The sequence below is a fragment of the Agromyces mediolanus genome, from assembly GCF_023715325.1.
GTDB lineage: Bacteria > Actinomycetota > Actinomycetes > Actinomycetales > Microbacteriaceae > Agromyces > Agromyces mediolanus_A.
Map to the genome: position 1 here is coordinate 622360 of NZ_JAMBNX010000001.1, position 57671 is coordinate 680030.

A 57671-nucleotide genomic window follows, 5' to 3' on the forward strand; every position below is an offset into this window, starting at 1 on the left:
CGTCTGTTCGCGCTCGCCGCGAGCCGGGCGACCAGGCAGCTCGTCCTCAGCTGCACCGCGAACGACGACGAACAGCCCTCGATGCTGCTCGGCTACGCCGAGGAGCGCGTGGCTCCGAGACGGCGTCCGATGCATCTGCGCGGGCTCGTCGGCGCGCTGCGCCGCGAGGCGGTCGCCGACCCCGGTGGCGAGGCACCGCCCGCGCTCGCGCTGTTGGCCGAGGCCGGCGTTCCGGGCGCGCACCCCGAGGAGTGGTACGGCCTGCGCGCGCCGTCGAGCGTGGCCCCGATCGTCGATCTCGACGCCGACCCCGACGCCGTCGTCCCAGTCTCGCCGTCGCAGATCGACCGGGCCGAGGAATCGCCGCTCGGGTGGTTCATCGACCGGGTGGCCTCGCCGCCGTCCGGCCTCGCGGCCTCGATCGGCACCATCGTGCATGCCGTCGTCGAGGAGGCCGGTGCGAGCGGCGTGACCGAGCTCGAGACGCTCTGGGCCGGGGTGGAGGCCCGGTTGGCGTCGCTCCGCTTCGAGGCCGGATGGGTGGCTGAGCGCGAACGCCGCGGGGCCAAGCGCATGGTCGAGGGGGCCGCCGACTACCTGGGGCAGTTCGCCGACGATGCGAAAGTCCTGCTCGGTGCCGAGGGCCGGTTCACCCTCGAGCTCGGCCGGGTGCGTCTCAGCGGCACCATCGACCGGGTCGAAGCCTCACCGGACGGCACGACCGTGATCGTCGACCTCAAGACCGGGCGCACCCCGCCCACGGCCGCCGAGACCGCGGCGCATCCGCAGCTCGCCGCCTATCAGCTGGCGGCTCGGCACGACCGCGTCCCGAATCTGGGTCGCCTGGGCGGCGCGAAGCTCGTCTATCTCGCCAGACCGTTGCGCGGTGCGCAGTACACCGAGCGTGCGCAGCAGCCGTTCGAGGAGGCCGACGAGCAGGCATTCCGCGAGCGCCTCGACGCCGTCGCGGCGATCATGAGCGGCGCGAGCTTCGAGTCGCCGGTCGAGGTCGGACCGCGCTCGCGGTTCGGCGCCTGGCACTACCGCGTGCACCTCGTGCCGGCGGTGTCCGCATGATCGCCGCCGCCGAGATCGCCGCGCGGCTCGGGCTGCACCCGCCGACCGACGAGCAGCGGGCGGTCATCGAGGCCGACCCGCACGGTCGCTCGCTCGTCGTCGCCGGTGCGGGGAGCGGCAAGACCGAGACGATGGCCAACCGGGTGGTGTGGCTCCTCGCGAACGGGCAGGTGCAGGTGCCCGAGGTGCTCGGACTCACCTTCACGCGCAAGGCGGCGGGGGAGCTCGCGGAGCGCATCCGCACCCGCATCGCGCAGCTCGTCGAAGAGGGCATCGCCGAACTCGACCTCGATCCGCTCGAGGCCGCCACGGTGTCGACCTACAACGCGTTCGCCAGCGCCATCTACCGCGAGCACGCGCTGCTCATCGGCCGGGAGCCCGACGCCGCCGTGCTGGGCGAGGCATCCGCATGGCAGCTGGCCCGCTCGATCGTGGCCTCGGCGGCCGATCCGAGACTCGTCGAACTCGACGCCTCGCTCGACAAGGTCACCGGGGCCGTGCTCGGGCTGAGCCGCGCGCTCGGCGAGAACGTCGCCGATGCGCGCGACGTGCGCGCGATGGCGCGCGAGTTCCTCGGGCTCGCCGATCTGCCGATCGGCGCCCCGCGCAAGCGCACCCCGTACGACTCCTTCGTCGCCGCGCTCGGTGCGGTCGACGCGCTGCCGCCGCTGCTCGAGCTGGCCGAGTCGTACGCCGAGGCGAAGCGGGCCCGGGGCTACGTCGAGTTCTCCGACCAGGTTTCGCTCGCGCTCGAGATCTGCCTGGCGCACCCCGAGGTCGCCGTCGCGCACCGAGAGCGATACCGCACGGTGCTGCTCGACGAGTACCAGGACACGAGCGTCGTGCAGACTCGGCTCCTCGCCGCGCTGTTCCGGGGGCACTCGGTGATGGCGGTCGGCGACCCCGACCAGTCGATCTACGGCTGGCGGGGGGCGAGCGCCGCCAACCTCGCGCGCTTCGGCGGCGACTTCGCAGCGGTGCGCGACGATGCGGGCCCGCCGAGCGGGGCCGACGCCGTCGTCTACGACCTCTCGACGAGCTGGCGCAATCCACGCGTCGTGCTCGACGCCGCGAACGCCATCATCGAGCCGCTCGACGGCGGCATCGACAAGGCACCGCTCGCGGCCTCGCCCTTCGCGGGCGACGGCGTCCTCGAGTGCGCCTGGGCCGAGACGATCGACGAGGAGGCCGAACACATCGCCCGCTGGTTCGCCGAACGGCTGGGCCACGCCGACGCGGCCGAGTCCCGATCCTCGACGCCGGGCGGCGCCGGCCGGTCGCGCACGAGCACGCCGGCCGCAGCGACGCGCACGGGGGCGCTGCTGTGCCGCACCTTCGCGAACGTCGACGTCTTCACGGCCGCGCTTCGTCGGCACGGGGTCCCGGTGCACGTCCTCGGCGTGGCCGGGCTTCTCGACCAGCCCGTGATCGCCGATCTCGTCAGCACGCTGCGGGTGCTGCACGATCCGACGGCCGGCGCCGAGCTCGTCCGGGTCCTCGGCGGTGCCCGCTGGGCGATCGGCCCCGCCGATCTCGCCGCGCTCGCGGGGCTGGCGCGCTGGCTGGTCGACCGCGACCAGGCGATGCGCCGACTCGACGACGGCGTCCGCGCGGGGCTCCGCGCCTCGATCGCGGCCGAGGAGTCGCCGTCGATCGTGGACGCGCTCGACTTTCTGCTCTCCGCGCCCGACGACCATCGCGCGCTCGTCGCCTTCACCGCCGAAGGGCTCGCCCGCATGCGTCGGGCGGGCTCGCAGCTGCAGTCGCTGCGCCGGCGCGCCGGACTCGGCCTCGTCGACTTCGTGAGCCTCGTGCAGCACGAGCTCCTCCTCGACATCGAGGTCGCCGCGAATGCCGATCAGCCGCTCGGCGTGCCGAGTCTCGAGGCGTTCGACGAGTTGCTCGCGGGCTTCGTCGATGTCGCCGAGCACCCGAACCTCGGGGCCTTCCTCGGCTGGCTCACCGAGGCCGAGCAACGTGATCGGCTGGCCCCCCGACCGGACGAGCCCGAGCCGGGCGCCGTGCAGGTGCTCTCCATCCACGGTTCGAAGGGTCTCGAGTGGGACGTCGTCGCGATTCCGCGGCTCGTGACCGACGAGCTGCCGGGCAAGCCGCGCTCCGCGAAGGGCTGGCTCGCGTTCGGCGAACTGCCGAACGAGTTCCGCGGCGACCGCGATGAGCTGCCCGAGCTGATGTGGCGAGGGGTGCAGAGCCAGCTCGAGTTCGACGAGGCCGTCGCCGGGTTCGCCGAGGAGAATCGTGAGCGCCACGCTCAGGAAGAGCGCCGGCTCGCGTACGTGGGGCTCACCCGCACCCGTGACGAGCTCCTGCTCACCGGCTCATGGTGGGCGGGGCAGAAGCAGCCGCGGCATCCGAGCCTCTTCCTCCGCGAACTCGTCGCCCACGGACTCGTGCCGGCGTCCGCGCTGCCCGACCGCCCCGAGGCCGACGAGAACCCGCGTGCGGTCGGCGAAGAACGGGTCAGCTGGCCGCTCGACCCGCTCGGCCGGCGTCGACTCGGAGTGGTGCGCGCCGCCGAGGCCGTGCGCGCCGCTGCCGACGGCCCGAGCGGGGCGGGCATCGGGCAACGGCTGGGCGATCAGCTTCGCCTGCTGCTCGAGGAGCGGCGACGGCGGATGGCGGGGCAGGCGACACCGGAGATCCCCGCGCGCGTGCCGGCCTCGCGCTTCAAGGACTACGTCGACGACGCGGCGGCCGTCGCCGAGCAGCTGCGTCGGCCGATGCCCCAGCGGCCCTACCGGGCGACCCGCCTCGGCACGCTGTTCCACCGCTGGGTCGAGCATCGTTCGACGGGCGAGCTGGAAGCCAACGCGCTCGACTGGGAGGAGGGCGCCGTCGACGACGAGCTGTTCGCCTGGCCGGCGCCCGAGCTCGGTGGTGAGTCGCCATCCGGTGCCGGTTCCGCGCCCGCTCCGACCGGCTCGGCGCTCGTCGACGGCTCGGCTGCGCGATTCGCCAAACTCAAGGAGACGTTCGAGGCATCCGAGTGGGGCCACCGCCGCCCGAGCGCGGTCGAGCTCGAGCTGCATCTGCCGCTCGACGAGCACGTCTTCGTCTGCAAGCTCGACGCGGTCTACGAGCTCGACCCGTCCAGCGAGCTCGGGCGCCAGGGGCTGCGTCATCAGGTCGTCGACTGGAAGACGGGTCGCGCGCCGCAGGGGGAGCGCGAACTCGAACTCCGGCAGACGCAGCTCGCCCTGTACCGGCTCGCATACGCCAACTGGGCGAGCATCCCGCCGGAGCAGATCGACGCCGTCTTCTACTACGTCGAGGACGACCGCCAGATCCGCCCGGAGCGCCTCTACGACGAAGCGGAGTTGCGGCGGGCCTGGTCGTCGGCGCTGCGGTCGGCGGAGTCCGGGAGCGGCGACTCGTCGTCGGCCGAGGCCCCATCGGAGGCTGCGCTGCCACGCTGATCCGCGCTCGCGCCCGCGCCCGCGCCCGCCTCAGCGCCGCCGTCGCTCGCCGTGCCCGTCGGCGCGGCATCACCCCAATCGCTGAGGTCGAGCGGGATCGGGGCCGTCATCGAGCTGTCCAGCTCGTCGTCCTCGCGGCGCCGCAGCGCGGAGAAGTCGTAGCTGTCGGTCAGCATGGCACCGGCGGGTTCCCGCTGCGCATCGAGGGGCGGGGTGCGGTCGAGCATCCGCTCCACGTCTCCGACCGTGAGGATCGGACCGGTCTCCGGTGAGAGCGGTTCGCTCGAGCGGTCGTGGACGCTCTCGACGAGTCCGTCGAGCATCGCGACCGCGTCGGCGATCGTCGCCTCGTCGCGCTGCTCGACGCCGTGCAGCAGCCAGCGAGCGAGTTCGAGCTCGCCGTAGAGGAGGGCGCGCTGCGGAATGTGCGGGTCGGCGCCGCCCTCTCGGGCGAGCAGGTACGTCTCGAGGGCGCGTTCGGCGGACCCGCCTCGGGCGGTGAGGAGCCAGTGCAGATCGACGGCCGGGTCGCCCTGTCCGAGCTCCGACCAGCCGATCAGGCCGGTGACCGTGTCTTCGATGGCGAGGAACGAGTCCGCGCCGAGCTGGCCGTTCACGACCGTCGGCTGGAAGCGCCAGAGCGACTCGTCGTCGGTCGCCTCCTCCCAACGCCGGAGGAGCGCGGCCGGGAGGTGGCCGGTGTCGGTCGCCCGTCCGACGAGGGCGACGACCTCGTCGCGCACCTCGGCCGGGCTGCGTCGGGGGAGCCCCGCCTCGCCGATGAAGCCCGTCGGCAGATTGTGCACCGCCGCGATGGCGAGCCCGACCGACTCCGCGATCGCGTCGGAGCCGGTGAGCTCGTCGGCCGTCCGGCCGAGTCCGGGCACGAAGGTCGTCACGACCCCGCGCGTCCCGTCCACGGGGGCCTGGCCGACGTATTCCGCGAGCTCGAAGGGCAGCATCGCCCGCACGCCGTCGGTGAGCGCGTGCAGCGCGAGCAGGTCCGCGGACTGCTCCGTCTCGGCGGTCTGGTCTCGCGGCACTCGGATGAGCAGCTCGCGATCGTCGCTCGTGCGGAGCCGGACGGCGTCGTAGGAGCCGCCGCCGTTGCGGGTGTGCACCCGGACCGCGCGGACCTCGAGGCCGGGGACCGCCGCCGTCGCCAACGCGGCTAGAGTGAGTGGGGGTCTGGCCATGGCACACAGCTTAAGCAGCCGACGCCTGTGACCGGGCGACCGCCACACCTTGCCGACGAGTCCGCGAGCGCCATGCGAAAGGTGGTCATGCCCGAATCGAGCCTTCCGCCCCTGGCCCGCGCGGCAATCGATCGCGATGCCGGGGCGAGAGCCGATCCGGAGCGCGAGTCGCGGTTCGATGCGGATGCCTCGGCGCTCGTGCTGCCCGTCCACGACGGTCGGCTGCTCCTCGCCGAGCAGCACGAGGGCTCGGCACCCGAGCTCGGGTTCGTCGCCCCGGTCGGGCTTCCCGCTGAGACGCTCCGCTGCTACCTCGGCCGCATCGAGCGCGGCGGCACGTCGGTGGCCGTCGAGCTGCGCGTCTACGACGAAGCGGCGGCCGCGACGATCGAGGCCGAAGCGGGCCGGTGGGCCCAGCTGCGTCGCGCGGCGGCGCTCCTCGACGACCGTGACCAGGCGCTCGCGGTCGAGGCGATCGCCCTGACCGCCTGGCACGAGGCCCACCCGTTCTGCCCGCGATGCGGCAGCCCCACCGAGGTGACCGACGCCGGCTGGGTCCGGCGTTGCGTCGCTGAGGAGCGTCAGCTGTTCCCGCGCACCGACCCGGCGGTGATCGTGCTCGTCACCGACGACGACGACCGTGTGCTGCTCGGCTCGAACGCCCTGTGGGAGCAGCGGCGGTTCTCGCTGCTCGCGGGCTTCGTGGAGCCGGGTGAGCCGCTCGAGCATGCCGTCGTCCGCGAGATCGGCGAGGAGGCCGGCATCCCGGTCGACCGGGTCGAGTACGCCGCGTCCCAGCCGTGGCCGCTGCCCGCGAGCCTGATGCTCGGGTTCCGGGCCCGGCTCGCCGCCGGCGCCGCCCCCGGGATCGCCCGCCCGGACGGTGAGGAGATCCTCGAGCTCCGCTGGTTCTCCCGTGAGGACATCGCCGCGGCGGGCGAGGAGCTCTCCCTGCCGACCGGCACCTCCATCGCCGGGTGGATGCTCGAGCACTGGTACGGCGGGCCGCTGCCCACGGATGTGCCGTGGCCGAGCTCGTGAGCACCGAGGACGAGCTTCTCGACGCGCTCGACGAGGAGCAGCGCGTCGTCGCGGAGGCCCTCATCGGGCCGGTGTGCGTCCTCGCCGGAGCCGGAACGGGCAAGACCCGGGCGATCACCCACCGCATCGCGTACGGGGTCGCGTCTGGAGCCTACGACCCGGCTCGGGTGATGGCGCTCACCTTCACCGCGCGCGCGGCCGCCGAGATCCGGGGGCGGCTGCACGCCCTGGGCGCCGGTCGGGTGCAGGTGCGCACGTTCCACGCCGCGGCGCTCGCCCAGCTGAACCACTTCTGGCCGCTCGTGGCCGGCGGTGGGCCGGCGCCCCGGGTGCTCGAGTACAAGGGGCGGCTGCTCGGGCACGCCGCGGAGCGGCTGAAGGTGCGCGTCGACACCGCGACCCTGCGGGACGTCGCGGCCGAGATCGAGTGGCGCAAGGTCTCCGTGGTCGGGATGGCCGCCTACGAGGCGCGGCTGGCGAGCCGGGGCCCGGCCGGCGCGTTGAGCGCCGAGCAGCAGCTCGCGCTCATGCAGGAGTACGAACGGGTGAAGGACGAACGCCGCTCGATGGACTTCGAGGACGTGCTGCTCGCGACCGCTGGCATGATCGAGTCGGAGCCGTCCGTCGCGATGCACGTGCGGGAGAGCTATCGGCACTTCGTCGTCGACGAGTACCAGGACGTCTCGCCGGCCCAGCAACGGTTGCTCGAGCTCTGGCTCGGCGACCGCAAGGAGCTCTGCGTCGTCGGCGACGCGAGCCAGACCATCTACTCCTTCGCGGGGGCGAGCGCCGAGTTCCTGCTCGGCTTCGAGCGTCGGTACGACGACGCGACCGTCGTGCGGCTCGAGCGCAACTACCGTTCGACGGAGCCGATCGTGGCCGCCGCGAACCGGCTGATGCGGGGGCGCTCCGGGGCGCTGCGGCTCGAGGCGGCCGCGGGCGGTCCGGCCGTCGAGCCGCAGCTCGCCGAGTTCGCCGACGACGTGGCCGAGGCGCGCGAGGTCGCGCGCCGCATCCGCGCTTCCATCGACGCAGGTGCGCCGGCCGCCGAGATCGCCGTGCTGCTGCGGGTGAACTCGCAGTCGGCGTTGTACGAGCGCGCGCTCGACGACGTCGGGGTGGCCTACCGGCTCCGCGGTGCCCAGCGCTTCTTCGATCAGCCCGATGTGCTGAAGGCGGTGCACGCGTTGCGCGCGCAGGCGCTGGTGCCGAGCGACGAGCCGCTCTTCAAATCGGTGAGCGACGTGCTGCGTTCGCTCGGCTGGTCGGCGAACGCCCCGGAGGGGCCCGGCGCCGTGCGGGCGCGCTGGGAGGCGTTGAACGCGCTCGCGGGCCTCGTGGACGAGCAGCCGCCCGGCACGACCCTCCGCCAGTTCGCCGACGAGCTCCGGGCGCGAGCCGAGTCGCATCACGAACCCGCGGTGCAGGCCGTGACGCTCGCGACCCTGCACTCCGCGAAGGGCCTCGAATGGGACGAGGTGCACCTGGTCGGGCTCAGCGAGGGCCTGCTCCCCATCGCGTACGCGAAGGGCCTCGAAGCGATCGACGAGGAGCGGCGGCTGCTGTACGTCGGGCTCACCCGAGCGCGCCGGCGGCTGGCGCTGAGCTGGGCCCGTCGCGGTCCGGTGGGGCGGGGGGAGCGGGAACCGTCGCGCTTCCTCCGGGAGCTCGACAGCCGCAGTCCGGGTGCGCCGGGTGCGGGGAGCGAGACGGCGGCGCTCCCGAGACGGGAACACTGAGCGACGACCCGACGACCGCCTCGGGTCCCCGGCCGAGGAAGCGATCGAGCGCGGCGGCCGCGTGCGCGGCGGCGACTCCGAGCGCGGCGGCCGGCAGCGGCGCGGCCGCATGCGTCGCGAGCTGCGCGGCGATGGCGGGCCAGGCCGGGTCGAGATCCCGGCGATGCAGTTCCACGCAGCGCAGGCACGCGCTCCGGCCGGGGACGACCAGCGGGCCGACCCGCACCGCGGCGCCCTCGTGCACCACGGGGAGGTGCGCGACGTCACGTCGCAGCCAGCGCAGGTGGGCGCGCGGCCGCACCACCCACGCGGCCGCGAGCACGACCGCGACCGGGCGGTCCGGGCCGTGAGCGGCGAGGACCGGTCGGATGCCGATCGAGCCGAGGGCGGCCGCGACGGCGCGGGCGAGACGCGGCTCGGCGTCGTCGATCGCGACGACCGGGGGATCGGTGGCGTCCCGCTGCGCGGCGTCGGCGGTCGACCCGGCCGGCTCGAGTGCGGGGGACAGGTGTTCGAGCAGCGCGTGCAGCCGATCGGCCGGGATGCCGAGCGTCGAGACGATGGAGCGGAGCGCGTCGGGGCTCGCCCCACGGGAGAGCAGGGCGAGCACGGTGCTCTCGAGCTCGCCCGGGTCGCGCAGCACGAGCACGGGGCGGCTCGCTCCGAGCTGGAGCTCGTTCGGCGAACGCCAGACGAGGGGCAGCGCCGGGTCGAGTCGGAGGGTCATCCCGAGAGCCTGACGCACGCCGGGCTCCGGCGGCCGGGGTCATCCACAGGCGGTGGCATCGCCCGCGTGCGACCGCCCGACGGGGCGGGGCGGGGCGGTCAGGCCTTCGGCGGTTCCTCGCCGTCCTCGCCCGGTCCCGCCGGCGTCTCGCCGCGGAGCAACTGCTCGAGGGCCTCGTCGAACTCGGCATCGTCCGCGTCGATCGGGGTCTCGCCCGTCAGACGGGCGACGAGCACGGCGGGGTCGTCGAGGTCGGCGGCCGACGGCAGCAGGTCGGGATGCGCCCACATGGCGTCGCGCTGCTCGATGCCCACGGCGTCGGTCACGGCGCGCCACATCGCGGCGGCCTCGCGGAGTCGGCGGGGGCGCAGCTCGAGACCGACGAGCGTGGCGAGCGCCGATTCCGCGGGCCCGCCGGACGCGCGACGCCGGCGGATCGTCTCGGCGATCGCGACCGACTTCGGCAGTCGGGTGGTCGCCTCGGCCGTGACGACGTCGACCCACCCCTCGACGAGGGCGAGCATGGTCTCGATGCGGGCGAGGGCCGCCTGCTGCGCCTCGCTCTTCGGGCGGATCAGTGCGCCGCTCACGACCGCGTCGCGGAGCGATTCGGTGTTCGAGGGATCGAAGCCCTCGGCGAGCTCCTCGAGCCGGCCGGTGTCGATGTCGATGCCCCGCGCGAACGAGGTGATCGCAGTGATGAAGTGCAGGCGAAGCCACTTCGCGTGCCGGAACAGGCGCGCGTGCGCGAGCTCGCGCACCGCGAGGTAGAGCTCGACCTCGCCTGCGTCGACGTCGAGGCCCTCGCCGAAGGCGGCCACGTTCTGCGGCAGCACGGCGGCGCGGCCGTCCTCGATGATCGGGATGCCGATGTCGCCGCCCGAGACCACCTCGGCCGACAGCTGCCCGACGACCTGGCCGAGCTGCATCGCGAAGAGCGCGCCGCCGATGCTGCGCATCATGCGGCTCGCGCCCTGCATCATCTCGCGCATCTCCTCGGGCGCCTGCTCGCTCATGACGCGGGTGAGCGCATCGGAGATGGAGTGGGCGACCGGCTCGGCGAGCTGCGTCCACACCGGCATGGTCGCCGCGACCCAGGCACGGCGGGTGAGCAGCTCGGGCGGCGACGGCAGCGCGGTCACGTCGACCGCCGCGTCGAGCCAGAGCGCCGCGACCTGGAACGCCTGGTCGAAGCGCGCGCGCTCGGCGTCGTCGAGCTGCCGCTGCCCGTTCGCCGCGTGCTGCTCGCCCTGCTTCAGCGCCACCGACCAGTCGATGCCCTCGTCGGCATGGTTCATCGCCTGCTGCAGCTGGGAGAACAGGGCGGCGATGCTCGCCGGGTCGTTCGGCAGGCCGGCAGCACCGGCCAACTTCGACGGATCGATGCCGCCGGAGCCGGAGAGCAGCTCGCGGAGCATCTCGCGGAACTCCTCCTCGGGGTTCTGCTCGCTCGGGTCATCGCCTCGATCGGCCACGTGCGCCACCTCCAGTCGCGTCGGGTTCAACGCTAACGCGGGCGCACGGTGACGTGACTGGGAAATGGCCTAGGCTGGGCGTTCCGGGTGTCCGCCCTTCGCGAACAGCGCCCGAGCTGCGCCAATCGCAGACCCTGGAAGGATGATCGCGTGAGCCTCTTCGAGGACGAGCCCCAGGCCGACCCCCGCTGGCGTCACGACCCGAGTGCCGGCCGCCGTCCGCTCCGGGAGCGCATCGGCTGGACCGCGATCAGCGTCGCCCTCGTGGTCGGCGTGGTCTTCGCGCTGCTGCCCTCGCCCTACGTGATCGAGCAGCCGGGCCCCGTCTACAACACCCTCGGCTCGCAGGAGCACGAGGGCGAGGAGCGTCCGCTCATCGCCGTGCCCGGCGAGCAGACCTATCCGACGGACGGCGAGCTCAATCTGCTCACGGTCTCCGTCGTCGGCAAGCCCGGGCGCACGCCGAACTGGTTGGAGGTGCTCGGCTCCTGGTTCGACCGCACGAAGTCGGTGCTGCCGGTCGAGGCGATCTTCCCGCCCGGCATCAGCGAGAGCGACCGCGACGCCAGGAACCAGGCGGCGATGGTCGACTCCCAGCAGGACGCGATCGCCGCCGCGCTCGTCGAGCTCGGCTACGACTTCCCGCGCGAGGTCACCGTGACCGGTTCGGCGGAGGGCACACCCGCGGCCGGGGTGCTGCAGGAGGGCGACGTCATCGAGTCCGTCGACGGGCAGGCGGTCCACTCGATCGGCGAGCTGCGCGAAGTCGTCCAAGCGCACGGCACCGAGTCGCCCGCCGTGCTCGTCGTCTCCCGTGACGGCGGGGAGCAGGAGGTCGAGCTCACCCCGGTCGACAACGACGGCACCGCCATCCTCGGGATCGGGGTGCGCATGGTCTACGAGTTCCCCTTCGACGTCGAGATCCAGCTCGACGACGTCGGCGGCCCGAGCGCCGGCATGATGTTCGCGCTCGGTATCGTCGACACCCTGACCCCCGGCGACCTCACCGGCGGCGAGAGCATCGCCGGCACCGGCACGATCGACTCCGCCGGGGCGGTCGGGCCGATCGGAGGCATCCGGCAGAAGATGTGGGGCGCGCTCGATGCGGGCTCCACCTGGTTCCTGGCCCCGGCGTCGAACTGCAACGAGGTCGTCGACAACATCCCCGACGGCCTCACCGTGTTCTCCGTCGAGACGCTCGACCAGGCGCGGACGATCGTCGAGGACGTCGCCGACGGCGAGGTCGACGGCGACTACGCGAGCTGCAGCGCGAGCTGACCGGCCTCGCCCCCCGTGATCGCGGGTGAGCGGAACCGCGCCGTTCCGGGCAAGCTCCAAGACTCGGCCGCCTAGGATGGGTGTTCGATCCATTCCGACCGACTCCGTTCCAACCGAACCACAGAGGCCAGAGTGTCAGCAGAGACGCAAGACCCCCGTCCGTCGCGCCGCAGGGCGCCCATCGCGATCACGATCGGGGTGGTCGCCGTCCTCCTCGTCGGCTTCTTCCTCTTCGCCGGGGTCTACGCCGACATCCTCTGGTTCCGCCAGCTCGGGTACTTCGACGTGCTCGCGACCGAGTGGATCGCCCGGATCGCCCTCTTCCTGATCGGGTTCGTCGCGATGGCGCTGCCGGTCTGGGCGTCGATCTTCATCGCGTACCGTTCGCGGCCGGTGTACGCGAAGCTCAACTCGCAGCTCGACCGCTACCAGGAGGTCTTCGAGCCCCTTCGTCGGCTCGCCATGTACGGCGTCCCCGTCGTCCTCGGCGTCTTCGCGGGCGTCTCGACCGCCTCACGCTGGGATGCCGCGCTCGCCTGGCTGAACCGCACGCCGTTCGGCACGACCGACCCGCAGTTCGGCCTCGACGTCGGCTTCTACGTGTTCGAGCTGCCGTTCTACCGTTCGATCGTCGGCTTCGCCTCGGCCGTCGTGCTGCTCTCCGGCCTGCTCGTCATCGCGACGAACTACCTCTACGGCGCCATCCGCATCTCCGGCCGCGAGGTGGTCATCTCCAAGTCGGCGCGCATCCAGATCGCGATCACCGCCGGGCTCTACCTGCTGCTGCAGGGCGTCAGCATCTGGCTCGACCAGTACGGCACGGTGACCGAGCAGGGCACCCTGTTCACGGGTGCGAGCTACACCGACGTCAACGCCGTGATCCCCGGCCAGTGGATCCTCGCCGCGATCGCCATCGGTGTCGCCATCCTGTTCTTCGTCACCGCCATCATGGGTCGCTGGCGGCTGCCGCTCGTCGGTACCGTGCTGCTGCTCGTGTCGAGCCTCATCATCGGTTCCATCTACCCGTGGGTGGTGCAGCGCTTCCAGGTCGAGCCGAACGCGCGAACGGCCGAGGCACCGTACTTGCAGCGCAACATCGATCTCACCCGTGACGCCTACGGCGTCGAGGGCGTCGAGGAGATCCCGTACGCCGCGAAGACCGACGCCGAGCCGGGCGCGCTCCGGGCGGATGCCGAGACCACCGCCTCGATCCGCCTGATGGACCCGCAGCAGATCAGCCAGGCGTTCGGGCAGCTCGAGCAGTTCCGGCAGTACTACCAGTTCCCGCAGAGCCTCGACGTCGACCGCTACGAGATCGACGGCAAGTCGCAGGACGCCATCGTCGCGGTGCGCGACCTCAACCTCGAGGGCCTGAGCGATGCGGGCACCTGGTACAACACGCACATCGTCTACACGCACGGCTACGGGCTCGTCGCGGCGGCGGGCAACCAGCGCTCCTCGGACGGCCAGCCGGTGTTCATCCAGTCGGGCATCCCGCAGACCGGTTCGCTCGGCGAGTTCGAGCCGCGGGTGTACTTCGGCGAGCACTCCCCGAACTACTCGATCGTCGGCGCGCCGAAGGGCTCGAAAGCGGTCGAACTCGACTACCCGTCCGGCACCGAGGGCTCCGAGCGCACGGAGACGACGTTCGAGGGCGACGGCGGGCCCAAGCTCGACAACGCGTTCACGAAGCTCATCTACGCGCTGAAGTTCCAGTCGGAGCAGATCTTCCTCTCCGACGCGGTGAACGAGGAGTCGCAGATCCTCTACGACCGCGACCCGATCGACCGGGTCAAGAAGGTCGCGCCGTACCTGGAGCTCGACTCCGACACCTACCCCTCGGTGGTGGACGGTCGGCTGGTCTGGATCGTCGACGGCTACACGATGACCGACCAGTACCCGTACTCGAACAAGGTGAGCCTCAGCGAGGCGATCGCCGACAGCGAGGGTGCGGCGCCGTCGCTCGCGTTCGACGAGATCAACTACATCCGCAACTCGGTGAAGGCGACCGTCGACGCGTACGACGGCAAGGTCACACTGTACGCGTGGGACGAGTCCGACCCGATCCTGCAGACCTGGCAGAAGGTCTTCCCCTCGACGCTCGAGCCGATCAGCAAGATGTCGGGCGACCTCATGAGCCACGTGCGCTACCCGTCCGACCTGTTCAAGGTGCAGCGGGCCGTGCTCGGGCGCTACCACGTCACCGACGCCGACCCGTTCTACTCGCGCGAGGACGCCTGGACGACGCCGAAGGAGCCGACGGCCCCCGCGCAGAGCAACGCGCTGCAGCCGCCGTACTACCTGACGATGCAGATGCCGGGCCAGGACTCGCCCGCGTACTCGCTGTACTCGACGTTCATCCCCGACGCCCGCGGTGAGAACAGCCGCAACGTGCTGCGCGGATACCTGGCCGTGGACTCCGACGCCGGGTCGAGCGACGGCGAACGCGCCGAGGGGTACGGCAAGCTCAGGCTGCTCACGCTGCCCGAGGACGACAACGTGCCGGGTCCCGGCCAGGTGCAGGCGAAGTTCAACTCCGACCCGACCGTCTCCCAGTCGCTGAACCTGCTGAAGCAGGGGCAGTCCGACGTGATCAACGGCAACCTGCTCACGGTCCCCGTCGGCGGCGGTCTGCTCTATGTGCAGCCGGTGTACGTCAAGTCCACCGGTGGCACGAGCTACCCGCTCCTGCAGAAGGTGCTGGTCGCGTTCGGCGACCAGATCGCCTTCCAGGACACGCTCGATCAGGCGCTCAACGTCTTGTTCGGCGGTGATTCGGGGGCGTCGGCCGGTGACGAGCAGGTCGAGCCTGACACGGGTGGAGACACGGGTGGAGACGGGGGCACCCCCGACGCGCCGAGCACCGATCCCGGTGACGGCACGACCCCGACCGCGCCGAGCAGCGAGATGCAGTCGCTCCTGAACCGGGCGAAGCAGGCCATCTCGGACAAGCAGGCGGCGCTGGCCGCCGGCGACTGGACGGCCTACGGCGCCGCCGACGCGAAGCTCGCCGACCTGGTCTCGAAGATGGTGGCGCTGGCGGAGTCCGAGAAGTCGGCCGGGCAGTGACCGTCGACCCGCGCGCGGGGGAGTGGCTCGAACAGAATCGCGCGAACTGGGACGAGCGGGTGCCGCTGCACGTCGCGTCCGAGTTCTACGATCGGAGCGCCCTGCGCGCGGGCGGCAGCCTGCTCGACCCCATCGCGGCGGCCGGGGTCGAGCGGCTCTTCCCCGACGGGCTCGAGGGTGTGCGCGTGCTGCACCTGCAGTGCCACTTCGGCTCCGATTCGCTCTCGCTCGCCCAGCTCGGCGCGACGGTCGTCGGCATCGACTTCTCGCAGCCGGCGGTCGAGGAGGCCAGGCGGATGGCCGGTGAGCTCGGGCTCGCCGAGCGCGCCCGCTTCATCGAGGCGAACGTCTACGACGCCCGGCACCTGCTGCCGGAGCCCGAGTCGTTCGACCTGGTCTTCACGACGTGGGGCACGATCGGCTGGCTGCCCGACGTGGCGGAGTGGGCGCGCATCGTCGCCTGGTACCTGAAACCCGGCGGGCGGCTCTACTTCGCCGACGGGCATCCCACCGCCTACATGCTCGACGGCGACGACGGGCCCGACGGGCTGCCCAGCCTGCGCTATGCGTACGCGGGCGGTGAGCCCGACGTGGTCGACAGCGGCGAGGATTACGCCGACCCCGAGGCTCGCCTGCAGCACACCCGCACCTGGGAGTGGATGCACCCGCTGAGCGAGGTGCTCGGTGGCCTGCGCGACGCGGGGCTCACGGTCGAGGAGTTCGCCGAGCACTACCAGGTGCCGTGGCGCATCTTCCCGGCGACAGTGCCGCAGGGGCACGGCCTCTACGGCTGGCCGGGCACGAAGTGGGCGCCGCTCAGCATGGAGCTCGTCGCCCTCGCGCCGCGGGCCTGACCGGTCGCCCGACGGCTCGGAGGGGCCGCGACGACGTCACGACCCCTCCGGGTGCGTTCGCTCAGTCGAGCGGGCCCTCCTCGGCCTCCCGCAGCGCGTCGCCGAGCGCGCCGCCGAGCTCGTTCCGGTAGTCGCCCGAGAGATCCCACCACATCGCGCCGCCGAGGCCCTGATCGGCGAGCCAGGCCGCTTTCGCGCGGACCGAGTTCACGTCGTCGAGGCTCCACCATTCGCCCCGGTTCGCGTCGAAGCGCCAGGATGCGCCGATCGCCGGATCGAAGAAGCCCTGGCCGATCGAGCGGATCTCGAAGTACGGCTTCGTGCCGATCGAGGTCACGGCCGGGTCGGGCGTCCAGCCGGCGCGGTCGCCGACCGCCACGCCACTCCAGCCCTGGCCGTAGGCCGCGAGACCGATGTTCAGCTGGGCGGGGTCCGCACCGGCCGCGGTGTAGAGGCCGACGGCGTTGTCGAGGGCGAGCCCCCAGTTGTTCGTGCCGTCCGGGTGAAGGTTCCCCTGGTGCCCGGTGTTGCCGGTCCATCCGCCCGCGTAGTCGTACCCCTGGATGTTGAGCCAGTCGACGACCTCGAAGAGCCGCGGGTCGGTCCATCCGCCGGCGTTCGTGTTCCAGCCGCCCGCCGGGGCGAACGCCGTGAGCAGGTAGTCCTCGCCGGTCTGCTCGCCGTACGCGTCGAGCTGTGCGCGGAACTCCTCCATGAGGGCGAGGAAGTTCTCGCGATCGGCGGGCGACGCGTTGCCCGTCTCGCCGCCGTTCACCGGCCACTCCCAGTCGAGGTCGATGCCGTCGAAGATGCCGGCGGCGGCGCCCGGCCCGCCGAAGGTGCCGACCGTCGGCAGGTTGCCCTTGAGGTACACGTCGATGCACGAGGAGACGAGCGCCGTGCGCCGCTCCGGGGTGGCGGCGGCTTCCGAGAAGTGGTCCGACCAGGTCCACCCGCCGAGGGAGATGAGCACCTTCGTGTCAGGGCTCCGCTCTTTGAGCTTGCGGAGCTGGTTGAAGTTGCCGGCGAGGCGCTGGTGCTTGTTCGTCTTGTCGTTCTTGCCGTCGACGGAGTCCTGCGGTCCGACGAGGCGCAGGTAGTCGTTGTAGGCGTCGCCTTCGCCGGGCACGTCGGTGATCTCGCACCTGAGGTTCGCGGTGACGTTGCCGAAGGCGTAGTTCAGGTGCGTGACGTCCTCGATGGCGCCCGTGGTGAACAGATCCTTGATCTGCACGTCGCGGGTGACGGGGGAGTCGGCCATCAGATAGCCGACGGTGCGGTAGCCGTTGATCTCCTCCGGGCCGCTCGGCTGGTGGTGGGGCTTCGCCGCGGCGGGCGAGGCCGCGGCGACCGCGACCATCGCGGTGGCGGCGCCGAGGGCGGCGAGAGGGCGGAGCAGTCTGCGTCGTGTCATGGGATCCTCATCGATCGGAACGGGCGCTGGCATGGTCCGTCGCCTTCGCGCGGCGGCTGCGGCGAGCGACGGGCGACGTTGCGCAGGAAGCTAGCAAGGCTGAACGAGTTTGGAAAGACTCCTGACAAACGATGGTGGATGCCTCATTCGAACTTCCGGATCGGCTGTGGTGTATCGACAGTTCTGTCCCCCGAAGTGTGCACATGCTGCACCGTTCGGACGGCGTGCTTCGGGCTGCGCTCGCCGACTACCCCGCCATGGAGCAGGCCCAGGCATGGCCGCTTCGGGGCATCGACGCCCCCGGTGCCGGACCTGATTGGACGACCCTCGAAACCCGTGCTAGTGTTATCTCTTGTGCCGCGGGGTGGAGCAGTTCGGTAGCTCGCTGGGCTCATAACCCAGAGGTCGTAGGTTCAAATCCTGCCCCCGCAACAAAACGAGGCCCGGAATCGTCAGATTCCGGGCCTCGATCTTTTTCTCGGCCGACGAACGCAGGCGAACTCCTTCGATCACGCCTCGGCTGTGGTTGTCGGCCAGGAACGCGCAGATCCAGCGCACGACGTCGTGTGTTTGGCGATCTCGCGCTCCCACCGAACACCGCAAACGCCGTCGTCGAATGCTGAAAAGCCGGCGCTGAGCCGTCGGGAATCACCAAAACGCTGCGCGCACGCCTGAGATCAGCATCGTCGTGGGAGGCTCCGAGCGCTGAACGGGCTCGTACGACGCACCTGCAGCAGCCGAGCCCCTCCCCATCAGATCGATCACTTTCGCAAAGGAGCGACCGTGCGCTCAACTCCCTTCCCCCGCCCATGGCGGCGATTCGCGCCGGCACTCATCGTCGCTGCCGCCCTCATCCTCACCGGGTGCTCGGGCGGGAGCGATGACGGTGCCCCGGCGTCAGCCGAGCTCGGCGACACCGGCGCAGAGCTCGAAACTGTCCGCGTCGGTCTGGCCGCCTCATTGGCCAACCTCTACATCGGGCAGGAAGGCGGGATCAACAACTATTGGGTCGCCGCGAACGTGCAGGAAGGACTGCTCGGCATCGACGCCGACGGGAAGCTCGTCCCCGCTCTCGCGTCATCGTGGGAACAGACCGACGCGACCACCTACGTATTCACGCTCCGTGACGATGCGAAGTTCCAGAATGGCGACCCGGTCACCGCGGATGATGTCGTCTTCAGCTTGAACGCCGCCGCCGATCCAACCCTCTCTCCGAGCACCGCGAGCTACCTCTACACGTTCGATTCCGCGACGGCCAGCGGCAGCCGCGAAGTCACCGTGCGAACGACCGAACCGGACGCAGCCTTCCTGACCACGCTCACGAACGCGGGATCCCTCGTCGTGACCCAGCAGCAGTTCTGGGACAAGTACGGGGGAGCGATCGGCACCTCCGATTCACTGCTTCTCGGGACCGGCCCGTACAAGGTCACCGAATTCCAGCCCGACTCGCACGTCATCCTCGACCGCGTCGATACCTGGTGGGGCGGCCTGCCGAAGGTGAAGCAGATTCGCATCGACTTCATCCCCGACGAGAACACCCGATTGCTCGCCGCGCAGAATGGCGACCTCGACGTGGCTCTTTCAGTGCCACTGAAGCAACTGCCTCAATGGGAGGAGCTTTCCGGCGGTCGCGTGGAGTCCGTGGACGACCTCTCCTACACCGGCCTGTTCTTCGACCTGTCAGTCCCTCCATTCGACGACCCCAAGGTGCGAGAAGCCGTCGCGTCGGCAATGGATCGCGAGACCATCGTCGACAAAGTGCTCCGCGGCAACGGAGAGGTGGCGAACACGATCATGTCGCCCCCGTCGCTCGCAGCGGCATACGGCGGGGACCAGGCCCGCGACCTTCTCATGCGAGTGCCCGCCCACGACTTCGACCTGGCGCGGGCGAAGGAACTCCTCGCCGAGTCGACCGAGGCCGACGGGTTCGAGACCACCATCACGTACCCGAGCGCGGGGTCGCAGCTCGGTACCGCCGCGCAGGCGCTCGCCGAGAACCTCAAGCAACTCGGAATCACGCTGCGCGTGCGTGAGGTGCCGACCGAGGAATGGCTCGCCACGATCGGTGACGGTCAACACGGGCTCGGGTTCATGTGGTACTTCTCCACCACCGGCGACCCCGCTGAGATCAGCTCCTACTTGCTCGGCGAAGGAAACCCGAGCCACATCGCCGACGCCGACGCGCTCGAACTCATCAGCAAGGCCGGCGCGGCGACCGAGCCGGCTGCTCGGATCGACCTTCTCGTGGAGCTGGAAACGCTCAATGCGGAAAACACGTACGCCGCGCCACTGTGGTGGGGACGTTCGCTCACCTTCTTCTCCGACGCCGTCGGGGTTCGCACGTTCACGCCGTACACGTTCATCGGGCCGTGGGGCAACCAGCTCTTCGCCGCGGCGCAATGACCGGGGACGCGTGGGCAGCAGACCGAGCCCAGAGAGCCACCGTGACCGACCCCGCGGCGACGCTTGAGGGTGCTGTCGAGGCGAAGCCCGCCCGGGCACGCGACGACAGGCGGAGCATTCGGCGCATGATCGTGGTCCGGCTCTTCGGTGTGCTCGCGATTCTGCTCGTCATCTCGTTCCTCACCTTCTCCCTCGTGTACCTGGCGCCCGGTGACCTGGTGAAGAACCTGCTCGGCAATCGCCCCGCGTCACCTGAGGCGGTCGCCGCGATCCGGGCCCAGTACCACCTCGACGATCCCTTCCTGCTGCGATACCTCGACTGGCTCGGCAGCGCGATACGCGGCGACTTCGGGCAGTCCATCCGTCTTCAGCAGCCGGTGAGCACGGTCATCGGCGACCGATTGCCGAACACCCTGGCGCTCGTCGCTCTCGCGTTCCTCATCGCGCTCGCCACCGCCATCCCCCTCGGCATCCTGAGCGCCGCACGGGAGGGACGATTCAGCGACAGCCTTGCCAGCCTGCTCTCATTGATCGGGCTTTCGGCCCCGTCATTCGCCATCGCGCTGCTGCTGCTCTACGTGTTCGCCACGCTCCTCCCGATCTTCCCCGCGTACGGCGCTGGATCGGGCGGCTTCGACACCCTGTGGCACCTCGTGCTCCCGGCGGTCGCCCTCGCAGCCGGCATCGGGGCGATCCTGATGCGCCTCACGCGCGCCGCGCTGCTCCGTGAGCTCCAGAGCGATGCGACCACCTTCGCTCGTGCGCGCGGACTTCGGGAGGCGGACGTCCAGGTGGCCGCGCTGCGCGCGGCAGCCATCCCGATCGTCACGAGCGCGGGCCTCGTGCTGACGTTCATCGTCGGCGGCACGATCATCGTGGAATCGGTCTTCGCCCTGCCCGGCCTCGGGTCCCTGCTGCAACAGGCGGTCCAGTTCAAGGACCTGCCGGTGGTGCAAGCACTGACCCTCCTGATCGCGGCCGTGATCGCGGTCATCACCATCCTCATCGACCTCAGCTACCTCGTGCTCGATCCGCGCGTCCGAGCGAAAGGACTGAACCGATGAGCGGAACACCGAAGCTGTCCCCGCGAACCAGGACGATCTCGATCGTTCCCGGCCGCCGACGAGTTCGCTGGGGCGCCACGCTCTCCGTGGTGCTCCTCGCCGGAGTCGGCCTGGTCGCTCTCGTCTCGCCGATGCTCTCCGATGCGGCCACCCGGCAGTCCGTTCTCGACGCGCTGCTTCCCCCCGGCTCGCCCGGTCACCCGCTCGGCACCGACGAGCTCGGACGCGACGTGCTCATGCTGACCCTCGCCGGGACCGGCTCAGCCGTGGTCGGCCCGGTCATCGTCGCCGCAGGATCGATGACGCTCGCGGTCCTCCTCGGCACCATCGCCGGCTATGTCGGTGGATTCGTCGACGGGGTGATCGGCCGCGGGGTCGATGTGCTCCTCGCCCTGCCCGTCATGCTGGTCGCCCTCGTTGTCGCCGGCGTGTTCGGGGCCGGCTATTGGGTCACGGTCGTGCTCCTGATCGTGCTCTTCTGTCCTTCGGACATCAGGATCGTGCGCGCGGGAGTCACCGAACAGGCCCCGAGGCCGTACGTGGAAGCGGCACAGATGCTCTCGCTCTCCTCCAGCCGGATCATGTTCCGGTACGTCGTGCCGAACACCTGGCCCTTGATCCTCACGAATGTGACCCTCAACGTCGGCATCGCACTGGTGGCACTCTCGTCGCTGTCGTTCCTCGGCGTCGGTGTCGCACCGGGCACGCCCGACTGGGGACGACAGATCTCCGACGGTCGCGGGGTGATGGGTGACAACGCCGCGATGCTCATCGTGCCCGCGGTCCTCATCATCCTCGTGACCATGGCCATCAATGTGCTCGGAGACCATCTCGGCACCCGACTCCGCGAACGGGGCATCCAATGAGCACGTCCTCCGAACAGCTGAACGCCCGCGGCGTGGTCGTGCGTTCCCTCGCCGTCGACGGCCCGAGCGGTCCACTCGTGCGGCCGCTCGGCTTCACGGTCGGCCCTGGGCGGACCCTCGCGATCATCGGCGAATCCGGATCCGGCAAGTCGGTGACGGCGCGTGCCCTGACCGGTCTGCTCCCGCGGGGTCTCGAAGCAACCGGCTCAGCGAGCATCGACGGGGATCGCTACCCGCTCTCCACCGGGGAGAGGTCCGCGTGGGACCGGATCCGGGGCCGGCGGGCCGTCCTGCTGTTGCAGGATCCGTTCACGAGCCTGAATCCGGTGATCAGATGCGGTGCCCAGATCGGGGCCACGGTGCGGGCGCGAATGCGGGCCGAACGTCGCCGGGTCTCTGGCTCATCGCTCAAGCTCGAGGTCGAACGCCGCCTCGACGAGGTGCGACTGCCGCCCGATGTGGCGAGGCGCTACCCGTCCGAGCTCTCCGGCGGGATGAGGCAACGCGTGGCCATCGCCGCCGCCCTCGCAGCCGAGCCTCGACTGCTGATCGCCGACGAACCGACCACTGCCCTCGACGCGAGTACGCAAGGAGGAGTGCTCGATCTGCTCGGCGATCTGCAGAAGCGCCACGAGATGAGTTTGCTCCTCATCTCGCACGACCTCGGCGTCGTCGCAGGGCGGGCTGACGACCTCATCGTCATGCGCAGAGGCGAGGTCGTCGAGCGTGGCAGGACGAACCGGGTGCTCGCTGCACCGGAGCACCACTACACGCGAGCGCTTCTGGACGCCAACCTCTCGGTCACCGACACCACCATCCCGCCGCGGCCACCGAGTCCGATGCTCCTCACCGCGACCGGAGTCTCCAAACGCTTCGGCAGCGTCACGGCGCTCGACGCGGCGAGCGTCGACGTCGCCCGCGGCGAGATCGTCGCCGTCGTCGGCGAATCCGGCTCCGGAAAGTCGACCCTCGCCCGCTGTATCGCCGGGCTCGAGGTGCCTGAGGCCGGCACGATCACGCTCGACGGTCGGGACCTTCCCCCTGGCCGCCGCGGCCGACACCCGGGCGAGATGCAGATCGTGTTTCAGGATCCGTACTCGACGTTGAACCCCGTGTTCACCATCGACCGCTCGCTCCGGGACGCGCTTCGGCTGGCTGGCGGACAGACCACGGTCGGGGACCTCCTCGAGCTGGTCGAACTGGACCCGGCACTCGGCTCCCGACACCCGTCGCAGCTCTCGGGCGGACAGCGGCAACGAGTGGCCATCGCGCGTGCGCTCGCCCCGAATCCGCAGCTGTTGATCTGCGACGAGAGCGTCTCCGCGCTGGACGTCTCGGTGCAGCGGCAGATCCTGGATCTCCTGATCCGACTGCGAGACGAGCTCGACCTTGCAATGCTGTTCATCACGCACGATCTCGGTGTCGTGGCCAACATCGCGAGCCGAGCCATCGTCCTGCAACGAGGCGTCGTCGTCGAACGCGGGAGCACGGCTCAGATCTTGCGAGCACCACAGCATCCCTATACGAAGTCGCTGGTGCAGGCCGCGGAGCATGACAGCATCCACGGCGCCAGCGCCCAAGCCGCCCTGCAGGTCCGGCCGAGCCGATGAAGGAGATTCATCCATGAGCACCATGCACCCGACCGCCGTCGACGTCGACCTCGCGGTCGTGGAGGGCGTCCACATTCCAGCGGGGCTCTCCGCCGCGCGCGCCGAACTCTGGACCGTCGAGCGCGGGCTGTGGGGCCCGCGCACCGTCCAGAGCCGCCGAGGTGCGGCCTTGACCGCCGGACGGCCGCACACCGCGTACCGGAAGATCGTCGATGTCGTCGCCGACGATATCGAGACGTTCCGCAGACTCATTGGTGCCGCGGCCGATGACGTCCCACCGAATCCGGACGGCTCGCGTCCGGCGCCGATCGTCGTCCGTTTCGAGGAGCACCCGAACCGGGTTCCGCTCACCGACCGGCAGCGTGAGGTGCTCGGCGAACTCGGCTTCGTCGAGGACCCGGTCCCGGTCCCGTCGGTTGAGAGTACGCGACCCGACTCGCTGAACTTCGCCAGGGGGTGGTCGAAGTGGTTCAGCCCCCTGCCCACCGAGCGCACGGCCTACTACGGCCAGACCACGGACGTGACCTGCGGGCCGACGACGGCGCTGATGGCGATGGAACGCGCCGGGTTCGGGCGGCTCGGCGCAGATGGAGCCGACAACCACGCGGCCGAGATCGCGCTCTGGCGCAAGGCGACGAACGCACCAGGATGCGACCCCGTCAGCCTCGCTCTCGCGGTCGCGGACGAGATCACTGCGGCGGGGCTGCCGATCCAGCAGCCCACCGTCGTCCTCAGCGCTCCCGGCCTCATCCTCGTCGAGGACTTCTCGAAGACCCCCGAGGAGGCGAAACTCCGGAAGGCGCTACAGCTCGACTCGCTGCCTCGAGCAGACGCCGTCGGCCTTCCGATCGAGCGGCGTTGGTTCACCGTCGACGAGGTGGGCGCCATCGTCTCCGGCGGTGCCGACGTCTTTCTTCTGATCGCGCTCGAGCCGTTGATCGCCGACCCCAGCCCACATTGGGTCCTCGTGCACGATGTCATCGACGACGTCTTCATCGTGTCCGACCCGTGGGTCGAATCCGAGCACGGCGAGAGCTGGGTGGACTCGGCGGAGCTTCCGATCCCGTCCGCCGGTATCGATCTCATCGCTCGGTTGGGGGAGCCGGTCGTCCGCGCAATGGTGATCTTCGGCCGCTGATGCCGCTCAGCGGCCGCTCAGCGGACCGGCCGGGATCGAGCGCCGATCGCCGTCGACGGCGCTCCCGCTTCAGAGACCGAACGGAACCATCGTCTCGCCGGGTGACCTGCTCGCCGTCCTGCGCTGGAATGCGGCGCGGCGCTCGGCATCGCAGGCCGCGTCGAGCACGGTCGCGGCGAGCACGGTCGCTCCCTCGATGAGTGCGGCATCCGCTTCACCGGAGATCGCGGCCTTCGCGAAGTCGGCGTTGTGCGGTGACGCGTCCCAGCCCTGGAAGGCGATCAGGGGATGGATCGTCGGGACGACCTGGGACACGTTGCCCATGTCGGTCGACCCTCCCGGAAGGATCGTCGCGCCGAGCGTACGGCCTCGCGCGGTCATGTTCTCGTCCCAGAGGTCGGAGAGCACCTCATCGTGAAGCAACGGGGCGTACGGGCGAGCGATGGGCTCCCACTCCCAGTCGCACCCCGTGGCGACGGCGGCACCTTCGAAGCAGCGACCGACCCGTTCCTTCGCCCTGCGCCACTCGATCAGGTCGTAGGCTCGCACCTCGACCCGGATCACGGCGAGATCCGCGATCACGTTCGTTGCCCGGCCGGCCTCGACGACGTACGCGTTGAGGTTCGTTTCCGCGTCAAGGTGCTGCCTGAGCAACGCGATGGCATTCAGGGAGAGGATGGCCGCGTTGCCGGCGTTCACGGCGAGTTCCGGCGCCGCGGCCGCATGCGAGGCGCGTCCGCGAAAGGTCACCTGGAACCTCGCTACTGCGGTCGCCCGCATCGCGCGCGCATGGTAGGCGTCACCCTCGAAGCCGTTGAAAGCCGTCATTCCGTGGACCATCAACGAGATGTCCGCGCCCTCCCATGCGCCCGCCTCGAGCAGCGCGGCCTTTCCGCCACCACCCTCTTCTGCGGGTGTCCCCAGGAGCTTCACGCGAAGGTTCGCGGCTGCGGCGACGGAGGCCAAGCCGATGGCCGCGCCGACGCCCGCCGCCGCGATCACGTTGTGCCCGCACCCGTGCCCGATGCCGGGCAGCGCGTCGTACTCCGCACAGACCACGACGGTGAAGTCTCCCGCTCCGGCCGTCGCCTCGACGGCCGTGGGCACCCCGTAGGCGCCGACCACGACCTCGAAGCCCGCTTCCCGCAATGCGGACGCCACGACCGACGCCGACTCGTGCTCCTCCCATGCCAGCTCGGCGAGCCCATGGATCCGATGGCTGAGACGGACGAGCGCGTCGGATCGTCGTCCGATCTCGTCAGCGACGGCCGACTTCAGCACGGCGACGGGTGAGACGGTCATAACTTCCTCTCCTCATTGCAACTTTGGGAGGAGTCTGCCCAGACAGTCGTGCAGACCAGGCGATGATGCAGAGAACCTGCGCGAATCCCTGCGGTGGTGAGATGATCTACGGATCAGGAGGGCGTGATGCATCCAGGAGACCTTGATTCGACGGACCGGAAGCTGCTGCATGCGCTGCAGATCGAGCCGCGTGCGAGCTGGAAGTCGCTGGAACGCGTGGTCGGCGTGAACTCGAGCACGCTCGCGCGACGGTGGGCGCGCCTGTCCGATGAAGGCCTCGCCTGGGTCACCGGGCACCCGCAGGGCGGGCAGTCAGCACTGGTCGAGATCGAGTCGGAGCTCACGCAGATCCCGAAGGTGACGCAGGCGCTGATGGCGGAGCCCTATGTCCAGACCATCGAGCTCTGTTCGGGGGCACGGAGCATCCTCGCGCTCATCAACGCCCCCGACATGGTGGCGCTGTCCGAGTTCCTGACGGACCGCCTCGGCCGTATCGCCGCCATCAAGACCGCACACAGTCATGTCTCGAGTGAGATCTACGTCGACGGAAGCAGCTGGCGATTGCGAGAACTCAGCCAGGAGGAGCTCTCCCGCATGCCGCCTCCGCCATCGCCTCGTCCTCGGGCTGCGCGGCACGTCCCTCCCGAGCTGAAGGCGGCCATCTTCGAAGAGGTGTGGCGCGACGGACGGGTTCCTGTCGCGGTGATCGCAGAACGCCACGGCGTGTCTCCGCAGCGGGTGGCCGACGCCATCGTCACGTTGCGCAGAGACGACGCCCTGCGATTCCGCACCGACATCGCACGCAACGCGACGGAGTGGACGACGCAGGCGTGGTACTTCATCGAGGCGCCCTCCACGCTCCGCGACGCCATCCGCCACACCGTCGACTCGGTGCCCGAGATCCGCTTCGCCATGACGACCGCGAGCCGCGCGAATCTCGTGCTCGTCGTCTGGCTTCGCCACCTCGGCGACGTGCACAAGTTCGAGACGATGCTCGAGTCGGCGTTGCGGGGAGCGCGGGTCGTCGACCGTTCCGTCGTGCTCCGCGCGGTGAAGCACCTCAACCGCCGACTCGGGCCGGCGACCGCGGCAGTGGATCAGGTCGGAAGCCCGCCCAGCATCACCGGACGGCGATGAGCGCAGCCGACGCATGCTCCGCTCGCCTTGACGTCGCTCCCGCGCCGGAGTAGACAGACGGCACGGGACCGCTCCAGGGGAGGAGTCGATCGTGACGGATGCGGACGAACGACCGCCCATGCGGGAGATGCGCTCGGCCGAGTGCTGGGAGCGGGTCGAGGCAGCGCCCTACGGCCGGCTCGGGACCTATGCCGGCGGCGAGATGGACCTTTTCCCGGTGAATCACGGCGTGGACCGCTTCAGCATCGTCTTCCGCACCGCGCCCGGGACGAAGCTGCTCGCGCTGACGGTCGACCAGGACGTGCTGTTCCAGGTCGACGGCATCGACGGCGCCGAGGTGTTCAGCATCGTGATGAGGGGCCGCGCCGACCGCGTCGAACGCGATCGGGAGATCGAGGAGGCCGAGCGTCTCGGGATCGTCACCTGGGCGCCGGGGCGGAAGGACCGGTGGGTTCGGATCACGCCGCGCGATGTCCAGGGGCGCGCCTTCACGCTCCCGGTCGAGGGCCGGGACGCCGCGGTCGGGGAGACCGGCTAGCTCAGGGCGCGGCGCGGGGCGTCCCGGCGTCGCGCCGGTCGTTCTGCTCTCAGCGGATCGACGTATCGCTCGGATGCCTCGGCCGTTAGCCTCGGGACATGGGTGAGCTCGTCGAACTCCAACCGATCCGTCGCCGGCCGAAGCCGCTCTGGCGCGAGGCGCTCGGCGAGGTGCTCCGGCGCGAGCGGCTCGGTCAGGAGCGGATCCTGACCGAGGTCGCGACGGTCGCCGGCGTCTCCCCGCAGTACCTCTCCGAGATCGAGCGGGGCCGTAAGGAGCCGTCGAGCGAGGTGCTCGGCGCGGTCACCGAAGCGCTCGGGCTCGAGCTCCACGACGTCGTCCGGCGAGTCGGCGCCTCGCTCGAGGCGCGTCACGAGACGGCCCGCCGCGAGGCGGAGCGCCGAACCCTCGTCGAGCTCGCCCAGGCGCTCCCGACCGCACCCCGCGGCGGCGCCGAGTTCGCGCCGCCGCAGGGCGGCGTCTACCTGCTCGCGGCGTAGGCCGCGCCTCCGGCATCGACCGCGAGCTGCGCGCTCAGCACCCGATCCGCGAGCCCGTACTCGACTGCGGCGTCGGCGGGGAGGACGAGGTCCCGGTCGGTGTCGTGCCGGAGGGCGTCCGCGTCGCGTCCGGTGTCGGCCGCGAGGGCCGCCTCCAGCTCGGCACGCACGCGGACGACCTCGTCGGCGTGCAGGATGAGATCGGGGATCGTGCCCCGCCCCTGCGAGGACGGCTGGTGCAGCACCACCCGGCCGTGCGGCAGGATCGACCGCAACCCCTTCGCCCCGCCGGCGAGGAGCACCGCGGCGGGGCCGACCGCCTGTCCGACGCATGTCGTGGCCACGTCCGGGCGGATGTGCTGCATCGTGTCGTAGACCGCGAGCGCGGCGCCCGGCGATCCGCCGGGCGAGTTCAGGTACAGGCTGATCGGCGTCTCGCTGGACTCCGAGGCGAGGTGCAGGAACTGCGCGATCAGCACGTTCGCGACACCGTCGTCGATCTCGGTGCCCAGATAGACGATGCGCTCGGACAGGAGCCGGCTGTAGACGTCGAGCGAGCGCTCGGTGTTGCCGCGCCGTTCGACGACGTAGGGGATGGGGTAGCTGGTCATGCGGTCACCTGCAATCCGGTCCTGGGCTGCACGCCCGCGGGGAACATGTCGTCGAATCCGTCGACGACGCGGTCGATGAAGCCGTAGTCGACGGCCTCCTCGGCGGTGTACCAGCGGTCGCGGAGGGAGTCCTCGGCGATCCGCTCGATCGGCTGCCCGGTGTTCGCGGCGGTGATGCCGAGCACGGTGTCGCGCATGTGCCGCAGGTCGTCGGCCTGCAACTCGATGTCCACCGCCGTGCCGCCGATGCCCGCCGACCCCTGGTGCATGAGGATGCGGGTGTGCGGCAGCGCGAATCGCTTGCCCGGGGTGCCGGCGCTCAGGAGGAACTGCCCGGCACTGGCCGCGATGCCGTACGCGATGGTGACGACGTCGTTCGGGATGGACCGCATCAGGTCGGCGATGGCGAGCATCGCCGACACCGAGCCGCCGGGGGAGTTGATCCAGAACCGGATGTCTCGGCGGCGATCCTCGCCGGCGAGGGCGACGAGCTGCGCGCAGAGGCGGTTCCCGCCCTGCTGGTCGAGCTCGTCGCCGAGGACGATGATGCGTTCGTGGAACAGCCGGGCGGTGAGCTCGGCGTCGATCGGCTGGATCGTGGGAGTCGGTTCGCTCATGCCTCCAGCGTGCGGGAACGCGAGAGGCGACGCATCGGATGCCGCTCACAGCAGCGCTGCGCTGGGCAGCGCTGCTGCGAGCCGCGTCGGGATCGGCTCAGCAGCCGACCTTCGTCACGCCCCAGGAGCCGGTGTTCGCCGAGCTGTTCGCCGAGACGGATCCGACGACGCCGATGCTGTTGTACGCGCGGACGACCACCGAGCGCGCATTCGCGATCGACGCGACGGGCGCGCCGAGCGGGGCCACCGACTGCGTGCTGCACGTCGAGAAGGTGAGCTTCGAGCCGGAAAGACCGCTCCCGCTGTAGACGCAGTGGGTGCCCGTCGCGCAGGAGCCGACCGAGCGCGCCGCGACCTGCTCGTCGTTCGCGAGCGTGAGCACGACCGTTCCGTCCTGCCAACTCACCTCGTTCGGCGCGGTCTGCGTGCCGCCCGGGAACTCGGCGAGCACCGCGTCGATCTGCTGCTGGAGGTCCGGCTCGTCCGGCGAGGTGGCGGCGAGGGCGGGCACGGGGGCGAGCACCGCGCCGGCGACGATGAGTGCGGCGGCGGCGATTCGGGGGAGCAGCACGGTTCGGGGTCCTCTCGTTCCCGATCCACTGCGGGTTCGACTACTCCCAAGCGGTGTAGTTGATGACCGCCGGACTCGGGATATCCGTGCGGTCGTGCCCGATGAACGTCGTCTCGATCGAGAGGATGCCAAGTCCCTCGTTCGAGACGATGATTCGCTCAGCGTACTCTCCGGGCGAACGGCTCTCGGTCACGAAGGAGAGGCCGGCGCGCCCGAGCCGGTCCTCGACCGAGCCCTCGACTCGGAGGTCCGGGCGTCCTGCGAGGAACTGGAGCGCGGCACGGAGCTGTCCGGCGTCGAGTCGCTGCTCGCTCAGCAGATTGCCGAGCTGCAGGATGGCGTCGCCGGTGGTGATCCCGGTGCGCCCGAGCGGCTGCTCGAGGAAGGGCCCGAACTCGGCTGCGGTCGTCGGCGGCGTCCCGAAGACGAAGGCGTACTCGCCCGGACCGAAGTCCTGCTCCCAGATCAGGGAGCCGACGTCGTAGCCGTCGACCTCGATCGGCGCTCCGTCGGAGTCGTAGGGCTGACCGCGACGCACCTCGATCCTGGATCCGCCGTCCCCGTGCTCGAACGTTCGCACCTCCGGCTCGATGCTCGACTGTTCGACTGCGCCGTCGTCGCCGATGACGAGCGACAGCGACCACGACTGGAACCGCACCGTTCCGCCCGCGCTCGTCGGCGCGGCGTTCTCGCTCAGCTGCATCAGCAGGTCCTCCGGTGAACCGTCGACGGGGGTGGGCTCGAGCAGGGGCGGGGTCGCGGCGGCGAAGCTCGTGCTCGGCTTGCCGAGCGCGGCGATCCCGATCGTGGCGGCGAGGAAGACGACCACGGCGGCGGCGACGGAGAGGTAGAGCGGGCGACGGGACCCGGGCCGGGGCGGGTGCGCGATCTCGTGCAGCCGAGTCTCGGCGGCCGCCTCGAGCGGTTCGCCTCGGCGAGGGAGCGCCGGTCGCGCGGCGTCCAGTCTGCGGGTCAACTCGTCCATGCGTCCTCCTTCACCGTCGATGCCGGATCCAGGGCGAGCAACTGCTCGAGCCGTCGTCGTGCGCGGTGCAGGCGGACCCGGAGGGTGGCCGTGGAGCAGCCGAGGATCTCGGCGATCTCCTCTCGGCTGAGGTCCTCCCAGTACGCCATCCAGATCACCTCGCGGTCGGCTTCGTCGAGCCGGTTCACCGCGAGACGCACCTCGAGCACCTCCTCGGAGGCGAGCGCGGGCGCCGCCTCGAGTTCGTGCACCGCTCGGTCGGCCCGCCGTTGATGGCGATCCCGGCCGCGGTAGGTGTTGCCGACGACATTGCGCAGCGTCGCATAGAGCCAGGCGAGGGTGAACACCTGCGACGCATCGTCGCGGCGCCGCCATGCCTGCGCGAAGACCTCTGCCGCGGCATCCTCGGCGTCGGTCCGGTCGCTCAATCGGTTGAACGCCGCAGCGACGATCACCGCGTGATAGGTGCGGAAGAGGTCCTCGAACTCGCGCTCGCCTGCGGCGGGGCGCTGAGTGCGGAAACGGGACACCATCACATCATCCCTGTTTCCGGCTCGGGGTGTTTCGTTACCGACGGCACGACGCCCGGGCGATCCCTCGGGGACCCGGGCGTCGTGCGATGCGCGCCGACGCTATTCGACGAGCTTGCCGGCGAGCGAGATCTCGCCGCCCATGAGTGCGGCGATCTCCGCGGGGATCTCCGGGATGGGCTCGCGGACCACTCCCGCCGAGGGCGACCAGACGAGGTTGACCTGCAGGGCGGGGTCGAGCTCCGGATAGTCGCTCCGGTTGTGGCAGCCGCGCGTCTCGCGACGCTCGAGGGCCGCTTCGAGGGTCGCCCGGGCGGCGAGCGCCGCGGACTTCAAGTCGAAGGCGTGCGCCAGGTCCTGGAATCCGGCGATGTCCGGGTGCACGCCGACCCGCGTGATCCGCTCCTCGATCGCGTCGAGCTCCGCGAGTCCGGCCAAGAGCCCGGCTTCGGAACGGACGACCCCGGCGTGCTCGGTCATGGTGTCGCGGATGGCGCGCTGCAACGCCCGCACGTTCTCGGGACCGTCGCTCGCGAGGAGCGCCGCGATCTCGGTGCGGGCGGTCGCGACCGCGTCCGCCGAACGCGACTGCACCGGCAGCCCGGCCGAGTACGCGGCAGCCGCCTGTCCGACGAGTCGCCCGTACACGAGCAGTTCGATGAGCGAGTTCCCGCCGAGGCGGTTCGCGCCGTGCAGGCCGCTGGCGGCCTCGCCGATCGCGTAGAGGCCCGGGACATCCGTGGAGTGGTCCTCCGAACGCACCCAGACGCCGCCCATCGAGTAGTGCGCGGTCGGCGCGATCTCGATCGGCTCCGTCGTGATGTCGAGCATCTGCAGCTCCAGCATCGTCTGGTACACGCGGGGGAGCCGCGTCATGATCGTCTCGCGCGGCAGGTGCGAGACGTCGAGCCAGACCCCGCCGTTCGGCGTGCCGCGGCCCTCCGCGATCTCGGTGTAGCAGGCGAGCGCGACCCGGTCGCGAGTGGACAGCTCGGCGCGCTCGGGGTCGTACTTCGGCATGAAGCGCTCGCCGAGGCCGTTGCGGAGGATGCCGCCCTCGCCGCGGGCCGCCTCGGAGACCAGGGTGCCGGCGGCGCTCTCCGGCTCGAGGATGCCCGAGGGGTGGAACTGCACGAGCTCGGGGTCGCGGATGCGCCCGCCGGCTTCGACGGCGAGGCGGAACGAGTCGCCGGTGTTCTCGTCGCGGCGCGAGGAGGTGCGGCGCCAGATGCGGTTGTGGCCGCCTGCGGCGAGGATCACCGCGTCGGCGTGGATGAGGTAGCGGGTGCCGGTCTCCAGGTCGAAGCCGTATGCGCCGAAGACCGCGCCGTCGTCGTTCACGAGGATCCGCGTGACGTAGACGGTGTCGAGCACGGGGATCTGCAGCTGCACGGCGCGGTTGATGAGGGTGCGCTGGATCTCGAGCCCCGTGTAATCGCCGGCGAAGGCGGTGCGCCGGTAGGTGTGCGCGCCGAAGAAGCGCTGGGAGATCCGGCCGTCCTCCTCTCGGGCGAAGGGCATGCCGTAGCGCTCGAGGTCCTCGATGCCGCGGGCGGCGTTCTTCGTGACGGTCTCGACGGTGTGCGGGTCGGCGAGGAGGTAGCTCTCCTTGAGCGTGTCGGCCGCGTGCTGCTGCCAGCTGTCCTCGGCGTCCATGGTGGCGAGCGCCGCGTTGATGCCGCCGGCCGCGAGCGAGGTGTGCGCGTCCGACTTGGGCCGTTTGCCGAGCGCGAGTACGTCGACGCCGGCCTCGGCGAGCTCGATGGCCGCGCGGAGGCCGGAGCCGCCGGTGCCGATGACGAGCACGCTGGTGGAGATCTGCCGTTCAGAGGTCTGCATGAGCCCGAGGCTAGGTCGGGTTCGTCGATTACTCCAATGCATTTATGTAGTCATCACGATGCAGATAGGCTATGGAGGTGAATCTCGAGCAGCTGCGCGGCTTCGTCGCGGTCGCCCGCCTGGGCAACTTCACGCGGGCGGCGACGGAGCTCCATCTCGCGCAGCCCTCGCTGAGCCGGCAGATCGCCGCGCTGGAGCAGGACCTCGGCGCCGAGCTCTTCCACCGGGCCCGCACCGGGGCGACGCTCACGGTGGCCGGCGAATCCCTGCTCCCGCTCGCACGGCGCATGCTCGCCGACGCGGAGTCCGTCCGGCGCGAGCTCGCCGAACTCGCCGGCCTGGAGCGCGGTCGAGTTCGGCTCGGCGCGACGCCGACGCTGTGCATCAGCCTCGTGGCCGAGGTGCTGAGCGTCTTTCACGCGGCGCATCCGGCGATCGAGCTGCACCTGTCGGAGCAGGGGTCGCGCCGGCTCCTCGACGAGCTGGCCGGCGGTGAGCTGGATCTCGCGTTGATCACCACCTCGGATGCCACGGCCGCCGACCGCTTCTCCGTCGTCCCGCTGCTCGACGAGGAGCTCGTCGTCGTCTCCTCGGCGGCCGCGGCGCCCGTGGCCCCGGGGGAGCAGATCTCGCTCGCCGAGCTCGCCACGCTCCCGCAGATCGTGTTCAGCTCCACCTACGACCTCCGCAGCGCGACCGACGACGCCTTCCGCGCGGCCGGCCTCTCGCCCGAGGTCGTGCTGGAGGGTGCCGAGATGGACGCCGTGCTGCGCTTCGCCGAACGCGGCCTCGGCGTCGCGATCGTGCCCGCCATGGTGCTGATCGATCGCCCGGGACTGCGCTCCGTCCGCCTGGGCGGCGAGACCCTGACGAGGACGATCAGCCTCGCCAGGCCGGCCGATGTCGCGCCGACGATCGCGGTCGGGGTCATGCAGCGCACGATCGCCGCGACCGCGACGGCCTTCGCCGCGCGGGCGGGCGACACGATGCGCCTCGCCCAGGCCTGAACCCGGCCTGCCGCTCCCGCGCCCCGGTTCTGCGCCGATCCGAACCGCTTCTTGAGCCGGACTTGAGCTGATCCTGAGGTCTCTGCGTCAGGCTTGGCATGTGCTCGCAGGGGCCACCCGAGCACCGCAGCTCACCGCTTCTTGACCCGAACTCGAAGCGTGGATCGACGGAAGTGGTGGCCCCTGAGCAGCGCCTCAGCCGACTCGGCTCCAGCTGCCGCACCCGGTCGAGCTGAAGTCCTGGCCGGCCTCGACGACGATCGAGACGAGTTCGCCGGCGCCCTGTCCGGAATCGATCACTGCGCCGGCGCCGGGATCCTCGGGGTCGGCGACCGAGATCGACCACATGCAGGCCGCATCGCTCGCCGACGACTCGTATCTGCCCGGCAGCATCGAGGTGCCCGCGGTGTACCACCGGTCGTCCTCGAGCGCGGTCGCCGGCAGTGCGGCCTCGGCGGTCGCCACCGCCTGCTCCCGGGCGACGAGCTCCGCCTCTCGCGCGGCGAGTATCTGCTCGCGCGCCCGCAGCCCGCCGTCCTCGTCCTCGAAGGTCGTCAGCTGTTCGACGAGCCGATCGGCGCGATCCTGGTCGAGCTGCAGCTGCGCCTCGAGTTCGGTGGTGCGGGCCTCGCTCGTGGCCCAGAGGGTGATGGTCGCGGCGATCGCCGCCGTGGCGATCATCGAGACCCCGATCAGGGGGAGCAGCAACCGATTGGCGGGCAGATGGAACTCCATCGTGCGCTCCTCGCGTCGGTTGCAGGCACTCGTAGCAGTATGACCTACAGGCACTGAGGAATCCTCCCCAGTTCAGGGGTCAGTGTCGCGGCATCCCGCCGCTCGAGGGTGGCGTTTCCGGGTCTCGCATCTATGGCATGCTGGTCCGGCGCCGAACACCGCTGGTTCTCGCCTCCTGGTGCCGCGCACGGCTCAGTGAAGGAGAGAGCATGGCTTCAACGGCGGTGAGCGCCCCGAGCAGGGGTGCCAGCCTCAAGCGGAACCTGGGACTGTGGGCCATTGTCGGCCTCGGCCTCGGATACATGACCCCGACCGTGGTGTTCGACACCTTCGGCATGGTGGCGCGCGACACGGACAACGTCGTCCCGGCCGCGTATCTCGTGGCGCTCGTGGTCATGATGTTCACCGCGATCAGCTACGGCAAGATGGCCGGCGCCATTCCGAGCGCCGGGTCGGCCTACACCTACGCGCGCGAGTCGATCCACCCCAACGTCGGGTTCATGGTCGGCTGGACCTCGCTCATCGACTATGTGCTGCTGCCCATGGTGAACTGCCTCATCATCCGCAGCTACCTCGAGGCTCTGTTCCCGGAGATCCCGGGATGGATCTGGGTCGTCCTGTACTGCGCCCTGGTCACGTCGGTCATCTACCTGACGATGCGCGGCACGTCGAACATCAACATGCTGCTGCTGGTCTTCTCCATCGTCGTCATGGCCGTCTTCGTGATCATGGTCTTCGCGCAGCTCATGCGGGGCGAGGGGCAGGGCACCGTCGCCTCGATGCAGCCGTTCTTCCACGACGGCGTGACGCTCGGCGCCGTGCTGATGGGGGCGACCATCGTCTGCTTCTCGTTCATCGGCTTCGACGCGGTCACCATGTACGCGGAGGAGGCCAAAACGCCGAAGATCATGCCGAAGGCCATTCTGCTCACCGTCGTCATCGGCGGTGCGATCTTCCTCGTCGCCGCGTACTTCACGCAGCTGCGCTTCCCCTCCTCCGATGCCTTCCCGGTGGAGGCGATCGAGGACAGCACGCTCCCCGAGATCGGGCTGCAGGTCGGCGGGCCGGTGTTCCAGGCCATCCTCACGGCGGCCGGCTTCGCGGCCACCCTCGCGTCGGGACTGGCGTCGCACGCCTCGGTCTCGCGCATGCTCCTCGTGATGGGCCGCAACAACGTGCTGCCGAAGCGGTTCTTCGGGTACATCAACCCGAAGACGCACACGCCGACCTTCAACATCGTCCTCGTCGGCGTCATCAGTCTGCTCGCCGCGGCCTTCACCCTCGAGCTGATCGCCGCCTTCATCAACTTCGGTGCGCTCATCGCGTTCACCTTCGTGAACGTCTCGGTGATCGCCTGGTTCGCGATCCGCAAGGGCCGCCGTCGCACGCCGAGGGACATCTTCACGTTCATCGTGCTGCCCGGCATCGGCATGGTGCTCACGGGCATCCTCTGGGCGAACCTGCACGTCGATGCGCTCATCGGCGGTGCCGCGTGGGCCGCGATCGGCTTCGTGTACCTGCTGGTGCTGACGCGCGGCTTCCGCCGTCGGGTCGCCGCCTTCGACGAGGCGCAGCCGGTGACCGGGTTCAACAAGGCGATCGACGAGTAGCCCCACCTTCGTTCGGCACCACGTGAACGGGCCCGGGGTCGACGATCCCGGGCCCGTTCGCTGCGTGCCTCAGCGGCGGTGCAGCCGCCCGTAGCCGGACAGCAGGCGCGGGACGACGAGGTAGACCGCGAGCGGGACGACGATCGCGGTGAGCAGCAGCGCGCGCAGCACGGGGTTCCAATCGGCCCAGAGCGGGGCGAAGGCGAGCATGCCGACGGCGACCAGGGGGAAGATCGCGAGCCAGGTGAGGGCGGCGCGCAGGTGGACCGAGGGCGGCGCCGACGGCACGGCGGGCTCGGACGGTGCGGGGAGGGCGTTCGGTTCGGGGGTGGGTTCGGTCGACATGATTTCTCCAACTATTTGGTTGCTTCCAACTGAACGGTTGCAACCATAGATCGGCCGTGGCTATTCCGCAACCACTCGGTTGGATCTTGCTACGCTGGTCGGTATGGCCTGGGACACCGAGGGCACCAAGCGGCGACTGCTCGACGCGGCGACGGTCGAGTTCGCACAGCACGGCTTCGCCGGCGGTCGCATCGACCGCATCGCCGTGGCCGCCGGCGTCAACAAGGAGCGCATCTACCAGTACTTCGGCAAGAAGGACGAGCTCTTCGACGCGGTGCTCGTGAGCGCCCTGCGTCGCGTCATGGACGAGGTGCCGCTGCGCGGCGAGGGCCCGGCGGCCGTCGCCGACTACGCGGGGCGTCTGTTCGACCACCACGTCGACGACCCCACCGTGCCCCGTCTCGTGACCTGGGAAGGGCTCGAACGCGGCCGCGAGACGGTCGCCCGGGCCGACCGCCTCGAGCACCACACCGCCAAGGTCAGGGCGATGATGGGGATGCTCCCAGGGGTCGACTACGCCGCGGTCGCCGAACTCCTCCTGACCATCGTCACCCTCTGCGACTCGTGGCCCGTGCTGCCGCAGGTCGATGAGTTCCTGAGCGGCCGGGTCGAGGGTCGCCGCGCCGAACGGCGAGCCGTGATCGTCGGCACTGTCGAGCGGCTCGCCCGGGCGCTCACCGCCGAGGCGGCTCGCCCGTGAGCACGACGAGCCGGCGGGTCGCCCTGGTCATCGCCACATAGCGGTCGACGGCGCCTTCGATGCCCTCGGCGAAGTCGTCGGGCTCGACGAGGAGCACGAGGTCGAACTCGAGCCCCTTCGCCAGTTCCGGAGTGAGCCGGCGCACGCGGGGGTGATGTGCGAGCTCGGCGTCGACGGCCACGGTCGTCCGCGCCGGTGCGTCCTCCGCATGGATGATGCAGGCGCTCGCCTCCGGATGCTCCGCCGCCCAGCTCTCGAGCGTCGCGTGCAGCTCGCCGAGCGTGAGATGCTCGACCGGCGAGCCGCTCGAGCGGATGCTCGTCGGCACGTTGGCGTCGGGAACGGCGGCCCGGATGCCGGGCGCCGCCTCGGCCATGATCTCGGCGGGCGTGCGGTAGTTGACGGTGAGGCCGGCGAGCTCGATCCGCCCGAACCCCACCCGGCGCAACCGTTCGGACCAGGACTCCACGAAACCGTGCCGCGCCTGCGCCCGGTCGCCGACGATCGTGAAGCTGCGCGACGGGCACCGCGCGAGGAGCATGCGCCACTCGGCATCCGTGAGCTCCTGCGCCTCGTCGACGACGAGGTGCGCGAAGGGCCCGTCGAGCGCGGCCGTGCGCTCCGGGCCCGGCAGCTCCCCGAGCAGCGTGTGCTGCACGTCCGAGCCGCGCAGCATCGTCACGAGCCCCTCGCCGTCGCCGTCGTCGTCGGCGGCGATGAGCTGATCGACCACGAGGTCCATCTGCTCGCGATCCGCTTCCGCCTCGGCGCGGGCGCGACGGACCCGTCCTGACGCCTCCGGGTCGCCGACCCTGCGGCGGGCCGAATCCAGATAGGGCACATCCGCGCGGGTCCAGTCCCGCGGTCGCTCCCGTCGCAGCTCGGCCGCCTCCGTCTCGGTGAGCCACGGTGCGCAGCGGCGGAGGTAGGCGGGCGAGGTCCAGAGGTCGGCGACGAGCCCGACCGGGTCGAGCAGCGGCCAGGCGCGGTCGAAGGTGCGGCGCAGTTCCTCGTCGGTCTCCAGCTCCCGGCGCACCAGCCGGGACGGGACGCCGGCCGGCTGCTGGTCCGCGAGGATCTCCAGCAGTGCGTCCCACACGATCCCGCGGGCGTCGTTGTGCGGCGTGCCCGGCTCAGGCGCGGCGAACGCCTCGGCCCAGTCCGCCGGTCCGAGCAGCGATTCGCCCCACTGCGTCTCGACCCGGAGCTCGACGGCCGGCGGCGCCTCGTAGCCGGCGACGGCGGCGTCGACGGCATCGACCAGTCGGGTGTCCGCCTTCAGCCGGGCGGCTGCCGCAGCGGAGTCGGGCAGGAGCGCCGCACCCTCCGGGACGAAGTCGGACGGCACCGCCATCGCCACCTCCTGCTCGCCGAGGCTCGGCAGCACGTCGGCCACGTAGTCGAGATAGGGGTGGGACGGACCGACGACGAGGATCCCGCCGCGGTGGGCCGCGACGCGGGCGTCGGCGTAGAGCAGATAGGCGGCGCGGTGGAGGGCGACCACCGTCTTGCCGGTGCCCGGACCGCCGTCGACGACGAGCGCCCCGTCCGACGCCGCCCGGATGATCGCGTCCTGGTCCGCTTGGATCGTGCCGAGCACGTCGCGCATCCGCTCGGACCGATCAGTGGCGAGGCTGGCGATGAAGGCCGACTGGTCGTCGAGGGCCAGCGCGCGCCCCTCTTCGCCCGGCACGAGCACCTCGTCCCAGAAGTCGACGATCCGGCCTCGGGTCCAGCGATAGCGGCGCCGGCTGCGCAGGCCCATCGGCCGGGCCGGGGTCGCGGAGAAGAACGGCTCGGCCGCCGGGGTGCGCCAGTCGACGAGGAGACGTTCCCCCTCGGCGTCCGACAGCCCGATCCGCCCGATGTAGAGCGGATCCTCGCGGTCGTCGACGACGATGCGCCCCAGGCAGGCGTCGACCCCGTACCGGCGCAGCGTTCGCAGCCGGTTCTCCAGTCGGTGCACCGCCAGGTCGCGGTCGAGCGCGGCCTGTCCGTGGCGGGCCTCGGCGCGAAGGGCGGCGTCGAGCCGCGCACGGGCCTCGGCGGTCGCGGAGGCGAGCGCCTCGCCGATGGCGGCGAAGTGGCGTTCGTCTTCGGCGAGGAGTGCCGGATCGGACTTCTCGATGAGGTGGGCAGGCAGGTGGAACGGGCTCGCGGACAGGGGTCCTCCAGGGCAGCAGGTGGCGTGGGTCAGCCAGTATGCGCCACGTGAGGGGCCTTGCCGCAAGCCCCCGGACCGGCGGTATCCTGGAAGTGCGGGGATCGGCGTGCACCCGCCGAGCAGCGCGGTCAGGCCGGTCGGTGCTCGGAGGCCCCGGGCCTCGGCAGCCGGCCGAGCACCTCACGGCGCTGCAGCGTCCACTCGGCCTGATGCAGCTCGCGGACGGCTCGCTCCGCGTCATCGGGGTCGGCCGCGTGCACGGCCTCGGCGAGCTGCGCATACGCGACGGCGGCGAGGCGGATCGGTCGGGCGGGGGAGTGCTCGGCGAGCAGATCGAGCGACTCGCGGAGCATCGGCACTCGGGCGGCATCGGCGAGGCACCGTCGGAACGCCGCATCAGCGGTGGTGGCGGCGGCGGTCTCGGTCGAATCTCGTTCGCCGGCCACGGCGCCGACCCGCTCCGCGGCTTCGAGCAGGGCCTCCGCCTGCGCGGCCGAGCGGTGCACCGCCGCCTGCCGGGCGGCGAGCGCCTCGAACGCGAGTCGGGCCTCGCGGCGATCGTGCTCGGAACTCGGCTCGGCGTGCGCTCGCATCGTGAAGGCTCTCTTCTGTGCCGGGGCGCGCTGACTACGGCGGCTGAGCACGTCGTTCCATTCCGGGCGCTGCCCGGTCTGACAGCACCGACACCCGAGCGGACACAGCGGGATGCCACGTCTACTGGAGCATGAGAGGGTCCGGCCCGATTCCCCCTGGTACCGGACCCTCTCTCCGCACCGATTCCCAGTCGTGCGGAAGCGTCGACATCATCGCTCGCGAAGATGCGGACTTCCAGAACATAACACATGGGATACCATTGGTGGAGTTGAATCCGTGCCCGTGCGCTCTGACACGACCCGCCTTCTGGGGTGGGGTGCCCGAGCGAACTTGCCGTGCCCGCGCGCATCGTTGCTGATACAGTTTCGCTATGTCGTTCAGGATGCAGTTTTCGCGTGGCAGTGCGGCCGCGCGCGTCGGCAGACTGAGCGTGGCAGCATGACCGATCACGTGCGAACTGAAGCCGAGCGGGTCGCCGACGCAGTGCGCGAGCAGATCATCGCTCGCACGCGCCTGCCGGGCTCGCGGCTCATCGAGCGCACCATCGCCGCCGAGCTCGGAGTGAGCCGGCTGCCGGTCCGTGACGCGCTCCGCGTGCTCGAGCGGGAAGGGCTCGTCGCCCGAGTCGGCCGCAGCATCGCGGTCCGCGAGCTCGAGCTCCGCGACCTCGGCGAGCTCGCCGAGGTCTGCGAAGCGTTCGACGCGGTGGCTGCGAGGCTCGCCGCCGAGCGACGCAGTGACGCGCACCTCGAGCGTATCCGTGCGACCTTCGCCGAAATGAGCCGCGCGATCGGCGACGACGACACCGGGGCGACGGCGCGCTCGGTGCTCGCGTACCGGGGCGCGATCGCGGACGCGTCGCGCAATCCGTTCCTGGTCGAGATCAGCACCGTCCTGCGCGGACGTGAGGCGGGTGCGGTGCTGACGCCCCAGGTCATCGCCGAGCACGGCGAGGCCGTGGTGCGCGCGATCGAGGAGGGCGACGCAGCCGCCGTCGATCAGGGCGTGCGCGCCCAGTACGCGGCGGCGCGGCACGCCATGCGGCGCGAGGTGCTCGAAGACCTCGAAGCGAAGCTCACCGCGACGCGCGCGGCGGGAGGGCGCTGATGACCGGCGAACGGACCGCTCGGGTCCCCGAGGCGACGCGGATTCAGATCGCCCTGCGGCAGCAGATCGTCGAGGGTGAACGCACCCCGGGCACTCCGCTCGTCGAGCGATCGATCGGTGAGGAGTTCGGCGTCAGCCGCCTGCCGGTCCGTCAGGCCATCCAGGGCCTCGTCGCCGAGCAGCTCGTCGTGCCGGGCGGAGCGCGCTCGCCGGCGATCGTGCGCGGGTTCGACGTGGACGAGCTCGACGCTCTGAGCGTCGTGCACGCGACGCTCGAGCGACTGGTCATCCGCTGGGCCGCGATGCGTCGCACCGCCGAGCAGGTCGAGGAGCTCCGCGCGATCGTGCCGGAGGTCCCGCTCGACGGCAGCGCCGACGCCGCCGCGATGCGCCGGGCCGTCCTCGCGTTCCGCGACCAGCTCTTCGTCATGGCCGACAGCCCCATCCTCGACGAGCTCAACCAGCTCGTCGGCGCTCGCGTGACGCAGGTCATCTCGCACGCGCTCGACCCGGCCGTGGCCGGGCACTATCTCGAGGCGCTGTACCGCGCGATCGCCATCGGCGACGCGGAGCTCGCCGAGACGATCCTGGGCGACTACATCTCACCCGGCAAGTTCGACGCGGCCAAGCAGGTCTGACGCAGCCGATCGGGCCAGACGCGCCGAGCGGGCCCGACGCGGCCGATCGGGCCTGACGCGGCAGCACGCGCGCGCCGATGCGGCCCCGGGCGAGAGTCCGAGCGCGCCTCGCCGTGCACTCACGGGCGCATCACGGGATGCCATGACCGCTTGTCGGTCGGCCACTGAAGGGCTGAGATTGCGGGCGTTCGAGCGGCGTGGTGATCTGAGTTGCGCACATGAAGCAGTTCGGGATACCATGAGTCCGTCGCGAGCGGTCCTTGAACGGGTTGAGGTCGAACAAGCCTGAGGGTCGATCGTGATGCTCCGTTCTTCGGGGCCTGCAACGCAGTTGCAACGGGCTCCCGAGACTTGGATCCCCCCGGATCACCCACGTCTCGGGAGCCCGATCTCTCGCCGTCCGGCACCCGGTGCAGCTCGCATCCGCGTCTTCCGGTCGGTCGCACGGCACCCCGGGGGTCGTTTCGGGGCGATCGGAAGGGTGAACATGCCAGCACGACGCGAGCTCGACGATGCTCCAGAACGGATCACCTCGGTGCAGCATGCGCTCGCCGGGGCGGCGCGGGCGAGCGTGCTCCGGCACGTCGTCCACCACCCGCGGGCTTCGCACACCGAGATCGTGGCGAGCACCGGAGTGAGTCGGGGCTCGGCGACGACCGCGATCCGCGAACTCGAGCGGCTCGGATATCTGGTGGCCGACGGGCCGCGAGAGGGTCGCGTCGTGCGGTACCGAGCCGTCGACGACCAGCTCTCAGCCGACCTCGCCGCGCTTTCGGACTGGTTGCTCGACTGACCAGATCCGGTCGGGTGCGGCGCGCTGCGGAAACCGTCGCTGGAGCGCAGCAGGCGGAGCCGGGGCATCCGTCTACGATGGGGGCATGCCGACGCCGGAGACGCAGATCGCCCTGCAAGCCGCAGCGATGCGGTCGTTCCGGGCGCTCGAAGCGGTCGTCGACGCCATTCCGGCGGGTGAGCGCGACGCGCCGTTCCCGCAGCGGGGCGGCCGCGACCGCGATCTGCCGGACGTGCTCAACCACGTGCACGCCTGGCACGAGCTGCTCCTCGGCTGGATCGGGGCGATCGAGCGCGAGGAGACCCCCGCCTACCCGGCCGAGGGATTCGACTGGAACTCGCTCGACGAGCTGAACCTGAGCCTCCGCGATCGCTCGCGCACCAGGGGTGGCGCCGAGCGCGCGTTCGCCCGCCTGCAGGGCAGCCACGCGGTGGCGTTGGCGAAGGTCGGGGCACTGGACGCCGAGACGCTGTTCGATGCGTCGAGATTCGCCTGGCTCGGCGGCCCGCTCGCCGAACCCGTGCACGAGTGCCTCGGCGGGCACTACGACTGGGCCGTCGCGGCGATCGAGGCGGCGCGATGACCGGCGACGGCGGGCCGGGCGTCCCCGGCGCGCTCGGCGTCGCGGTCGCGCAGTTCGCGCCGGTCGCGGACGTCGCGGCGAACCTCGAACAGATCGAACAGCTGAGCCAGCTCGCCGTTCAGCGCGGTGCGAAGCTCGTGGTGCTGCCCGAGTACGCCATGTTCTTCACCCCGGAACTCGGGCGCGAGATGGCCGAGGCCGCCGAGCCGCTCGACGGAGCCTTCGTCGGCGCGCTGAGCGCGCTCGCTGGCCAACTCGGCGTGCACCTCGTCGCGGGAATGCTGGAGCACCGCGATGACGGCCGGTTCTCGAACACGATCGTCGCGACGGGCGCCGGGGGCCGCGTCGTCGCCAGCTATCGCAAGCAGCACCTCTACGATGCCTTCGGCCAGCGGGAATCCGACCACGTCGCACCGGGCGAGCTCGCCGAGCCGGAGCTGTTCGAACTCGACGGCTTCACCGTCGGCATGCAGACCTGCTACGACCTGCGGTTCCCCGAGGTGACGCGCACGCTCGTGGACGCCGGTGCCGAGCTCGTGCTCGTCCCGGCGGAGTGGGTGCGCGGGCCGCTGAAGGAGCACCACTGGCGCACCCTGGCGACGGCCCGGGCGATCGAGAACACGGTGTATCTCGCCGCGGCGGATCAGACGCCTCCGGTCGCGGTCGGCGCGAGCCTCGTCGTCGACCCCATGGGGATCGAGCTCGCCGGACTCGGTGAAGAAGCCGGCGTGGCGGTCGCCTGGCTCGAGCGGGATCGGCTGGACCGGGTGCGCCGGGTGAATCCGGCTCTGGCGCTGCGGCGCTACCGCGTCGTTCCGCGCTGACCGGCACGCCGGACGGCGGCCGCCTCAGACCGTCAGGCCCGGGCGAGCGCGGCGAGTCGGGCGGATGCCTCGCGCAGCACGTCTTCGTGCTTGCAGAACGCGAAGCGCACGAGGCTGCCGACCTCGCGACGGTGCGCGGGCCGGACGAACGCCGAGACGGGGATGCCGACCACGCCGGCGAGATCCGGCAGACGGCGGCACAGCGCCTCGGCGTCGGGGTAGCCGAGCGGGCCGGCATCGGCCACCACGAAGTAGCCCGCGCGGGGTCGGGACACCGCGAAGCCCGCGGCCTCGAGACCGTCGGCCAGGAGCTCGGCGCGGTGCGCGAGCGAGGTCGCGGCCCCCGTGAAGTACGCGTCCGGGAGATCGAGGCCCGCCGCGATCGCCGGCTGGAACGGCGCCCCGTTCACATAGGTGAGGTACTGCTTCACGGCGAGCACCGCGGCGACGAGTTCCGGGCGTGCCGTCAGCCAGCCGATCTTCCACCCGGTGGTCGAGAACGTCTTGCCGCCGGAGGAGATGGTGATCGTGCGCGCTCGCGCGCCGGGCCGACTCGCGAGCGGGCGGTGGGCCCCGTCGAAGCGCAGGTGCTCGTAGACCTCGTCGGTGACGAGCAGCGCGTCGTGTCGCTCGGCGAGCTCGATCAGGAGCTCGGCGGTGGCGTCGTCGAGCACCGCGCCGGTGGGGTTGTGCGGGTCGTTCACGAGGATGACCCGGGTGCGATCCGTGACGGCTGACCGCAGCTCGTCGTGGTCCGGTCTCCAGTTGGGGAAGCGGAGCGGGACGGTGCGATGCACGCCACCGGCGCGAGCGATGACCGCGGCGTAGGCGTCGTAGAACGGCTCGAAGGTGACGACCTCGTCGCCTGCATCGACGAAGGCGAGGAGCGTCGCCGCGAGGGCCTCGGTCGCTCCCGCGGTGACGAGGACCTCGCGATCCGGGTCCACCTCGATCCCGTACCAGTGCTGCTGGTGCCTGGCGATGGCCTCGCGCAGCACCGGCATGCCGATCCCCGGCGGGTACTGATTCGTGCCGGCGCGGATCGCCTCGATCGCCGAGTCGAGCACCACGGCGGGACCGTCTTCGTCGGGGAAACCCTGGCCGAGATTGATGGCGCCGGTGCGCTGGGCGAGCGCGCTCATCTCGGCGAACACCGTCGCGGCGATGCGCCCGTCGGCGCCGAGCAGGCCCGCTCCGGCCGCGGTGCGTTGCCACGGGGCCAGGGGCGGCTGAGCGGGGGAGTCGGTCACGCTCACACCGTACCCGCAGCGGCCGGCGCTACGCTGGCGACGGGCTGCACGAGCTCACGCGTCGGGTTCGGAGGCTTCACTGCCGGCCGATAGCCGATCCATAGACTTCGCCGATGCCGCGCACAGCTTCCGCCACGAGAGTGGGGGCAGCTTGGAAGGAGCAGACATGACCGATCACACCACCGGCCCCGTCTCGGAGGAGCCGCGGGACCCCGAGGAGCGTGACGTCACGGAAGCCGCCGGCGTCACCGCAACGAACGACGTCGTCGAGACGAACGCCCCTGAGGCGACTGCGGTTCCGACCGCTGCGGCCCCGACCCAGGCGCCCGCCTCGGAAGCGCCGACCCAGGCGCCCGCCTCGGGCGAGGCGCCGGCCGCGGCGCCCGCGGGCTGGGTCACCCCGAACGCCACCGCCCCGCAGCAGCCCGCGCCGGCCACCGGCACGCTCTACGAGCCCGGCCGCGCCCCGCAGCCGTACCACGCGGCTCAGTACCCGCACCCCGCCGCCCAGCAGCCGGCGCCGACCGCGACGCAGCCCACGCAGCCGCTGCCCGGCGGGCACCAGGCCCAGCACGGTCAGCCGCAGCACGGTCAGCCGCAGCCCGGCCAGGTGCCGCCCGGCCAGGTCCCGCCCGCGTTCGGCGGCCAGCCCGCCGCGGCGCCCGCACCGAAGAAGCGTCCCGTCGGCCTGGGCATCGCCGCGGCCATCGTCGCGGCCGCGCTCATCGGCGGCGGCGCAGGAGCCGGCGTCACCGCGCTCGCCATGGCGAACCGCACGACGTCGACCGCCGCGAGCACGAGTCCGCAGAACGTCGTCGTGAACGACACCGACTCGGTGAACCAGGTCACCGCGGTCGCGGCGAAGGCGAGCCCGAGCGTCGTCACGATCTCGGTCTCCTCCACCGATGGCGCCGGCACCGGCTCGGGCATCGTCCTCTCCGACGACGGCTACGTGCTGACGAACACCCATGTCGTCACGCTCGACGGCGCGACCGGCGCGCCCACGATCCAGGTCAAGACCGACGACGGCCACCTGTACACCGCCGAATTGATCGGCACCGACCCGCTGAGCGATCTCGCGGTGATCAAGCTGAAGGACGCCTCGGGGCTCACCCCCCTCGCCTTCGCCGACTCCAGCAAGCTGAACGTCGGCGACACCGCGATCGCCATCGGCGCCCCGCTGGGGCTCTCGGGCACCGTCACCGACGGCATCGTGAGCGCCCTGAACCGGTCGATCGAGGTCGCCTCCTCGGCCGCGCCGTCCACGCCGGACGACGGCAGCCAGGGCGAGCAGCCGAAGGACGGCCAGCAGCCCTTCGACTTCTGGAACTTCGACATCCCCGGTCAGCAGGGCCAGGGCGGCGAGGGCGGCCAGCAGCCGCAGCAGGGCGGCGGCAACATCTCGATCCCGGTGATCCAGACCGACGCCGCGATCAACCCCGGCAACTCGGGCGGCGCGCTGCTCAACAGCTCGGGGGAGCTCATCGGCGTCAACGTCGCGATCCTCGGCACCGGCGATTCCTCGTCCGGCCAGTCGGGCAACATCGGCGTCGGCTTCGCGGTCCCGTCGAACCTCGCCAAGCGCGTCTCCGACGAGATCATCGAGAACGGCACGGCGACGCACGGCCTGCTCGGTGCGACGGTGACGGCCGCGCAGAGCGACGAGAGCAGCAGCACCGTCGGCGCGCTCATCACCGACGTCCCTGCCGGTGGCGCCGCGGCGAACGCGGGCCTGAAGAAGGGCGACATCGTCACCCAGTTCAACGGGTTGCCGATCACCGACCAGACCGACCTCACCGCCCAGGTGCGCGCGCTCGCGGGCGGCGCGGACGCCGAGATCACCTTCCTCCGCGACGGCGAGGCGCAGACGGTCACGGTCACCCTCGGCACCTTCGAGGGCTGACCCCGCGGGCGACGCCGAATCACCGGCGAGTGGCCGGAGCCGCCGAGGCTCCGGCCACTCGTCGTTTGCTAGGCTCGATCGACCCAGCAGCAGAGTGAGGAATCTTGCCCGATCAGCCCGACGGCACCACCCGGTCGACGCTCGGCGTCTCCTACGTGATGCCGGTGCTGAACGATGCCTCGCACGTTCGCGCCGCCGTGGAGTCCATCCTCGATCAGCACTACGAGGGTCCGGTCGAAGTACTGATCGCCCTCGGTCCGTCGATCGACGGCACCGCGGAGCTGGTCGCCGATCTGGCCGCCCGCGACGCCCGGGTCCGCGTGCTCGACAACGAGGTGGGTTCGACGCCGGCGGGCCTTAATCTCGGCATCCGTGCGGCGCAATACCCCGTTGTCGTGCGCGTCGACTCCCACTCGATGCTGCCGGCCGAGTACACCCGCATCGCCGTCGACACGCTGGACCGCACCGGCGCCGACAACGTCGGCGGCATCATGGCCGCCCACGGCGAGACGGCGTTCGAGCGGGCCGTGGCGCGCGCATACACGACGCCCGTGGGGCTCGGCGGCTCGGCGTTCCACGTCGGCGGCACGGCCGGACCGGTCGAGACCGTCTACCTCGGGGTCTTCCGTCGCGACGCCCTCGTGCGCGTCGGTCTCTTCGACGAGACCATCAAGCGCGGCCAGGACTGGGAGCTCAACCGGCGGCTGCGCGCGACCGGCGGCATCGTCTGGTTCACGCCCGAGCTCAGTGTGACCTACCGGCCGAGGTCGAGCCTCGAACGCCTGGGCCGGCAGATGTTCTCGACCGGGCTCTGGCGCGGCGAGCTCGCGCGACGCTTCCCCGCGGCGAACGGGCTGCGGTACTTCGTCCCGCCGATCATGGTGCTCGGCGTGCTGCTCGGACTCCTCGCCGGCGTCGGCGGCCTCATCCAGGCGCTCGCCGGGGCGACCCCGTGGCTCGCCGTTGGACTCGTCGTGCCGGCCGTCTACCTGCTATTCGTCCTCGTCGCGGCCCTCGTGTACGGGCGCGGCCAGGGAGCCGCGTCGTGGCTCTGGTTTCTCATAGTCTTGCCGTGCATCCATGTCGCGTGGGGAGTCGGCTTCGTGCTCGGCTATCTCTCGCTGACACGGAACATCGCCAGCCACACGGGAAGGTAACGGATGTCGCACCCGCACTCGACGTCGTCGGAGCCGTCGAGACAGTACCCCTCGAGCTTGGCCGAGCTGAAGGCGGTTACGCAGCCGCCCGAGGTCCGCGGCCGGCGGAACGCGGAGCACTGGACCGCCTCGCTCTACCTGCGCCGGCTGTCTCCGTACCTCACCTGGGTGCTGCTGAAGACCCCGATCTCCGCGAACGGGGTGACGGGCCTCATGATCCTCGTCGGGTGGTCCACCGCCGCCGCCCTGCTCATCCCCGGCATCTGGGGTGCGCTGCTCGCCGTGATCCTCGGCCAGTTGCAGATGCTCGTCGACTGCTGCGACGGCGAGGTCGCCAGATGGCGCCGCACCTCCTCGCCGGCCGGGGTCTTCCTCGACAAGGTCGGCCACTACTCGACCGAGGCGCTCATCCCGATCGCGCTCGGCATCCGCGCTGCCGCGTACCCGCTCGAGTTCCCCGCCGACTTCCTCTGGACCACGGTCGGCGCCTTGCTCGCCCTCGTCATCGTGCTGAACAAGGCGCTGAACGACATGGTGCACGTGGCTCGCGCGAACGCCGGACTCCCGAAGCTCGCAGACACCCACGGCGAGACGGCGCCGCGTGGCGGTCTCGTCGCGAGGCTTCGCCGCGTCGCGCGCTTCGTGCCGTTCCATCGGCTCTACCACTCGGTCGAATTGACGCTCATCGCGTTCGCCGCGGCGGTGGTCGGCCTCTTCGCGGGGCAGCCGATCGTCGACCGCGTGGTCGTCGCGGCGCTGCTGCCGCTCGCGGTGCTCGCGGTCGTCGGGCACTTCGTGGCGATCATGGCGAGTCGACGTGTCCGATCCTGAACCTCCGGCCGAGGCGGTGACGCCACGGGTCGGCGTGGTCGTGCTGACGATGGGCCGCCGCCCGGCGGAGCTCGTGCGCGGCGTACGCAGCGTGCTCGAGCAGCGCGGCGTCGAGGTCGAGGTCGTCGTGGTCGGGAACGGCTGGGACCCGGCGACCGCGGAGCCCGCGCTTCCGGCTGCCGTGCGCACGCTCGCGCTGCCGGAGAACCTCGGCATCCCCGCCGGGCGCAACCGCGGGGTTCCCCAGGTGGGCGGGGAGCTCCTCTTCTTCCTCGACGACGACGCTTACCTGCCCGACGCCGAGTTCCTGGCGAAGGGGGCCGCCCTACTGGCGGCGCAGCCGCAGATCGGGCTCGTGCAGCCGCGAGTCGTCGATCCGACCGGACTCGTCTCGCCCCGGCGCTGGACGCCGCGCATCCGCGCGGGCGACCCGGCACGCTCGAGCAACGTCTTCTCGTGCTGGGAGGGCGCGGTGCTGCTGCCGCGCCCGGTCTTCGAGCAGACTGGCGGCTGGGCCGATCCGTTCTTCTACGCGCACGAGGGCATCGAGCTGGCCTGGCGGGTGTGGGACACCGGGCATCGTGCGTGGTACGCGGGCGAGCTCGAAGCGGCGCACCCGGTGATCGACCCGGCCCGGCACTCGTACTACTTCCGGCTGAACGCGAGGAACCGCGTCTGGCTCGCGCGGCGCAACCTGCCCGCCGTGCTCGTCCCGTTCTACGTCGGGTCGTGGACGCTCATCCAGCTGCTGCGCTGGGCCCGGAAGCCCGCGCAGCTGCGGGCCTGGTTCGGCGGCTGGCGGGACGGGTGGCGCGAAGACCCGGGTGAGCGTCGACCCTTGCGCTGGCGCACGGTGTGGCGCATGACCCGGGCCGGGCGACCGCCGATCATCTGAACCGGCCGCATCGGCCACCTCGGGTAACGATCGGCTCTCGGTGCGTCGGCGGGGCCGCCGCCCGAGGCATCCGTCCAGGCGCCGTCGCTACCCTTGGCGGGTGGGATTGAAGACTGACGCGCGTCGCGCCGTGAAGCTCGCGAAGAACATCATCGCCTCGCGGCGTTCACAGCGGGCGCTCGCCGCCGCGCTCGCCGAGCGGGCGCCGCTCGAAGCGGGGCGGTACCGGATCGGGGTGTACTTCGCCGACGGCAAGGTCAACCTCTACCAGCTCCGTCAGTGGTACCGCCCGCTCGCCGAGCTCGCGAAGACGCATCCGGTCGTCGTGCTCAGTCGTGCGTCGGGTGCGGCGCTCGCGCTGCTCGACGAGTCGCCGGTGCCGGTCGCCTACGTGCGTCGGGTCGCGGACCTCGAGCAGCTCATCCACGATCAACAGCTCCAGCTCATCCTCTACGTGAACCAGAACGCGAAGAACTTCCAGATGATGCGCTACGGGCGCCGTTGGCACGTGTTCATCAACCACGGCGAGTCCGACAAGATGTACATGACCACGAACCAGTTCAAGGCCTACGACTACGCGCTGATCGCCGGCGATGCAGCCCGGGCCCGGCTGAGCAAGGTGCTGTGGGATTACGACTTCGACAAGCGGGCGATCCCGATCGGGAGGCCGCAGGCCGACCACTACGAGGACGGCCGCGAGCTGCCCTACCCGGATGACGGCCGCGAGGTCGTGCTCTACGCCCCGACCTGGGAGGGGGACCGAGCCGCTGCCGCGTACGGCTCGATCGCCTCGCACGGCGTGGCGCTCGTCACCGCGCTGCTCGCGAGCGGCCGCCACCGGGTGATCTACCGCCCGCACCCCCGCTCCGGCGTCCTCGATCACGAGTACGAGGCCGCGAATCGCACCATCATCGCGGCGATCGGGGCGGCCAACCAGGCCGATCCGACGGCCATGCACGTCTATGACGACGGTCGTGAGCTCGGCTGGCAGCTCGCCGCGGCCGACATCGCCGTGGTCGACATCTCCGCGATGGTGTACGACCGGCTCGCGACGGGGAAACCGTTGCTGATCACCCGCCCGGTCGCCACGGAGGCGGAGATCGACACGAACGGCTACCTCTCCGCGTGCGAGTGGCTCGTGGCCGAGCCGGAGCCGGCCGAGCGTGCCGGGGCGGCCATGCTGGCGCGCATCGACGAGGTCGCCCATGACCGCGAGGCGCTCGAACGACTCGGGCACTGGGTGGAACGCTACTTCGGCGACACGTCGCCGGGTGCGGCGACGGCTCGGTTCCACGCTGCGATCGACCATCTCATGGCGGAGTGGCACCGCTTCGCGGCCGAGCACGTCGACGACGGCCTCATCGACGAGCACGACGTCGAGGGGGAGCGGGCCGAGGCCGGTGCCGACGAGAGCGCGCACGGCTGACCGCGACGGTCGCCCGCACGGCCCTCAGTAGAGCTTCGGTGCACCGTCGCGCGGCGTGCTGGCGAGCCGCTCGAGCGCGAGGAGGTCGGACAGGCGACCGTCCGCCCGACTCCAGGCCTCGACGGCCTCCTCGCCGAGCAGGACGTAGTGCCAGCTCCGGTCGCTGCGCAGCTCGGCCGGGAGCTCGTTGAGGCGGTCGGCCCACGCGAGCGCGGCCCGCTGCTTGCGGCGGACGTTCTCGTCGTCGAGTGCGGACTGCGCCTTCGTCTCGACGACGTAGACCGCGCCGGAGGTGCGCACGAGGAAGTCGGGCGAGTAGCGGGCGGGCAAGCCGTCGGCCCGGAGGTACGGCCGCTGCAGGAAGTCGTGGGCGTGCTCGTCGATTTTCACGAACGCCTCGATCCGGGAGTCCCGGTCGGCCCACGCGATGAGTCGCCGTTCGAGGCCGCCGCCGCGACTCGCGACCCGCAGCTTCGGGAAGACGCTCTTCGTGCACGTCACGGCGTCGCGCGCCCGCATCGAGATGGTGCCGACCTCGGCGATGCTGCGCTGCTCGACCTCGACCTCGGAGCGTGAGGGGCTGAGCTGCGTCTCCACGAGCGCGGTCGAGAACACCCCGGCGATGTGCTCCGCGATGCCGGGGAGGAGCAGGACGCGCCAGGCGTCGTCCTGCTGCGGGTCGAACGGCTCGGCGAAGAGCCGCGCACGGATGTACCGGTCGATCCAGGCGGCGATGCGGGCGCGATGCGAGACGAGGAGCGGGTAGCGGCTCGCGCCGCTGAACCGCGCGGCGGCGGCGGTGAACGTGCGCCCGGTCACCGTCGTGACCCGCACCGTGAGGCGGGCGAGGAAGTCGTTGTACCCCGTCGCGGTCATGACGCCGCCGTCGACGCGGTAGTCGCCGTACTGGGTCTTCGTCTCGACGTCGTGGGAGCTCCAGAGCTCGCCGCGCCCGACGGCGCGCTCGAGGACGGAGCGCTCGAACCGGCTCGGGGGCAGCGACATCGGGTCGATGCGCGGCGCGACCGCGTCTTCCTCGGATTCGTGGAGCACGACGGGGACGAGGATGTCGTATGCGCGCCAGTCCTCACGGAGGCCGACGAGTTCGAGGTCGCCGGTGGCGCGGGTCGCCTCGTCGTCGACGAGGGCGAGCAGGCCGTCGCCCAGGAGCTCGTCGTAGAACTCCTCGAACGCCGGATGCTCGATGATGAAGAGCACGTCGAAGTGGTTGCTCGGCTCGAGCCGGCGGCGCATGCGGTCGCGCGTCTCGCGCTTGAGCTCGTCGACGACGGGATCGCCGCGCCACATCAGCCGGAGGCCGCGCCCGATGGTCTGCTCGAGCAGGATGCCGGAACCAGCGGAGCGGAGCGGGACGACGACGCAGATGCTGTCGACGTCGAACCCCTCCCGCAGCATGAGCACGCTGACCACGACACGGGGGTGCGCGTGCCGGTCCAGGTCGAACAGGCGGGAGCGGACCCGCTCCCAGTCCTTCGGCCCGAGCTCGGAGCGGCGGCCGCTGTCGACGCGCAGCACCTCGTCGCCGTCGAGGCCCTCCGAATCGAGGAGGAACCGCTCGACGTGGCGCGATACGGCGGTGTCCTCTGTGACGATCAGCAGCCGAGGCCGCCGTTCGGGATCGACCGCGGCGAACTGTCGCTCGAGGAGTGCGAGCTTCCGGAGCCCTGCCCGGACCATCGTGCGCTGGCCGGTCGAGAGCCCGAGGACCTCGCCGCGCTCGTCGCGCTCCGCCGTGAAGTCGAGGGGCAGCGCGGCGACCTCGCTCCGTCGGTCGAGCGCGATGGCCTTCACCAGGCCGCGCCGCATGGCGGCGTGGAGGTCGAAGTCGACCACGATGTGCGGGAAGTAGCGCCGGTGCCGCCGGCGGGCGGTGCCGGACTCGTCGTAGGGGGTCGCGGAGAAGTCGAGCTGGACGAAGCGCCGGCCCTTCGGCGCGGCGATCGCGCTCAGACTCTGCTGCCATTCGACGTCGCTCGCGTCCTCGGTGCGACGGATGGTGTGCACGTGGTGCGCCTCGTCGTTGAAGACGACGAGATCGGGGAGCTCGACGAGGGACTGCAGCGGACGGCCGCGCGCGGCACGGCGGTCGAGGACGTCGAGCGAATTGCCCGAGGCCGTGCCGGGGGAGAGTGGGAAGAAGCTCTCGATCGCCGCCCGCCCCGCATCCCGCTCGCCCGTGCGGCCGTCGCGTGGCTCGTCGTCACGGACGAAGTCCGGGTCCTCCGCGCCGGCGAGGAGGTGCCAGTTGGTGACCGCGATCATGCCGCCGCTCGGGCGGCGGTGGCCGATCTCGTGCTTCTCGACGACGCCGGACGCGAGCAGCGCCGCGATGGCGCGTTCGTGGCGGGGCGGGATGAACAGGGCGCGTCGGACGTGCAGCTCGCTCGTGCTCGGATCGCGCACGCCGTCGACGAGGCGCCCGCGGAACGAGTCGAGCAGGCGCTCGTAGACGATCAGCCCGGGCGCCACGACGAGGAAGTTGCTGCTGAATCGCGGGTCGCCGGGCGCGGTGAGATGATTCAGGTGCTGCCAGACGAGCAGCGCGTTCATGACCCAGGTCTTGCCGGTGCCGGTCGCGAGCTTCGCGGCGTACTTCGGATGCCGGTGGCGCTCGTGCCGGAGTTCCTCACGGAGCGCGGGGGTGAGCGCGTCGGGCGCGAGCTGCTCGTAGAGGCCCTCGAGGGACGCGGCGCCGAGCACTTCGTGCGCGTAGACGATCGCGAGGATGGCGTCGCGCTGCCCCTCGTGGAACGCGTCTGGGCGTCCGGCCGCGAGCGAGGCGTCGAACCACCACCGCAGCAGCTCGGCGGTGGTCGGCGTGACCGACTCGAGCAGCGGGCAGGGCTCGCCGGCCTCGATCGCACGGGCATCGTCGGCGAGCCGGATCGAGATCGCCCGGGCGAGCGGCAGCTCCTCGTCGATCGGGATCCTCACGGGACGGTCTCCGTGCCGGCGCCGTCGACCTGGCTCGGGTCCTCGATCTCGAGCACGACCTCGGACTCGAAGCCGAAGACATCCACCGCCCGGATGCAGATGCGCCGGACGCCCGCGCGCCAGGGGGCGCGCAGCGTCGCCGAGCGCACGACGCGGAGGGGATCGTCGTCGTTCAGCGTGTTGCCGCGGTAGTCCTGCCAGCTCGAACGGAACAGCTCGCCGTCGTAGTCGGGATCGACCGCCCAGTACTCGATGAGCGAGAGCGGGTCGCGGTTCATCAGCTGGAGCACTTTCTCCCGGTCCTCGGCGCGGAGACTGATCGCCTCCGGGGAGAGCAGCACGTAGCTGTCGAGGCCGACGACGAGCTCGAGCTCCTCGCCGTGCCGGCGGATGCTGCGGAGGCCGGCCTCGAGGTACTGCAACGTCGAGAATCGAACGGTGTCGCCGATCCGGCTCCCCTTCTTCTTGAGCCGATCGATGAGGTCCGGCGGGATCACGCGCACCTCGAGCCGCGGGTCGTCGAGCGCCTCGATGTCGTGCCCGATGCCGGCGGGGAAGTTCCACCCGAGCACGACGACGCGTTCGAAGCCGCCGAGCGCCGCGTCGCGCTGGAGCTGCGCCCGGCGGAGCGACTGGGCGGTGGTGAGCTTCGCCGGGCTCTCCGCGACGACGAGCGTGCGGCCGCCCGGCAGGCTCCCGAGTGTTCCGGCGGGGTTCTCGGCCTCCGGCAGCGGGACCGCGCCGTACAGCTCGAGTACCGTTCTGGCGAGGTCGCCGACGCGATATCGGCGCCCGAGGCTGGAGCGCATCTGCTCGACCTGGTAGTCGCCGATCTCCTGATAGAGGAACGGCCGGGCATCCTGGTCGATGAGGCGCTTGCGGATGATCATCGAGGCCGGGCGGCCGAGGTCGCTCGTGATCCATCTCCGGCCGGAGGCCTCGGCTGCGGCCGCGGTCGTGCCGGAGCCGCCGAAGAAGTCGGCGACGAGCCCGCCGGGCGGGCAGGAAGCCTCGAGCACGCGGTCGAGCAGCGCGAGCGGCTTCTGCGTGGCGTAGGCCACCCGCTCCTTCGCGACGGGGTTGATCATCGAGACGTCCCAGACGTCCGGCATGGCGACGCCCTTCGTGGCCTGCTCGCTCAGCACCGAGCGACGGACCCCGTCGTCGCCGATCGTGCTCACCCACGCCCGGCCCTGGCCGCTCGATTTCTCGGACTTCGGGATGTAGAGCTGTTTGAAGTAGTGCCGCCCCTTGCGCTTCGCGTAGACGAGGAGGGTGTCGTGGTTCCGCGCGAAGCTGGTGCTCGCGATGTTCCAGCGCCGGTAGTACCAGATGACCTCGTTCAGGAAGTTCTCTCGGCCGAACACCTCGTCGCAGATGAGCTTGACGTAGTGGCCGACGTGCCAGTCGATGTGCAGGTAGAAGCTGCCGGTCTCGGCGAGGAGCTCCCGGGCGAGGACGAGTCGCGGGGTCAGCATCGCGAGGTACGATGCGGTGCCGTCGGCCCAGGTGTCGGAGTAGGCGAACTGTTCGACGGCGGTCGGCCGGGTCTCGACCTCGTGGCCGGGGAGCGTCAGTTTCGTGCGGTAGTCGGCCTTGGAGTCGAACGGCGGATCGAGGTAGATGAGGTCGACGCCGGCGGCGAGCCCCGGTGTCGTCTCGTCGCCCGCGAGCAGCGCCGACATCGCGAGCAGGTTGTCACCGTAGATGAGTCGGCCGGATGCCTCGGGCTGCGGCGCCCCGGCGGGGTCGTGGAGTGGGAACCCGCTCGTCTCGCGGCTCGGCTGGACGAACTCTCGGGTGTGCAGCCGCACCCGGTGCTCGCCCGAGAGCTGCTCCAGCATGCGTGCGGCCTCGCGTCGGCCGTCGGCGACGATCTTCGGCAGCTGTTCGAGCAGCGATCTCATGGGTCCCCTCACGACTGGACTGGCGGTCAACCTAGAATAGAGGTAGAAACACTGGAGGTGACTGAACGCTGGATTGGTGATCTGGGGGCGGATAGGCATGAAGGCATGCCTGAGCCTCAATCCCGTGCTGCCCAGATTCTCGGAGAGCGTCTGAAGGCGGTCCGGCTCGAACGGGGCGTGAGCCAGGAGACGGTCGCCCACCTCGCGGACATGCACGTCACCAATCTCGGCAAGATCGAGCGCGGGCAGGCCAACCCCCGCATGACGACCATCGTGCGCATCGCCGGGGTGCTCGACGTCGATCCCGGGGAGCTGCTCGCCGGCATCGGGCTCGCCGAGCTGCCCGGCGTGGACCGCGTCAACGTGCGCGACCTCATCGAGGAGCTCAAGCGACGGGGCAAGTGAGCCGGGACTGACCGGCCCCGCCGCTCGGCCGCATCAGAAGGCGATGCGCCAGAGGTACTCCTCGCCGCCCGCGCGGAACCACCGCAGCACGGCGACGCAGTCACGCGCCGGGTCGTCGGCCCGGAGCACGAAGGCGAGGTGCTCGCCGGGCTCGACCCGCAGCAGCGGCTGCCAGAGCAGGCGGCCGTCGCCGAACAGCGACAGGTGCACGCCGTGCGCCGTCTCGTCGCCGGCGTTGTGCAGCGTGTACCAGGGCGCGCGACTGCGGTCGATCTGCCAGGGCACGCGGTACGCGATGGGTGAATGGGCGGGGTGGGCTTCGACGGCCACGGGCCGGGCCCCGTGCGGCATGGGTCCTCCTCGGGTCGGGGATGCGGCACGACACCGTCACGGTACCCGGAACCACCGACGCGGAGCGCCCCGCGCGGCTGCCTGCTACTCGGTCGCCGAATCCGGCCGTTCGACCGAGTCGTCCACCGGCGGGGTCTCGCGCCGCGAACGCCCGCCGACGATCCGGCCGATCGGACGTCCCGCGGCGCGGCCGACCGCGCCGACCGCGCCGACGACGCGGCGGCCCGCACTCGAGAGCACCGTCTCGTCGCCGCGCGGCTCGAGCTCGGACGGCACGATCGTCGGGGCCGCTCCGAAAGCGAGCCGCGACTGGGCGAGCACCCGTCTGCCGAGCACATGGTTGCCGACGCCGCCGACGGCCGCGCCGATGCCGAAGGGCAGCGCCTTGCCGAGGAAACCGGCGCCCCCGCGCACCGCGAACTGCTTCACGAAGGTCGCCCGCAGCCGGTCGACGACGGTGCCCATCACGGCCT

The 57671-nt window shown here is 71.1% G+C and carries 48 protein-coding genes and 1 tRNA gene (2 of these 49 only partly in view); 30 read left to right on the top strand and 19 right to left on the bottom strand.

Annotation, left to right across the window (positions count from 1 at the left end; all coding sequences use genetic code 11):
* Both M3147_RS02895 and M3147_RS02900 read left to right on the top strand, forming a co-directional pair.
* Nucleotides 1–1077, top strand: partial view of a UrvD/REP family ATP-dependent DNA helicase gene (locus M3147_RS02895; protein ID WP_251201954.1) — the 3' end only. Its footprint begins 2046 nt before the window's first position; only the last 1077 of its 3123 coding nucleotides appear in the window; its start codon lies off the left edge, out of view; its stop codon occupies nt 1075–1077.
* A complete protein-coding gene (locus M3147_RS02900) occupies nt 1074–4514 on the top strand; it encodes an ATP-dependent DNA helicase (protein ID WP_251201955.1) in 3441 nt (1146 codons plus the stop codon). The genes M3147_RS02895 and M3147_RS02900 overlap by 4 nt, the downstream gene beginning before the upstream one ends.
* Here the strand turns inward: M3147_RS02900 and M3147_RS02905 are convergent.
* Entirely contained in the window at nt 4400–5710 is a 1311-nt protein-coding gene (locus M3147_RS02905; protein WP_251201956.1) for a phosphotransferase, read from the bottom strand. The two genes, M3147_RS02900 and M3147_RS02905, sit on opposite strands and share 115 nt — an antisense overlap.
* Before the next feature lie 87 nt (nt 5711–5797).
* On the opposite strand from M3147_RS02905, the gene nudC reads away from it, so the two are divergent.
* Together nudC and M3147_RS02915 are read left to right on the top strand one after the other, a co-directional pair.
* On the top strand, nt 5798–6751 hold the full coding sequence (gene nudC, locus M3147_RS02910) for an NAD(+) diphosphatase (RefSeq protein WP_251201957.1): 954 nt from the start codon (nt 5798–5800) through the stop codon (nt 6749–6751).
* On the top strand, nt 6736–8490 hold the full coding sequence (locus tag M3147_RS02915) for an ATP-dependent helicase (protein ID WP_251201958.1): 1755 nt from the start codon (nt 6736–6738) through the stop codon (nt 8488–8490). Before nudC ends, M3147_RS02915 begins: the two co-directional genes overlap by 16 nt.
* 825 nt (nt 8491–9315) lie before the next feature.
* On the opposite strand, the gene M3147_RS02920 is transcribed toward M3147_RS02915, so the two are convergent.
* Nucleotides 9316–10635 carry a zinc-dependent metalloprotease gene (locus tag M3147_RS02920; RefSeq protein ID WP_251202147.1) on the bottom strand — a complete coding sequence of 440 codons (1320 nt, stop codon included), beginning with the start codon at nt 10633–10635 and terminating at the stop codon, nt 9316–9318.
* A gap of 207 nt (nt 10636–10842) precedes the next feature.
* Here M3147_RS02920 and M3147_RS19475 point away from each other — a divergent pair, with 207 nt between their 5' ends.
* From M3147_RS19475 to M3147_RS02935, 3 genes are all read left to right on the top strand, one after another.
* Nucleotides 10843–11970 (top strand): YlbL family protein, encoded by a 1128-nt coding sequence (locus M3147_RS19475; RefSeq protein ID WP_251201959.1) that lies wholly within the window; start codon nt 10843–10845, stop codon nt 11968–11970.
* Nucleotides 11971–12102: 132 nt separating this feature from the next.
* Nucleotides 12103–15039, top strand: a complete 2937-nt coding sequence (locus tag M3147_RS02930; RefSeq protein WP_251201960.1) for a UPF0182 family membrane protein — start codon at nt 12103–12105, stop codon at nt 15037–15039.
* A complete protein-coding gene (locus M3147_RS02935; protein ID WP_251201961.1) occupies nt 15036–15893 on the top strand; it encodes a class I SAM-dependent methyltransferase in 858 nt (285 codons plus the stop codon). The genes M3147_RS02930 and M3147_RS02935 overlap by 4 nt, the downstream gene beginning before the upstream one ends.
* A 61-nt stretch (nt 15894–15954) precedes the next feature.
* Here M3147_RS02935 and M3147_RS02940 read toward each other — a convergent pair whose 3' ends face one another.
* Nucleotides 15955–17307 carry a glycoside hydrolase family 18 protein gene (locus tag M3147_RS02940; protein ID WP_251201962.1) on the bottom strand — a complete coding sequence of 451 codons (1353 nt, stop codon included), beginning with the start codon at nt 17305–17307 and terminating at the stop codon, nt 15955–15957.
* 358 nt (nt 17308–17665) lie between these two features.
* Here M3147_RS02940 and M3147_RS02945 point away from each other — a divergent pair.
* From M3147_RS02945 to M3147_RS02970, 6 genes are all read left to right on the top strand, one after another.
* A tRNA-Met gene (locus M3147_RS02945) sits at nt 17666–17739 on the top strand.
* 528 nt (nt 17740–18267) lie between these two features.
* Nucleotides 18268–19710 (top strand): ABC transporter substrate-binding protein, encoded by a 1443-nt coding sequence (locus tag M3147_RS02950; RefSeq protein ID WP_251201963.1) that lies wholly within the window; start codon nt 18268–18270, stop codon nt 19708–19710.
* Nucleotides 19711–19835: 125 nt separating this feature from the next.
* The gene (locus M3147_RS02955; RefSeq protein WP_251201964.1) at nt 19836–20774 is read left to right on the top strand and encodes an ABC transporter permease; all 939 of its coding nucleotides are present in this window, start codon (nt 19836–19838) and stop codon (nt 20772–20774) included.
* Nucleotides 20771–21640 carry an ABC transporter permease gene (locus tag M3147_RS02960; protein WP_251201965.1) on the top strand — a complete coding sequence of 290 codons (870 nt, stop codon included), beginning with the start codon at nt 20771–20773 and terminating at the stop codon, nt 21638–21640. The genes M3147_RS02955 and M3147_RS02960 overlap by 4 nt, the downstream gene beginning before the upstream one ends.
* A complete protein-coding gene (locus tag M3147_RS02965; protein WP_251201966.1) occupies nt 21637–23250 on the top strand; it encodes an ATP-binding cassette domain-containing protein in 1614 nt (537 codons plus the stop codon). Before M3147_RS02960 ends, M3147_RS02965 begins: the two co-directional genes overlap by 4 nt.
* 13 nt (nt 23251–23263) lie before the next feature.
* On the top strand, nt 23264–24388 hold the full coding sequence (locus tag M3147_RS02970) for a peptidase C39 family protein (RefSeq protein ID WP_251201967.1): 1125 nt from the start codon (nt 23264–23266) through the stop codon (nt 24386–24388).
* A gap of 69 nt (nt 24389–24457) precedes the next feature.
* Here the strand turns inward: M3147_RS02970 and M3147_RS02975 are convergent, their stop codons facing one another.
* Nucleotides 24458–25690, bottom strand: a complete 1233-nt coding sequence (locus M3147_RS02975) for an amidohydrolase (protein WP_251201968.1) — start codon at nt 25688–25690, stop codon at nt 24458–24460.
* Nucleotides 25691–25816: 126 nt separating this feature from the next.
* Here M3147_RS02975 and M3147_RS02980 point away from each other — a divergent pair, with 126 nt between their 5' ends.
* The 3 genes from M3147_RS02980 (at nt 25817) to M3147_RS02990 (ending at nt 27865) form a co-directional block, all read left to right on the top strand.
* Nucleotides 25817–26827, top strand: a complete 1011-nt coding sequence (locus M3147_RS02980) for an Lrp/AsnC family transcriptional regulator (RefSeq protein WP_251201969.1) — start codon at nt 25817–25819, stop codon at nt 26825–26827.
* Nucleotides 26828–26918: 91 nt separating this feature from the next.
* A complete protein-coding gene (locus M3147_RS02985; RefSeq protein ID WP_251201970.1) occupies nt 26919–27365 on the top strand; it encodes a pyridoxamine 5'-phosphate oxidase family protein in 447 nt (148 codons plus the stop codon).
* A gap of 98 nt (nt 27366–27463) precedes the next feature.
* Nucleotides 27464–27865: a helix-turn-helix domain-containing protein gene (locus M3147_RS02990; protein ID WP_251201971.1), complete on the top strand. Its 402-nt coding sequence runs from the start codon at nt 27464–27466 to the stop codon at nt 27863–27865.
* Here M3147_RS02990 and M3147_RS02995 read toward each other — a convergent pair.
* From M3147_RS02995 to M3147_RS03020, 6 genes are all read right to left on the bottom strand, one after another.
* Complete coding sequence (locus tag M3147_RS02995; protein ID WP_251201972.1) at nt 27847–28476, bottom strand: ClpP family protease; 630 nt, start codon at nt 28474–28476, stop codon at nt 27847–27849. The two genes, M3147_RS02990 and M3147_RS02995, sit on opposite strands and share 19 nt — an antisense overlap.
* Entirely contained in the window at nt 28473–29093 is a 621-nt protein-coding gene (locus tag M3147_RS03000) for a ClpP family protease (RefSeq protein ID WP_251201973.1), read from the bottom strand. The genes M3147_RS02995 and M3147_RS03000 overlap by 4 nt, the downstream gene beginning before the upstream one ends.
* Before the next feature lie 97 nt (nt 29094–29190).
* Nucleotides 29191–29664 (bottom strand): hypothetical protein, encoded by a 474-nt coding sequence (locus M3147_RS03005; RefSeq protein ID WP_251201974.1) that lies wholly within the window; start codon nt 29662–29664, stop codon nt 29191–29193.
* Nucleotides 29665–29704: 40 nt separating this feature from the next.
* The gene (locus tag M3147_RS03010) at nt 29705–30649 is read right to left on the bottom strand and encodes a hypothetical protein (protein WP_251201975.1); all 945 of its coding nucleotides are present in this window, start codon (nt 30647–30649) and stop codon (nt 29705–29707) included.
* Nucleotides 30637–31182 (bottom strand): RNA polymerase sigma factor, encoded by a 546-nt coding sequence (locus M3147_RS03015; RefSeq protein ID WP_251201976.1) that lies wholly within the window; start codon nt 31180–31182, stop codon nt 30637–30639. Before M3147_RS03015 ends, M3147_RS03010 begins: the two co-directional genes overlap by 13 nt.
* A 99-nt stretch (nt 31183–31281) precedes the next feature.
* A complete protein-coding gene (locus M3147_RS03020) occupies nt 31282–33018 on the bottom strand; it encodes an L-aspartate oxidase (RefSeq protein ID WP_251201977.1) in 1737 nt (578 codons plus the stop codon).
* 71 nt (nt 33019–33089) lie between these two features.
* Here M3147_RS03020 and M3147_RS03025 point away from each other — a divergent pair, with 71 nt between their 5' ends.
* Nucleotides 33090–34025 carry a LysR family transcriptional regulator gene (locus M3147_RS03025; protein WP_251201978.1) on the top strand — a complete coding sequence of 312 codons (936 nt, stop codon included), beginning with the start codon at nt 33090–33092 and terminating at the stop codon, nt 34023–34025.
* A gap of 195 nt (nt 34026–34220) precedes the next feature.
* Here M3147_RS03025 and M3147_RS03030 read toward each other — a convergent pair whose 3' ends face one another.
* Nucleotides 34221–34760 (bottom strand): hypothetical protein, encoded by a 540-nt coding sequence (locus M3147_RS03030; RefSeq protein WP_251201979.1) that lies wholly within the window; start codon nt 34758–34760, stop codon nt 34221–34223.
* A gap of 209 nt (nt 34761–34969) precedes the next feature.
* Between M3147_RS03030 and M3147_RS03035 the strand changes: the two genes are divergently transcribed.
* On the top strand, nt 34970–36370 hold the full coding sequence (locus M3147_RS03035) for an APC family permease (protein WP_251201980.1): 1401 nt from the start codon (nt 34970–34972) through the stop codon (nt 36368–36370).
* Nucleotides 36371–36439: 69 nt separating this feature from the next.
* Here M3147_RS03035 and M3147_RS03040 read toward each other — a convergent pair whose 3' ends face one another.
* Complete coding sequence (locus tag M3147_RS03040; protein WP_251201981.1) at nt 36440–36715, bottom strand: hypothetical protein; 276 nt, start codon at nt 36713–36715, stop codon at nt 36440–36442.
* A 103-nt stretch (nt 36716–36818) separates the two neighbouring features.
* On the opposite strand from M3147_RS03040, the gene M3147_RS03045 reads away from it, so the two are divergent.
* Nucleotides 36819–37415 carry a TetR/AcrR family transcriptional regulator gene (locus tag M3147_RS03045; protein WP_251201982.1) on the top strand — a complete coding sequence of 199 codons (597 nt, stop codon included), beginning with the start codon at nt 36819–36821 and terminating at the stop codon, nt 37413–37415.
* On the opposite strand, the gene helR is transcribed toward M3147_RS03045, so the two are convergent.
* Together helR and M3147_RS03055 are read right to left on the bottom strand one after the other, a co-directional pair.
* Nucleotides 37390–39645 (bottom strand): RNA polymerase recycling motor ATPase HelR, encoded by a 2256-nt coding sequence (gene helR / locus M3147_RS03050; RefSeq protein WP_308201039.1) that lies wholly within the window; start codon nt 39643–39645, stop codon nt 37390–37392. The two genes, M3147_RS03045 and helR, sit on opposite strands and share 26 nt — an antisense overlap.
* Before the next feature lie 62 nt (nt 39646–39707).
* Nucleotides 39708–40172, bottom strand: a complete 465-nt coding sequence (locus M3147_RS03055) for an FCD domain-containing protein (protein ID WP_251201983.1) — start codon at nt 40170–40172, stop codon at nt 39708–39710.
* 439 nt (nt 40173–40611) lie between these two features.
* On the opposite strand from M3147_RS03055, the gene M3147_RS03060 reads away from it, so the two are divergent.
* The 5 genes from M3147_RS03060 (at nt 40612) to M3147_RS03080 (ending at nt 44118) form a co-directional block, all read left to right on the top strand.
* Nucleotides 40612–41280, top strand: coding sequence for a GntR family transcriptional regulator (locus tag M3147_RS03060; RefSeq protein WP_251201984.1), 669 nt, complete (start codon nt 40612–40614; stop codon nt 41278–41280).
* Nucleotides 41280–41918 (top strand): GntR family transcriptional regulator, encoded by a 639-nt coding sequence (locus M3147_RS03065; protein ID WP_251201985.1) that lies wholly within the window; start codon nt 41280–41282, stop codon nt 41916–41918. Before M3147_RS03060 ends, M3147_RS03065 begins: the two co-directional genes overlap by 1 nt.
* A gap of 487 nt (nt 41919–42405) precedes the next feature.
* Complete coding sequence (locus M3147_RS03070; protein WP_251201986.1) at nt 42406–42711, top strand: MarR family transcriptional regulator; 306 nt, start codon at nt 42406–42408, stop codon at nt 42709–42711.
* An 85-nt stretch (nt 42712–42796) separates the two neighbouring features.
* On the top strand, nt 42797–43294 hold the full coding sequence (locus M3147_RS03075; protein ID WP_251201987.1) for a ClbS/DfsB family four-helix bundle protein: 498 nt from the start codon (nt 42797–42799) through the stop codon (nt 43292–43294).
* Nucleotides 43291–44118 (top strand): carbon-nitrogen hydrolase family protein, encoded by an 828-nt coding sequence (locus M3147_RS03080; RefSeq protein WP_251201988.1) that lies wholly within the window; start codon nt 43291–43293, stop codon nt 44116–44118. The genes M3147_RS03075 and M3147_RS03080 overlap by 4 nt, the downstream gene beginning before the upstream one ends.
* Before the next feature lie 32 nt (nt 44119–44150).
* Here the strand turns inward: M3147_RS03080 and M3147_RS03085 are convergent, their stop codons facing one another.
* Nucleotides 44151–45368: an aminotransferase class I/II-fold pyridoxal phosphate-dependent enzyme gene (locus tag M3147_RS03085; protein WP_251201989.1), complete on the bottom strand. Its 1218-nt coding sequence runs from the start codon at nt 45366–45368 to the stop codon at nt 44151–44153.
* A 166-nt stretch (nt 45369–45534) separates the two neighbouring features.
* On the opposite strand from M3147_RS03085, the gene M3147_RS03090 reads away from it, so the two are divergent.
* The 5 genes from M3147_RS03090 (at nt 45535) to M3147_RS03110 (ending at nt 51580) form a co-directional block, all read left to right on the top strand.
* Nucleotides 45535–47271 (top strand): S1C family serine protease, encoded by a 1737-nt coding sequence (locus M3147_RS03090; RefSeq protein WP_251201990.1) that lies wholly within the window; start codon nt 45535–45537, stop codon nt 47269–47271.
* 158 nt (nt 47272–47429) lie between these two features.
* Entirely contained in the window at nt 47430–48428 is a 999-nt protein-coding gene (locus M3147_RS03095; RefSeq protein WP_251202149.1) for a glycosyltransferase family 2 protein, read from the top strand.
* Nucleotides 48429–48431: 3 nt separating this feature from the next.
* Complete coding sequence (locus M3147_RS03100) at nt 48432–49259, top strand: CDP-alcohol phosphatidyltransferase family protein (protein WP_251201991.1); 828 nt, start codon at nt 48432–48434, stop codon at nt 49257–49259.
* A 49-nt stretch (nt 49260–49308) separates the two neighbouring features.
* Nucleotides 49309–50154 carry a glycosyltransferase gene (locus M3147_RS03105; protein WP_251202150.1) on the top strand — a complete coding sequence of 282 codons (846 nt, stop codon included), beginning with the start codon at nt 49309–49311 and terminating at the stop codon, nt 50152–50154.
* A 100-nt stretch (nt 50155–50254) separates the two neighbouring features.
* On the top strand, nt 50255–51580 hold the full coding sequence (locus M3147_RS03110; protein ID WP_251201992.1) for a CDP-glycerol glycerophosphotransferase family protein: 1326 nt from the start codon (nt 50255–50257) through the stop codon (nt 51578–51580).
* 24 nt (nt 51581–51604) lie between these two features.
* Here M3147_RS03110 and M3147_RS03115 read toward each other — a convergent pair whose 3' ends face one another.
* Both M3147_RS03115 and M3147_RS03120 read right to left on the bottom strand, forming a co-directional pair.
* Nucleotides 51605–54535, bottom strand: coding sequence for a DEAD/DEAH box helicase family protein (locus M3147_RS03115; RefSeq protein WP_251201993.1), 2931 nt, complete (start codon nt 54533–54535; stop codon nt 51605–51607).
* Nucleotides 54532–56442 carry a site-specific DNA-methyltransferase gene (locus M3147_RS03120; protein ID WP_251201994.1) on the bottom strand — a complete coding sequence of 637 codons (1911 nt, stop codon included), beginning with the start codon at nt 56440–56442 and terminating at the stop codon, nt 54532–54534. The genes M3147_RS03115 and M3147_RS03120 overlap by 4 nt, the downstream gene beginning before the upstream one ends.
* 105 nt (nt 56443–56547) lie before the next feature.
* Here M3147_RS03120 and M3147_RS03125 point away from each other — a divergent pair, with 105 nt between their 5' ends.
* Nucleotides 56548–56847, top strand: a complete 300-nt coding sequence (locus M3147_RS03125) for a helix-turn-helix domain-containing protein (RefSeq protein ID WP_189084631.1) — start codon at nt 56548–56550, stop codon at nt 56845–56847.
* A gap of 33 nt (nt 56848–56880) precedes the next feature.
* Here M3147_RS03125 and M3147_RS03130 read toward each other — a convergent pair whose 3' ends face one another.
* Entirely contained in the window at nt 56881–57198 is a 318-nt protein-coding gene (locus M3147_RS03130) for a hypothetical protein (protein ID WP_251201995.1), read from the bottom strand.
* A gap of 84 nt (nt 57199–57282) precedes the next feature.
* A protein-coding gene (locus M3147_RS03135) for a hypothetical protein (protein WP_251201996.1) crosses the window boundary here: on the bottom strand, nt 57283–57671 show its 3' portion. Its footprint extends 553 nt past the window's final position; 389 of the gene's 942 nt are visible here — the last part of the coding sequence; its start codon lies beyond the right edge, outside the window — the gene reads right to left on this strand; its stop codon occupies nt 57283–57285.

Coding starts and splice junctions, on each gene's coding strand:
- M3147_RS03020 (WP_251201977.1), bottom strand. CDS start 33,018: ATGCAGACCTCTGAACGGCAGATCTCCACCAGCGTGCTCGTCATCGGC.
- M3147_RS03030 (WP_251201979.1), bottom strand. CDS start 34,760: ATGGAGTTCCATCTGCCCGCCAATCGGTTGCTGCTCCCCCTGATCGGG.
- M3147_RS02955 (WP_251201964.1), top strand. CDS start 19,836: ATGATCGTGGTCCGGCTCTTCGGTGTGCTCGCGATTCTGCTCGTCATC.
- M3147_RS03100 (WP_251201991.1), top strand. CDS start 48,432: ATGTCGCACCCGCACTCGACGTCGTCGGAGCCGTCGAGACAGTACCCC.
- M3147_RS03045 (WP_251201982.1), top strand. CDS start 36,819: ATGGCCTGGGACACCGAGGGCACCAAGCGGCGACTGCTCGACGCGGCG.
- M3147_RS02940 (WP_251201962.1), bottom strand. CDS start 17,307: ATGACACGACGCAGACTGCTCCGCCCTCTCGCCGCCCTCGGCGCCGCC.
- M3147_RS02990 (WP_251201971.1), top strand. CDS start 27,464: ATGGGTGAGCTCGTCGAACTCCAACCGATCCGTCGCCGGCCGAAGCCG.
- M3147_RS03070 (WP_251201986.1), top strand. CDS start 42,406: ATGCCAGCACGACGCGAGCTCGACGATGCTCCAGAACGGATCACCTCG.
- M3147_RS03065 (WP_251201985.1), top strand. CDS start 41,280: ATGACCGGCGAACGGACCGCTCGGGTCCCCGAGGCGACGCGGATTCAG.
- M3147_RS02970 (WP_251201967.1), top strand. CDS start 23,264: ATGAGCACCATGCACCCGACCGCCGTCGACGTCGACCTCGCGGTCGTG.
- M3147_RS03095 (WP_251202149.1), top strand. CDS start 47,430: ATGCCGGTGCTGAACGATGCCTCGCACGTTCGCGCCGCCGTGGAGTCC.
- M3147_RS03090 (WP_251201990.1), top strand. CDS start 45,535: ATGACCGATCACACCACCGGCCCCGTCTCGGAGGAGCCGCGGGACCCC.
- M3147_RS03010 (WP_251201975.1), bottom strand. CDS start 30,649: ATGGACGAGTTGACCCGCAGACTGGACGCCGCGCGACCGGCGCTCCCT.
- M3147_RS02920 (WP_251202147.1), bottom strand. CDS start 10,635: ATGCTCCGCGAGCTGCTCTCCGGCTCCGGCGGCATCGATCCGTCGAAG.
- M3147_RS02905 (WP_251201956.1), bottom strand. CDS start 5,710: ATGGCCAGACCCCCACTCACTCTAGCCGCGTTGGCGACGGCGGCGGTC.
- M3147_RS02900 (WP_251201955.1), top strand. CDS start 1,074: ATGATCGCCGCCGCCGAGATCGCCGCGCGGCTCGGGCTGCACCCGCCG.
- M3147_RS03120 (WP_251201994.1), bottom strand. CDS start 56,442: ATGAGATCGCTGCTCGAACAGCTGCCGAAGATCGTCGCCGACGGCCGA.
- M3147_RS03040 (WP_251201981.1), bottom strand. CDS start 36,715: ATGTCGACCGAACCCACCCCCGAACCGAACGCCCTCCCCGCACCGTCC.
- M3147_RS03105 (WP_251202150.1), top strand. CDS start 49,309: ATGGGCCGCCGCCCGGCGGAGCTCGTGCGCGGCGTACGCAGCGTGCTC.
- M3147_RS02960 (WP_251201965.1), top strand. CDS start 20,771: ATGAGCGGAACACCGAAGCTGTCCCCGCGAACCAGGACGATCTCGATC.
- M3147_RS03080 (WP_251201988.1), top strand. CDS start 43,291: ATGACCGGCGACGGCGGGCCGGGCGTCCCCGGCGCGCTCGGCGTCGCG.
- M3147_RS03130 (WP_251201995.1), bottom strand. CDS start 57,198: ATGCCGCACGGGGCCCGGCCCGTGGCCGTCGAAGCCCACCCCGCCCAT.
- M3147_RS03125 (WP_189084631.1), top strand. CDS start 56,548: ATGCCTGAGCCTCAATCCCGTGCTGCCCAGATTCTCGGAGAGCGTCTG.
- M3147_RS03000 (WP_251201973.1), bottom strand. CDS start 29,093: ATGAGCGAACCGACTCCCACGATCCAGCCGATCGACGCCGAGCTCACC.
- M3147_RS03025 (WP_251201978.1), top strand. CDS start 33,090: ATGGAGGTGAATCTCGAGCAGCTGCGCGGCTTCGTCGCGGTCGCCCGC.
- nudC (WP_251201957.1), top strand. CDS start 5,798: ATGCCCGAATCGAGCCTTCCGCCCCTGGCCCGCGCGGCAATCGATCGC.
- M3147_RS03055 (WP_251201983.1), bottom strand. CDS start 40,172: ATGCGAGCGCACGCCGAGCCGAGTTCCGAGCACGATCGCCGCGAGGCC.
- M3147_RS02980 (WP_251201969.1), top strand. CDS start 25,817: ATGCATCCAGGAGACCTTGATTCGACGGACCGGAAGCTGCTGCATGCG.
- M3147_RS03060 (WP_251201984.1), top strand. CDS start 40,612: ATGACCGATCACGTGCGAACTGAAGCCGAGCGGGTCGCCGACGCAGTG.
- M3147_RS02995 (WP_251201972.1), bottom strand. CDS start 28,476: ATGACCAGCTACCCCATCCCCTACGTCGTCGAACGGCGCGGCAACACC.
- M3147_RS03075 (WP_251201987.1), top strand. CDS start 42,797: ATGCCGACGCCGGAGACGCAGATCGCCCTGCAAGCCGCAGCGATGCGG.
- M3147_RS02965 (WP_251201966.1), top strand. CDS start 21,637: ATGAGCACGTCCTCCGAACAGCTGAACGCCCGCGGCGTGGTCGTGCGT.
- M3147_RS02975 (WP_251201968.1), bottom strand. CDS start 25,690: ATGACCGTCTCACCCGTCGCCGTGCTGAAGTCGGCCGTCGCTGACGAG.
- M3147_RS03035 (WP_251201980.1), top strand. CDS start 34,970: ATGGCTTCAACGGCGGTGAGCGCCCCGAGCAGGGGTGCCAGCCTCAAG.
- M3147_RS03015 (WP_251201976.1), bottom strand. CDS start 31,182: ATGGTGTCCCGTTTCCGCACTCAGCGCCCCGCCGCAGGCGAGCGCGAG.